Below are 55,615 nucleotides of genomic sequence, written 5' to 3' on the forward strand. Positions count from 1 at the left end.
CCGCTTACCGGCGGATGGGTCAGCCCACTTAATGGAGGATGTGCGAGATCGCTCTCCGGCAGATTGCTGTCCTCGCCCGGATGGCGGAAGCCGCTTTCCGACGAAGGGGGGCGGCCGCTCACCGGCCGCCGAGCAACTTGCGGGTGGCGGCTTCCAAATTCTCCTCCCGCATCAGACTTTCGCCGACGAGGAAGGTGGTGACGTCGGCGGATTGCTCCAGCCGTTCCAGATCCTGATGGGTGGAGATGCCGGATTCGCCGATCAGCAGCCTGTCTTTGGGCGCAAGTGCGGCAAGGCGTTCGGTGACGGCGAGATCGACGACCATGGTTTTCAGATTGCGGTTGTTCACGCCGATCAGCGGGGTTTTCAGCGCCAGCGCGCGGTCCAGCTCGGCTTCGTCATGCACTTCGGCGAGCACGTCCAGCCCGATCTCATGCGCTGCCGCTTCCAGTTCGATCATCAGCGTATCCGGCAGCGCGGCGACGATCAGCAGGATCGCGTCTGCGCCCAGGCTGCGCGATTCGCGGATCTGGTAGGGATCGACGATGAAATCCTTCCGCAGTGCGGGCAGCGAGCGGGCGGCGTGGCGGGCGAGCGCCAGATAGGAATCCCTGCCCTGAAAATAGGGCTCGTCGGTGAGCACGGAGAGGCAGGTGGCCCCGGCCGTTTCATAGGCGTGGGCGATGTCTTCCGGATCGAACTTTGCGCGGATCAGGCCTTTGGACGGGCTGGCCTTCTTGATTTCGGCGATCAGGCCATAGCGGCGCGCGGCGCGGGCCTTCAGCAGCGCGGCGGCGAAGCCGCGCGGCGGGCCGAATGTGCCCAGCGGCAATGTCTCTTCCGGGCGCACGGCTTTGCGCGCGGCGACATGCGCGCGCTTGGCTTCGAGGATGGGTTGCAGACGGTCTGCCATGAATTGCCCTTAGCGAAAGGCGAGGAACAGCGCGAGACGGTCTGCCGCCGCCCCGCTGTCCAGCGCGTCGCTCGCGTCTGCCATCGCCTGTGGCCAGCTTCGGCCCGCCACGGTGAGGGCAGCGGCGGCGTTCGCCAGCACGATGTCGCGATAGGCCGGGCGGCCCTTCCCTGCGAACAGGGCGCGCAGTTCGGCGGCGTTTTCCGCAGGCTCTCCCCCCGCGATGGCGTCGCGCGGGTGGCGGGAAAGGCCATGCGCTTCGGGCGCGAATGCTTCCGTGGCGATGCCGCCTGCGCTGCCGCGCACCAGCGCGCTGTCGGCATGAACGGCGATCTCGTCCAGTCCGCCACCATGGACGACGAGCACGTCTGACGCGCCCAGCGCCAGCGCGGCTTCGGCCATGGGTTGCGCCCAGCTTTCGGCGAACACGCCGATCATCTGCCGCCTCACACCGGCCGGATTGGCGAGCGGCCCCAACAGGTTGAAGATGGTGCGACGGCCCAGCGCGCGGCGGATCGGCGCAACACGGGCGAGCGCCGGGTGATGCGCCTGCGCGAACAGGAAAGCGACTCCGGTGTCGCTCAGGCTGGCCTCCGCGCGGGACATCGGCAGGTCCGGCCGCCAGCCCAGCGCCTCCAGCACGTCCGCCGTGCCGCTGCGCGAAGAGGCCCCGCGATTGCCATGCTTGGCAACCGGCACGCCACAGGCTGCGACCACGAAGGTGACGGCGGTGGAGACGTTCAGGCTGTGCGAGCCGTCTCCGCCGGTGCCGCAGACGTCGATCGCCGTGTCCGGCGCCTCCACCGCCAGCATGCGGGCGCGCATGGCGGTGGCAGCGGCGGCGATTTCGTCCGGGGTTTCGCCGCGTTCGGCCAGCGCCACGAGGAAGGCGGCGATGTCGCTGTCTGACAGGTCCGCGCCGAGGATTCGGTCAAAGGCGTCGGCGGCGGTCTCCGGATCGAGGGGCCGCGACGGATCGGGAAGGCTCGTCACGCAGCATGTCTTTCAGGAACGTTGCTCACGCCACGAGGCCCTCAGGGCTGCGGTGCGGGATGCCCGCGATATCCAGAAAATTCGCCAGCAGCCGGTGGCCATGTTCGGTGGCGATGGATTCGGGGTGGAATTGCACCCCGTGCAGCGGCAGATCGCGGTGTTGCAGGCCCATGATCAGGCCGTCGGTTTCGGCGGTGATCTCCAGCACCGGCGGCAGGCTGGGGCGATCGACGATCAGGCTGTGGTAGCGGGTGGCGGTGAAGGGGGAGGGCAGCCCCGCGAACACCGATTTGCCCTGATGGTAGATGGGGCTGGTCTTGCCATGCATCTGCGTCGGCGCGCGCACCACCCGGCCCTGAAACACCTGCCCCAGCGCCTGATGGCCAAGGCAGACGCCGAACAGCGGCAGGCGGATATCGGCGGCGGCGGCGATCAGATCGAGGCAGATGCCCGCTTCGTTGGGCGTGCACGGCCCCGGCGACAGCAGCACCGCATCCGGCTTCAGCGCCAGCGCCTGCTGCACAGAGAGCGCGTCGTTGCGGACCACCTCCACCTCCGGCCCCAGTTCCATCAGATAATGGACGAGGTTGAAGGTGAAGCTGTCGTAATTGTCGATGACGAGGATCATGCCGCGCCTGCTGCTATTCCCAGAAAATCCGCCGCCTTCAGGCTGGCCCCGCCCACCAGCGCACCATCCACATGCGGCACCGCCAGCAGTTCCGCCGCGTTGGAGGGCTTCACCGAGCCACCGTAAAGGATTTTCACGCCCGGCCCCACCACCGCGCGGATCGCGGCATGCACTTCCGCGACTTGCGCCACCGTGGGCGTCAGGCCCGTGCCGATGGCCCAGACGGGTTCATAGGCGATCACCAGCGCGGCCAGACCTTCCGGCACGGAACCGGCCAGCTGCCGCTCGATCAACACCAGCGCTTCGCCTGCCTCGCGCTCTGCCAGCGTTTCGCCGATGCACAGAATGGGCGTCAGCCCTGCGCGGGCCACGGCCTCAGCCTTGGCCTTCACGATAGCGTCGGTCTCGCCATGATCCGTCCGCCGTTCGGAATGGCCGACGATGATGTGGCTGGCACCCAGATCGGCGAACATTTCCGCCGCAATATCCCCGGTGTGCGCGCCGGATGGCTGCCAGTGGCAATCCTGCCCGCCCACCTGCACATGGGTTCCGGCCGCGCGCGCTGCGAAAGCGGCCGCCAGCGTGGCGGGCGGGCAGACCAGCAGGTTGCAACCGCCAAGCACCGGCGCAGCGATCAGCGCCTCCAGCTCGGCAAGGCCTGCCTTCAGGCCGTTCATCTTCCAGTTGCCCGCGATCAGTTTCACCCGATGATCCCCGCTGTTCAGGCCGCCGTTCAGGCGGTGCTCAGCCGACCCTCTAGACAGGGAGGGCCGGAAACGGCAACCCGTGAGTAACTGATGTCTGTATCCCGCTTCTCCACGGCGCTTGTTGCGCTGGCGATGCTGCTGATCGCGCAGATCCTTGCGCCTGCCGCGCAGGCGCAATCGCTGTTGCGCGATGCAGAGACGGAGCAGTTCTTCCGCGACATTGGCGAGCCGCTGATGACAGCGGCCGGGCTGGACCCGCGCGCGGTGACGATCAGCCTTGTCGGTTCGCCGGAAATCAACGCCTTCGCGACACTGGGGCAGAGCGTTTACTTCTACTCTGGCCTGCTGGTGGCGGCGGACGATGTGCGCGAGGTGCAGGGCGTGCTGGCGCACGAACTGGGCCATGTCGCGGGCGGCCATGCCGTGCGCTTCAACGATGGCGTGGCGCCGGCCACCAACATCACGCTGCTGTCTCTGGTGGTGGGGGCGGCCCTGTTGGCGGCGGGCGCGGGCGACGCCGGGATAGCGGCAATGATGGCCGGGCAGCAGGCGGCGCAGGGCAAGTTTCTGGCCTTCAGCCGCGAACAGGAAAGCCGCACCGATCAGGCGGGCGCGCAGTTCCTGCAGAAGGCCGGGGTGGATGGCTCCGGCATGATCACCTTCTTCAAGGAATTGCAGGGCAATGAATATCGCCTCGCGATCCCGCAGGACAACAGCTACAACCGCACGCACCCGCTGTCCGGCGAGCGGATCGCCGCGCTGGAGCATGTGCTGCAGCAATCGCCTTACTGGAAGAAGGGCGCGGACCCGGTTCTGCAGGCGCGATACCAGCGGATTCGCGGCAAGCTGATCGGCTATGTCTCTGAACCGAAGGACACGTTGAAGGCCTATCCTTTGAGCGATACCTCCCCTGCGGCGCGGGTGGCGCGGGCCTATGCCTTCCACAAGCTGGCCGAGCCGGACAAGGCCATCGCCGAACTGGATGCGCTGCTGAAAACCAGCCCGCATGACCCCTATCTGCTGGAATTGAAGGGGCAGGTGCAGCTGGAATCCGGCCGGGTGCCGGAAGCGATTCCCCCCTTGCGCGAAGCGGTGGCGCGGTCCAACGGCAACCCGCTGATCGCCGGGATGCTGGGGCATGCGCTGGTGCAATCCGGCGAGCAGACCGGCGACAAGGCCAGTTTCGATGAAGCGGAAAAGGTGCTGCGCGCCGCGCTGGCGCGCGATGGCGACAATCCCTTCGCGTGGATGCAGCTGGAAACCGTGTATGAGCGGCGCGGCGACGAACCCCGGCTGGCGCTCGCGACGGCGGAGCGGCTGACGCTGACTGACGGCGACCCGAGGGCGGCGCTGAGCGCGGCGCAGACCGCCTCGCACGGGCTGGAGCAGGGCACGCCGGAATGGATTCGTGCGCAGGATATCGTGCAATTGCAGCGCAACCGGCAGCAGGACATGAAGAAGGGCAATCGACGTTGACTGAGGGTGTAGAGAGCGTGGTTCAGGAAGCTGGCGTAGAGGCTCCGGCCGGCGCGGAAACGCCGTCCGCCATGGCCCGCATCCGGGCCGCGCTGATCCCGCCGACGGCGGCGCACTGGGGCTGGTGGGCGGCGGGCCTCGGCATGGGCCTGACCATCGCCTCCGTCGCTGTGCTGCTGGCCGGGCGCGCGGGCGTTGCCCCCGTGCCCACCGGCGGCAAGGCGCTGGAACTGGCGGTGAAAGACGCCATCCTCGCCAACCCGGAGGTGATCCCCGAAGCCATCAACCGGCTGCAGCAACGCGAAGTGGAAAAGCTGCTCGCCTCCAACCGCGAAGCCATCGAAACCCCCTTCGCCGGGGCGTGGACGGGCGCGAAAGACGGCGATGTCGTGCTGGTGGAATTCTTCGATTACAACTGCCCCTATTGCCGCCAGTCCGTCGCCGACGTGGAGCGGCTGCTGGCCGAAGACCCGAAGCTGAAAGTGGTGTGGCGCGACATGCCCGTGCTGGGGCCGGACAGCGAGCATTTCGCCCGCGCCAGCCTCTCCGCCGCGGAACAGGGGCGCTATCGCGGCTTCTACAATAGCGTGTTCAAAGGGCAGGGCGCGCTGAATCAGGAACGGTTGATCCGCACCGTGCGCGCGGCAGGCATGAACGAAGCCAAGGTCGCGACAGACCTGAACAGCAAGGCGATCGAAGCGGAAATCCAGAAGAATCTGGACCTTGGTCGCGCGCTGGGGCTGACGGGCACGCCCTCTTATGTGATCGGCAATCGCATCATCTCCGGCGCGGCGGGATATGAGGAGCTGAAGAAGGCCGTGGAAGACGCGCGGAAGGCGAACGACGCGGCTTAGTTGGGGGTGGGTAGGGGGTTTTGCCTCCGGCGGGCAGGGAAATGATTTCCCTGCACCCTCAAAATTGGTGTTGAGGACCAACTCCAACGCCGTTGGAGTAATCAGATTCGATTGCCTGCGGCGCTACGTGGCCCTCTCCCCCTGCAAGGGGGAGAGTTGGAGAGGGGGTGTCACCGCCGGGCCTGATCCAACGACATCACAACACGCGCAACGAAATGCGCCGCAGGCAATAAACCCCACCCTCGCACCAGCGGTTGGCCCCCACCCCAACCCCTCCCCTAAAGGAGGAGGGGCTAAAAACGTCGGGGGTGCGAGCGGCGTCACGCCCCTGCCGGGGGTGAAGGGGCAGAGCCCCTTCAATTCAACGCCAGTCGCCAGCCCGCAGCATCCGACAGGCCTGTCCTACATAGGCATTTAAATATACCAAATTGGTCATTTCATTCAAAAGGAGTGACCAATGCGAGTTATTTACCTTCCTGCCCTCGCAGCCTTGGCCGGCTGCGCCACGCTTCCGGCCCCATCGTTGCAGCCCGGTGCTGCGGACATCCGCCTGTCTGTCGCGGCGGCGGAGGCCGGGCTTCGGCAGCTTGTGCTGGATGTGCAGGATCCGGCTGCGACTGCGGATTACACGGGCGTCGCGGCGGCGCTGGATGTGGCGCGGGTGACGGTTGCGACTCAGGCGCTGCTGGGGGCTGAGGATTTCACGCCTGCGCTGGCTGCCGAGCGGGCCTTGCTGGGCGTGACGCTGAAGGTCTGCGCAGACGGGGTGGCGGCGATGCAGGCCGCGCCGCAAGATGCCGGGACGTTCGCGCGCGGGGCGTTTGGGTTTACCTGTCTGGTGCCGCTGTCGTTGTTTGCGGTGCGGTAGGGCACGCGGCCGACAGTTAAGCCGCTATGGGTGTTACAGGACGCCGGCGCGCCGGCGTCCTGTCCTCAAACGCAACTTACCAGATCGAGACGCGGTCCTCGGGTGGGAGATAGAGCTTGTCCCCGGGCTTCACGTCGAACGCTTTATAGAAATCCGGGATGTTGCGGAGCACGCCGTTGACCCGGTAGCGGGCGGGGGCGTGCGGATCTGATGCAGCTTCGCGCAATTCGAAATCTGGCCGGGCTTTCGACATGAAGGCTTGCGCCCAGCCCATGAAAAACCGCTGCTCGCCCGTCAGACCGTCGATCAGCGGTGCGGGCTTGCCGTTCAGCGATGCCCGATAGGCCTGCAGCGCGATGCTGACGCCGTTCAGGTCGCCAATATTTTCCCCAAGGGTGAAGCCGCCGTTCACCATCACGCCGTTGCCGACGGGAAAGCCGTTGTATTGCTCGGCGAGCCGCTGCGTTCTCGTCCGGAATTGGCGTTGTTCTTCTGGTGTCCACCATTCGTTCATGGTGCCGGTTTCATCGAACATGCGCCCCTGATCGTCGAAGCCGTGGCCGATTTCATGGCCGATGATGGCGCCGATCCCGCCATAGATTGCAGCATCGTCCATGCTGCTGTCGAAGAATGGTGGTTGCAGGATCGCGGCGGGAAACGTGATCACGTTCAGCAGCGGGTTGTAGGACGCATTCACGGTTTGCGGGGCCATCGTCCATTCGATGCGATCCACCGGCCCTGTCAGGCTTTGAACCTTGCGAGCGAATTCATGTTCGCGTAGCCGCATGACATTCCCGACAAGGTCTTTGGCGTCCACTGTCACGCCGTCGTAGCCGCGCCATTTGTCCGGATAGCCGATCATGGGGCGGAAGGTGTCGATCTTCCGAAGCGCTTTCGCCTTCGTCTGCTCGCTCATCCAGCTTGAGGTGATCACCTTGCGGTAGGATTGCAGTAGGCGCTCGACGATGCTCAGCATATGCGCCTTCTCGTCAGCGGAGAAATAGCGCTCTGCATAGAGCCGCCCGCCAGTGAAGGGCATTAGGCTGTTCGTGAGTTCGACGATCTTCTTCCACTGCTCCTTTGGTTGATCCAGCCCTTGCATCACCTTGCCGTGGAAGGAGAAATGCGCATCCTCAGCGGCCGTGCCAAGAAACGGAGCGTAGCTGTCCAGCAGGCGCCATTTGAAATAGTCTTTCCAGACATCCAGCGGCACCGTGGAAACGAGCTTCGACAGTTCCGTCAGATACTCCGGCTGCCCGGCGACGAAGAACGCCTCTTGCGGAACGGAGCCGGCTTCCAGAAGGGCGTCCCAGTTGATCTCCGGCGCCCAGCCGGCGAGGGATTTGCGGGCCGGATTGTAGAGCCGGGAGATGTCGCGATTGTCTTCCTTGCTCCGGTGCCCGCGTGCGAGCGCAGTTTCCAGCGCGAGAATGTCGTCCACCGCCGAAGCGGCCGACTTTGGATAGGCCTGTGTCAGAAGCCTTTCCATATAGGCGCGATAGGCGGCCCTCTTGGACTTCATGTCCTCCGCGTCGGAGAGGTAGAAATCCCGATCTGGCAGGCCCAGCCCGCCTTGAAACAGGAACATGGCGTAACGAGAGGGCTGCGCGAAATCGGGAACAATCAGCACTTCGATTGGCCCGCCGGTGCCGAGGCTCGCCGCCCGCAACATGTAACGCGCCAGATCGCGCTTGTTTTGGATCGCGTCGATACGCGCGAGTTCCGCACGGAGCGGTTCGATCGCGCGCGTGTCACGCAGCGCCTTGTCATTGCCCGATTGCACCAGCCTCGCGAGGCGGCCGACATCGCCATTCTGCGCCGATGAGGCAGGGTCAAGGCCCGCGACGATGTCGAACATGGCCTTGTTGGCGCGTTCCTGAAGAATCTCGAACGTGCCGTAGGTTCCCCGGTCTGGCGGGATATCCGTGGTCTTCAGCCAGTGGCCGTTGACGTAGCTGAAGAAATCGTCGCCGGGCCGGATCGCGGGATCCATATGGTCGATGGCGATGCCGGATTTGCGGGACAGTGCTGCATGGGCCTCGTCCTGCCCGGATGCCGCTGCGGAAAGTGGCATCAGCAGCAACAGGGCCGCGGCGTGCAGGCGGATGGATGCGGGCTTCATCCGGCGTCCTTTTCGGTTGTGGAGGCTGGCGCTTCGGAGGCAGCGGCGGGGCCGCGCGACTGAAAGACGACATCGTTCCAATGTTCCGGCGGTTTCCAGTCGCTCTTGCCGGATAGCAGCGACGCTTCGAGGAAGGAGCTTACGCTGCTATTGACGATCTTCCGGATGTGGGCCGCGTCGATGCTGCCGCCGCTTCCCTTCATGCGCCACAGCCGGGAAAAAAGGCCGATATCGGAGAAATCCGCGTGGCGTGTGTCTTTCACCTTCATCCAATAGTGCCAGCCCCCCGGGCGATCGAACAGGGCGAGGCCCATATTGTTGTCTGCCCCGTTCAAAACCAGCATGGGCTGTTGCGGCGCGGGCCTGTCCAGCAGGTCCACGAAGAAGCCGTCCAGATCGGCCACCGCCTTGCAGCGGCTGTCGACGCCGCAGGTGGCCACCGCGGCGATACCCCCGAACGACATGCCTGTGACTGCCGTGTGATCGAGATCGAGCCGGTCCTTGAATTGCGACGGCAGGATGCCCGCCTGCAACTGGCCGAGTTGATCGAGCACGAACCGCTGATCGCCTTCCCAGATATCCAGCCCGAAGCGTTCGATCGCGCGATCGAGCGGGCGGGCGTTCATCAGCCGCTGCATGCCTTCGGCGATGACCGCTGGATCATTGCTCGCCAGAATCCGTTCGGCTTCCGCCGTGACTTGTGCATTCGGCGGCGGTTCGCCGCCCTGATAGGCCTGAACCTCGACGAGTTTCAATTCGCCATCCGGAAAGCGATTGGCGGCGCTTCCATAAGTGTGATTCACCGAAAAGACGACGAAGCCACGGCTGGCCAGTTCCTCCACGAGAGACAGATGGAGATCCGGATGAACGCCGAGGCCGTGGGAAAAGATCACCACGGGAAAGCTCTGGTGATCGCTCGCCAGCTTCGCGCCGATCCGGCTGTTCGATGGAATTCCCGCCAGATGCGACAGGAAAAAGCGGGTTCCCGGCAGATTGTTGAGCAGGGAGGCCCCGACAGCGCCCCCCTCCAGCATGACGGGCCGCAGCTTCCCCTCCCGGTTTCCCGGATCGGCCGGATAAAACACCTCCACCGTCAGCGCGCGTTTGTCGATCGGCGAAACCGTGTGCAGTTCCGGTCGGTTGGCATCCGTCCAGTGAAACTCGGTATAGCCCACGGGGTATCGCCCGCTTGGGCGGGGCATTTCGAATAGCGGGAACAAATAGAGCGCCAGACCCGTAACCGCGATGAACGGCAGGGCGATCAACCCTGTCAGCAGTGCGCGCGCATTGAAGCGGCCCGCGCGTGGCTGCAACTTTCCCTTCGAGGCACGCACCCAGCGGACGATCGCGACGGTCAGGCAGAAGAGGGCCGCCAAGCCGAGGGGCACAAGTTGCCAGCGCGGCCCGCCAGACAGCAGCGCGGCAAGCAGCAGGATCGACGACAATCCCCACAGCCCGGCCTGCCATGCATATTGGCGCGGGTGTCGGATCAACGCATGCAGAATCGCAACAGTGGCGACTGCCACCGCCGCCCAGGCCAGACCATCGGAAACAAGCATCAGAACTGACCCTGCAGAGTGAGCCCGATGGTTCGGGGTTTCTGGCGGTACGAATAGGAGACGAACTGGCTGGAATTCGTCAGATTCTGGCAGAAGGCCGTCAGGTTGATCGGGCCGCGCTTCAGTGTCGCCCGTGCGTTCACCAGATGATGGGCGGGCAGCACAACCGTTTCGCCGCCGACGATGATCTCCGCATCACTCAGATATTGATGCTCTGCCCTGAGCGAAAGCGCGGTCGTGTCGGACAGATCAAATTCATAGGCAATGCTGTTCGAAATGGTGAACTTGCGCTGGCCCGGCAGGCGGCGGCCTTTGATCGTTTCCGTATCCGGGATGGTCTCGTCGAATTCCGCCTTGTTCAAAGACAGCGCGCTGGCCAGTTCCAGCCCCTTTGTCGGGCGGGCCGTCAGTTCCAGTTCGAAGCCTTGCGAATGGGCCGAACCGGCGTTGGACATATAGCCGATCTCAGTCATCGGCTCGGTCAGGCCGATCTGGATGTTCGTCCAATCGATATAATAAAGCGCGGCGTTGACGATCAGCCGCTGATCAAACCACTCGGTTTTTGCGCCGATTTCGTAATTCCACAGCGAATCAGGCTCATAAGCGGCGGGAACTTCCGGCGCGATCGGAATGGGCACGTTCACCCCGCCGATGCGATAGCCCTGCGCGGCAGAGGCATAGATCATTGCGCTGCTGCTGGGCTTGTAGGTCAGCACCAGCCGGGGCGTAACCTTGCGGTCTGTGTCGCTGTATGGCCCGTTCGCCACCGGGATCAGTCCCGTTGCGATCCCGTTCTGCACGTCCCGGTAACGGGCCGTGTTGGAGAACCAGCGCAGTCCACCTGTCAGCGCCAGCGACGGGGAGAATTCGTAGGTCGCTTCGCCATAGAGGGCGGTTTCCTGATCATCCAGCCAGATGGTCGCATCGATGAGCGTATCGGTTGGAAAGCCCAGCATTTCGCCGAACCCCGGCACGATAACGGTCTGGAACGCTTCCCGCTTGCGTTTCAGGTAGAATGCACCCGCAACCCATGAAAACGGGCCATTCTTGTTGGAGGTCAGGCGGAATTCCTGCGCGAAGCTTTCGGATTCATCCGGGCTGTTGAAAATGACGATGTCGTTGCTCGCCGACATCTCGCCGCTTTTCTTCGCATAGGTGGTGGAGGACATCAGCTGCGCGAACGACAGTTCAAGTTCGCCGAGGAAGTTATAGGTTTGCAGCCTGTTGTTCTGATAACTCGGCCGCGCCACAGACCATGTGTACCCCGCGCCCGGTGTGCGATCGACAGCGCCCAGCGCCGGGGTGTCGGTGTCCTGCAGGATCGCGGTTGCCGTCAGGCTCAGGGTTTCGCTGGGCTCGAACCGCAGCGATGCCCGCCCGCCATAGGTGCGCGATTCATTGGCATTCTTGCGCCCGGTCGCCACATTGTCGACGAAGCCGCCGTCGTGGATGTAATAGCCTGTGGTGCGAAGGGCGAGGCGTCCGGCCACCAGAGGGACGTTCAGAACGCCTTTCAGTTCGTAATTTTCCGCGCCGTCGTGGATTGTCGACAGGGTTGCCTGCCCTTTCCCGGAAAAGGCGCCGGTGTCGGGTTTGTTGGTGATCACGCGCACGGCACCGCCCATCGCGCCGGAACCGAACAGTGTGCCTTGCGGCCCGCGCAGGATTTCCACCCGGCTGACGTCGAACAGGTCGATATCCATCACCGAGCGGGCGCCACGGGAATCATCCGTCGGCAGTTCGTCGAGATAGACGGCAACCGTGGCCTGATTGTCGCCGCCGGTGGAGGCGATGCCGCGAATGGTGAAACCGCCGGCGTTCCGGTCGCCCTCGGAGAACAGCAAGCCGGGCACGGAGCGGTAGAAATCCGCAAAGCCGTTCGCGCCCATCCGCTCCAGCTGCTCTTCACCGATGGCGGTGACGGCCATCGGAACCTCCTGAACGCTGACGGCACGTCGCGTCGCCGTTACAAGGATTTCCGGATACTCAAGTGCCGCCTCTTCCGCGCCCCGCGCCGCAGCCGGGGCGAGCGTGATCTTCCCATTCTCGTCTGCCACAACGGCGAGCCCGGTTCCTTCCAGCAGCCGATCCAGCGCGGTGCGGGTATCATATTGCCCCTTGATTGCCGTGGTCGTGACGCCGCGCAGGGCGCGCCCCGGGGCCACGATCTCGATCCCCGCCTGCCGTGCGAACTCCGGGATGGAGCGGTTGGCGGGCTGGGCGGGAACGTCGAACGCCCGTGCCTGCGCCCAGGCAGCTGCGGGAGCAGACAAGCCGATCAGCGCCGCGCCGCAGATCAGAACAGCCCTGATTTTCGCAATACGCATTGAAGCCCCTTTTCGCGCAGGCCGTAATGGCCATGTCATTCTTGAGGATTAGATGCGCAGACTTCCGGAAATCCGCCCGGGCCGCTCAAAAAAATCAACCGGCCCGGCGCAGCACCACCGAATCTCCCTCGGCACCGATTTCAAGGCCAAGGCTGAGCGCGGCGGATTGTGCAAAACCCCTGGGGTTGTTGGCGGCATAGAGGCCCGTGATGGTTTCATTGCCGATCGCGGGATCGGCAAACAGAATGTGGGAATCGCTGTAGCGGGCAAATTGCGCCGCGGCTTCGCGCAGCGGGCAATCTTCGAACGACAACATGCCTTCGCGCCATGCCAGTTCGCGGTCGACGTCTGCGGAATTGACGCTGCTGATCTCGACGGGGTGGCTCTGCCGGACCACCGCGCGGCGGTTCGCACCGATCTGGCTGACGCTGCGCAGCTGCCCGCCTGTTTCCACCTCCACTGTGCCCTGCCGCACCAGAACCTGCACCGGCCGTGCCTCGATCCGGCTGACGGTGAAGCTGGTCCCCACGGCACGGACGCTGGTGGAGCCTGCCATTACCACAAATGGCCGCACGACATCGCGGGCGACATCGAACAGCGCCTCCCCTTCCTTCAAGGTCACCTGACGCAGCCTGTCAGAGAATTCCACATGCGCTGCCGACGCGGTGTTGAGCGTCATGGTGGAGCCATCCGGAAGCGGCACCAGCCGGATTTCGCCGCGTTGCGTCGAAACGCTGTTCGCTGCCGTCTGCCAGCGCAGCCCCAGCGCCACCGATATGCCGGCAGCCAGAACCCCCGAGCCGCCGATCAGGACAGCACGGCGGGATTGCCGCCGATCAACATCGTCCGGCGCTTCGGGGTCATGCGGATTGGCAATCGGCAGCGTTTCCAGTCCCGCAAGGAATTCATCCGGGTTGAAACCGGGGCCGAGCGCCCTGGACCGGCTGGCATGGGCAAACACGGCGCGTGCGCGGGCGAAGGCGCCCAGCCGCCGGACATCGCCCGACAGCCACACGTCCAGTTCGGCCTGTTCGTCGGATCGCAGAGGTGCATTGTCGATGCGGACCGCCCATCGGGCGGCGACCTCATCAATCTCTGCGCTCGTCTCGCGTCCGTTCATTGCGCTCTCTTGCCTGCTTCTTGTCCGCTGTAGATGCGCCAGCCTGCGCATTTCCGCCACGCCCCATGCGGATCATGAGGCGCTGGAGGCTTTTCGCCACCAATTTCTGGACCGCATTGTCAGACATCCCAAGCTGCGCCCCGATTTCCCGGTGGGACATCCCATCGATCACGCGCGAAAGAAAGGCCCGGCGGCCCGGCTCGGGCAGTTCCGAAACCGCGATCGCCAGCAGGTGCAACTGTTCGCGATCGGACACCTGCGTTTCGGGGGACGGCTCATCCGCGGCGATCCACAGAAGATCGCCATCGTCCACGGATCGGATGGAGATCACGCGCGCATGCCGAATGTGCATCAGGATGATCGTTCGGGAAATGCTGAACAGATAGGCGCGCGGATTGCGAAGATGGCCCACGTCATCCATTTGCGCGAAGCGGCTATAGCATTCCTGTATCACATCATCGGCATCGAGATCCTGCGGAAGCTTCCAGCGGGCCAGATAGGTGCGCAACGATAGTTCGTGCGGCAGGATATGCCGTGCGAGCCACAATGCCCGATCATCCGAGACCCCGCCCATGCTAGGGGGTGAGGCCGGGTTTCTGAGGCGTCCGGGCGCCGGCCTCTGGCTCAGACATGCTGCAACGCCATGTCGAGATCGTCCCGCAGATCCTCGAACGCCTCGATGCCGCACGAGTAGCGGACGAGCGTTTCCGGGATCCCCAGCCGCGCGCGTTCCTCCGGCGTGCATTCGACATGGCTGGTCGTCCCCGGAATGCCGATCAGCGTGTTGACGGAGCCAAGGCTGGCGGCGCGATGCGCCAGTTTCGTGGCGTTCAGGCACCGCTTCACGGCTTCGAAGTCGCCCTTGATGGCGAAGCTCAGCACGCCGCCGAAGCCGCTCATCTGCGAGGCGGCGATGGCATGGCCGGCATGGCTTTCAAGCCCCGGGTAGAAAACGGCATCCACCTTCGGATGCGCAAGCAGGTGGCGCGCCATCGCCAGCGCCGTTTCGCTCTGGCGGCGGACGCGCAGATCGAGCGTTTTCAGCCCGCGCAACAGCAGATAGGCAGCAAAGGCCCCAAGGCTCGCGCCGGTGATCTCCCGATAATGATAGACCTGCCGCACAAGCTCCCGGCGTCCGGCAAGCACACCTCCCATCGCATCATCATGCCCACCCAGAAATTTCGTGGCGCTGTGCAGCACCAGATCGGCGCCGAGCTGTATCGGGTGCTGGTTGATCGGCGTGGCGAATGTATTGTCCACAACCGAGATCGCCCCAATCGCCTTTGCCGCCGCAATCGCGCGGCGCAGATCGACCAGCTTCAGCGTGGGGTTGCTGGGCGTTTCCAGATAGACGATCCGCGCGCCCTTGCGGATGGACTGTTCCAGCGCATCGGCATCCTCCGTATCGACGAGATCGACCACGATTCCCATTGGCGGGAGGAAATCGAGGAATATCTTGCTCGTGCCGCCATAAGTGTCGGTTGTGGAGACAATGCGGTTCCCGGGTCGCAGGAAGGTGAACAGCGTGTTGGAGATGGCGGCCATGCCGGAGGCAAAGGCGGTCGCATCCTCCGCGCCCTCCAGCAGGCGCACTTTTTCCTCAAACACGCCGACGGTTGGATTTGTGTTGCGGCTGTAGATATGTCCTTCGCTTCGCCCCTGCGCGGCGGCGAGCCAGCCATCGACATCCGCATAGGCGAACGGCGCGCTCTGAACGATCGGCACCTGCGCTGCACCAAAGGCGAGCGGCGTTTCTTCCCCGCCCCATGCTGCGATGGTGGATGCGTGTTTTGTTGCAAGGCCTTTGGAATCTGCCGACGGCATGGGGCTCTCCCGAATGTAGGGAGCCACAATGGCACGAGCGGATGGTCGGAATGTGCGGTGAAAGGCCCTTATCTTGAAACAAATGACGTTCAGATGTCGGATTTTTCAGCCGCTTTTTCGGCGAGGGAGGCCATCCGGTCTTCGGCGAGGATCGCGTGGATCGGCGTGGAACCGGACGATTTGACGACCTTGGTCGAAATATAGGTGAAGTATTTTTCAATGCCGATATCGGCAGACAGTAATTTTTCGATCAGATTTTGATATTGATCGACATCTTTTGCGATGACTTTCATGATATAATCAATACCGCCGCCAAGGGCATAGCATTCCGAAATGCTGTCGACTGTGGAAATATATCTTTCAAATCTGTCGAAATCATGCATTCGGTGACTGCGTAATGTCACTTCTGTCAGGAATATTTCATGCGGAGATATTGATCTTACATCGATCTTGGCATGATAGCTTATGATGATCTTATTGCGTTCAAGGGCGCGCATGCGTTCCAAGCAGGCGCTCTTTGAAAGATTAACCCTCTCTGCAAGCTCACTTTTGCTGATTCGCCCGTCATTCTGCAGCTGGCGGAGTATTTCGATGTCGATCGAGTCCAGCGCGATCGCCGTGCGACGGCGGCCCTGTGCCGGTGGAATTGATATATTCTGCCGTGAAACACCGCTCATGCCGGGAATCTAGTGCAAGTTCCCGGCATCTCAAACGGGAATAGCTACGACGGTTTCCGGAAAGGCCAGTCGCACAGATGCAAAAAGGGCGGGGTGATACCCCGCCCTTGTTTTGCTCCGACTGAATTCCGGCGAGCCAGCGCTGCTGAGCATCGCCGCCTGCATCAGCGGCTGTAGAATTCCACGACCAGGTTCGGTTCCATCTTCACCGGGTAAGGCACTTCGTCCAGCGTGGGGACGCGGACGTAGGTGGCCTTGAAGCCGTCCACGGTCACATATTCGGGGGCTTCCCGCTCAGACGAGCCGATGGCCTCCAGAACCAGCGTCATTTCGCGGCCCTTGCTGCCCAGCTCGATCACGTCGCCCGGCTTCACCAGCGCGGAGGCGATGTTGCACTTGCGGCCGTTCACCAGGATGTGGCCATGGTTCACGATCTGCCGTGCAGCGAACGGGGTGGGGGCGAACTTGGCGCGATACACCACGGACGCGAGGCGGCGCTCCAGCAGGCCGATCAGGTTCTGCGAGGTATCGCCCTTCATGCGGACGGCTTCGGCATAAACCTTCTTGAACTGCTTTTCGGTGACGTCGCCGTAATAGCCCTTCAGCTTCTGCTTGGCGCGCAGCTGGATGCCGAAATCCGACATCTTGGACTTGCGGCGCTGGCCGTGCTGACCGGGGCCATATTCGCGGCGATTGATCGGGGACTTCGGACGGCCCCAGACATTCTCGCCCATACGGCGGTCGAGCTTGTACTTGGCGCTGGTGCGCTTCGACATACTATCATCCTTCGCTGGCTCCGGCGAAATTGCCGGGGCACGGCCCTCCACGGGGAAGAGCGAGTCTGGCCCCGCGCACCCCGAACAGTTCAGCCCGAACAGTTCAGGATGGGCCACCGCTTCACCAGACGTGCGGGGCCGAATGCGAAGCGGGGCCGTTAGCGGCGGATGCGCGGAACGTCAAGATGGCAGCGGCATGAGCCTGCGCCGAATCCTTGACCATCGGGGGGCATTGCGGCTAGACGCACGCCCCTGCCCGAATTTTTCAAGACACGGAAGAGGCCTGATGGCACGCGTCACCGTTGAAGACTGCATCGAGAAGGTTCCGAACCGCTTTGAGCTGGTTCTGCTGGCCGGCCAGCGCGCCCGCCAGATTTCCGGCGGCGCGGAACTGACGCTGGACCGCGACCGGGACAAAAACCCGGTGGTGGCGCTGCGCGAGATCGCCGAAGACACGGTTTCGCCCGAAGCCCTGTCTGACAAGATCGTCAACGACCTGCAGAAGGTGCGGATCGACGAGGATGATGTGGCGGATGAAGTGGGTTCGCTGGCGGCTGCGGCCGAAGCGCTGCGGCTGACGGCGGCTGCGCCACCGCGCAACCAGAATCTGGGGCCGGATTACGAATGAAGGCGGCCGCGATTAGCGCGAAGCGCTAACTCGCGGACTCGCCGAAATTCCGGACGGCACGAAAAAGGGCGGGGCCAAACCCCGCCCTTTTTGCGTGTCCGACGGCGCGGCTTTGCCGCGCTCTTTTCTTTAGCCCCTCAAGCGCCGGGCGCTCCGCATCCGCTCCGCTTGGCTTCGCGCCACTTGGCGCGGCGGCCAGTCGGCCTTGCGGCGCTACGCGCCGGGATTTCTGCCCCCCCAAAGCGGACTCGGCAGCTTTGCTGCCGGCCGCTTGCGATACACGTATCGCGCTGCTAAACCCCCACTATGCCCATCTCGCTCCGCCTCCCCGCCGACGTCGAAGATCGGCTCTCCGCGCTCGCTGCGCTCACCGGCCGCTCCAAGACCTTTTACGCGACCGAGGCCATCGTCGAGCATATCGACGACCTGGAGGACGCGCATTTGTCGAACGAAATCCTTGCCCGTATCCGTGCGGGCGCTGAAACCACCGTTCCGCTAACCGATCTGCTGGCCGAATATGGTCTGGCGGATTGAGGTTTCCGCCAGCGCCGCAAAGCAACTCTGCAAGCTCGACCCGCAAGTCGCAAGGCGCATTCTGACCTTCCTGCGCGACCGCGTTGCGCCGCTGGACGATCCCCGCAGCCTCGGCGAGGCGCTGCGAGGCAAGGAACTGGGCGATTTCTGGAAATACCGCGTGGGCGACTGGCGCATCGTCGCCGACATCGAGGATGGCGTGATGCGGATCACCGTGATCCGGCTGGGCAACCGGAGGGAGGTTTATCGGCGGTGAGAATAGTGACGTGACTGTTTAGCCCTGATTGCCGATATTCCGCTACCATGGCACGCTTGGCTTGACGAGCATGGAAAGGCGCAATGCGGATACCCATACGCAACAAGAGCGAAAGCTCCCTGACGGTGTTCGTAGAGTTGCAATGCGAACAGTTCGAAGTTCCGGTCGGCGGTGAGGCGATAGTTCGACTAGCGGACGGCCGTGCACACTCAATTGATGTTGATCGCGATTGGGTCACGATCTGGGACGAAGATGGCGACGCATCGGTTGAGGTCATCTCGAGCAGCGATAAGCGCGTCGACGACGCACTGATGCTTGCTCGTGTCTGGCTTCATAGGATGGGTGCAGGAAATGACGCGTTGCTTCTGGACAGCACAGTGGAAAGTCTAGAACCAGAGATCGGTTATTTCGCTGCACGAGATCGAGTGTTTCGGGCTTTCCATGCGGGTTTTACGGGCGATGATGCGCCATCACAGAACGATAAAACGGTCATTGCGTGTTGGCGCGCTGGAGCGACCGCCGCCCGGCTAAACGAAGAAGCTCGCAAGGCGCGAACCTTCTCCGAGTTAAGCGCGGCACCCTTCGATACTGACGCGGCTCGCACGGCTTTCAATCGGGCTTTGAGCAACGGAAGCTAGTCACCTGAGAGCAGACGCGCGCGTCGACCCTTTCGCGGGCTTGTGGAGCTGTTGTCCTGTTGGTCCCAGCTTCCGCTGGGATGACGACTATATGTTGAGGGTGCAGGGAAATCATTTCCCTGCCGGGTGCAGGGCAGAGCCCTGCCCGCCGGAGGCTCCCCAAACAAAATTCTTCTTTCCTCCCAAGCCCCTTCCTACATAGTAGCTTCCGATGCTGCGCCAGTATGAACTTGTCGAGCGGGTCAAGAGCTATGACCCTGATGCGGATGAAGATCTGCTCAACCGGGCTTATGTGTTTTCGATGAAGGCGCATGGCAGCCAGTTGCGCGCCTCCGGGGACCCTTATTTTTCCCATCCGATCGAGGTGGCGGGCATCCTGACGGACCTGCATCTGGACGACGAGACGATCGCGACCGGCATCCTGCACGACACCATCGAGGATACGGTGGCGACGCCGGAGGATATCCAGCGGCTGTTCGGGGCGAATGTCGCGCGGCTGGTGGATGGGGTGACGAAACTCTCCCGCATCGAGGCGCAGACGGACACCGAGCGCGCGGCGGAGAATCTGCGGCGGTTCCTGCTGGCGATGTCGGACGATATCCGCGTGCTGCTGGTGAAGCTGGCGGATCGTCTGCACAATATGCGGACGCTGAAGTATCTGAAAAATCCGGATAAACGCCGCCGCATCGCCCGGGAAACGATGGATATCTACGCCCCGCTGGCGGAACGCATCGGCATGTATGGCTTCATGGATGAGCTGAAGGAGCTGTCGTTCGCGGAGCTGGAGCCGGAGGCTTACCAATCCATCACCAAGCGGCTGGAATCGCTGCGCATGGGTGGCGGGGACATGGTGAAGCGCATCGAAAGCGGCGTTCGCCACACGCTGGAATCAGCGGGAATCGTGGTGGATGATGTGCGCGGGCGGGAAAAGCGCCCATGGTCCATCTTCCGCAAGATGCAGGACCGGCATGTGCCGTTCGAGCAATTGTCCGATGTGATGGCGTTCCGGGTGATCACCCGCAGCCCGGAGGATTGCTATCGCGCGCTGGGCGCGCTGCACCGGCGCTGGCCGATGGTGCCGGGGCGGTTCAAGGATTATATCTCCACGCCGAAGCGCAACGGCTATCGCTCGCTGCACACCACGCTGGTGGATCGGGCGAAGATGCGGATCGAAGTGCAGATTCGCGATGCCGACATGCATGTGGAGGCGGAGTTCGGCATGGCCGCGCACTGGGCCTATAAGCAGAAGCGCGGCGCGGGGCATGCGGATTACCCGTGGCTGTCTGACCTCTTGGAAATATTGGACAATGCGCAGAGCGCCGAGGAGGTGCTGGAAACCACCCGCATCGCCATGTTCCAGGATCAGCTGTTCTGTTTCACCCCCAAGGGCGAGCTGATCCAGCTGCCGCAGCAATCGACTCCGGTGGATTTCGCCTATGCCGTGCACACCACGCTGGGCGATACCTGCGTGGGGGCGCGGGTGAACGGCAAGGTGGTGCCGCTGCGCACGCGGCTGGCGAACGGCGATCAGGTGGAAATTCTGCGATCCTCCGCGCAGACGCCGGACCCGGCGTGGGAGCAGTTCGTGGTGACGGCGAAGGCGCGCGCGGCGGTGCGCCGCCATCAGCGCCTGCGCGAGCGCGCCGCCCAGCTGAAAACCGGCGAGGCGCTGTTCAGCGACGCCTTGAAGCGGCTGAAGGTGGAGATCGGCGCGGAGGCGTTGTCTGCCGCGCTGAAGCGGCTGAAGCTGCCGGATCAGACTGCCCTTTATGTGGCGCTGGCGCGGCAGCAGGTGTCAGACGCGCAGCTGTTGGAGGCGCTGGTTCCGGGGTCCGCCGAGAAGCGAAAAGCGCGGCGGAAAAGCCCACCGAAATCGCCCGAGGGGGCGATATTGGTGGATGGCGATTCGCACGCCGGGGGCATGGAAATGGCGCAATGCTGCATGCCGATCCCCGGAGACCGCATCGTGGGGCTGCGCGTGGCGGGCAAGGGCATCGTGGTGCACACCATCGATTGCCCGCGCCTCGCGGCGGCGGAGGATGGCGACTGGGTGGATTTGCGCTGGGCACCCGATGTTGCCTCCGGCACGGCGCGGATCGAGGTGGTGGTGATGAACGAGCCGGGCGCGCTGGCGCAGGTGACGGCGATATTGGCGCAGCAGGGGGCGAACATCGTGAACCTGCAACTGAAAGACCGTGATCGGTCGCACCACCGCTTCATCATGGATGTGGAAATCGACGATGTGAAACATCTGGCGGAGCTGGTGCAGGGCCTGCGCGCGCCCAGCCTCGTGGTGACGGCGGAGCGGCTGCTGGGCTGATTTCTGCCGGATGATCATCTTTTTGCCTGTTTTAGCGCTACCATGATGCGAATGTGGGAAGATTCGATGCGCCTGATTCCGATTGCCGTGCTGCTGGCGGCAACCCCTGCGCTGGCTGCGGAATTGCCGCAGCCGGTGCGCGATCTGGTGGAAGCTGCCGCGCAGACGGGGGACAAGGCCAAGATCGATGTCGTCGTCGCGCTGGCCAAGCAGACCAACAAGGGGGCGGAAGCCGAGATCGACAAGATTGTGGCCGACATCACCGCCGCCCGCGCCGCCGAACGCGAAAGCAAGCTGGCGGAGGCCGGTTATTTCGACAATTGGAAGGGCCGGGGGCAGTTGGGCGCGTCCCACTCCACCGGCAACAGCGAGATCAGCAGCGTGACCTTCGGGCTGAACCTGCAACGCGAGGGGCTGGCATGGCGGCACCGGTTGGACGCGGTGGTGGACGTGACGAACAACCGCAAGGGCAATGATCAGGAGCGAATCCTGACCGGCTATCAGCTGGATTATAAATTCTCGGACCGGGTCTATAGCTGGGGGCGCTTTGAATATGAGCGCAACCGCGAGGCGGGAATCAAGCGGCGCTTCGCGGAATCGGCGGGGCTGGGTTGGCGCGCAATTCAGCAAGGTCCACTGAAATGGGATCTAGAAGCCGGCCCGGCGCTGAGGCAGACTTTGTTCAAGACCTACACCGAAAACAGCTTCGCGGGCCGGGGGGCTTCGCGCTTGGCCCTGCGCCTGTCTGACGCGACGCAGTTCACCAACGACACCGCGATCTTCGTGGACGATGCCGCCACCATCAACAACACGGCGGCGCTGACATCGAAGATGTTCGGAGCGCTGGGCACGCGGATCAGCTACAATCTGGGCTGGGAGGAAGACCCGCCAGCCGGGCTGAAGCGGCTGGATACGACGACGCGGGTGACATTGGTGTATGATTTTTAGCGCGAACGTATTCGCCTCCGGCGGGCAGGGAGCCGTGCTCCCTGCACCCACATTTGTAGGGTGATCGGTTGGGTTGGGTTGGCGGGTGGTTTGATTGCCTGCGGCGCTGTTCGTTTCGCTTGTTATGGCGTTGTGGATCAGGCCCGGCGGTGACACCCCCTCTCCAACTCTCCCCCTTGCAGGGGGAGAGGGCTTCGTAGCGCCGCAGGCAATCGAATCCCATCACACGAACGACAGTGGAGTTCGCGTGCAACGCCAACTTAGAAGGTGCAGGGAAATCATTTCCCTGCCGGGTGCAGGGCAGAGCCCTGCCCGCCGGAGGCAAAACCCCCGATGGCAGCGCCCCTAGCCTTTCCGGCCCCACCCGCACGCGCCCCCTGTTCCGAGCGGAGAAAATCCGCTTAGGAGATTTCGTTCGCCAATTGCGCGATTTCCAGCAGTCTTGCGGCTGTGTGGCGTTAACAGCGTGCGGTTAAACATGGCCCGAAGGGGGCCGGTTCCGGATATTAAAGGGGATATTCATGCGTTTCATTCCTGCTGCCATTGTGTTGGCTGCGCTGGCGACGCCGGCGATGGCTCAATCGTCTTTGCCGCCTGCCGTTCGCCAGATGGTGGAGGCTGCCGCCAACACCGGCGATCAGGCCAAGATCGATGCGGTGGTCGCCATCGCCAAGGAAACCAATCCGGGTGCCGGGGCAGAGATTGACAAGATCGTCGCCGATATCGGCGCGACGAAGGCGGCCGAGCGCGAGGCGAAGCTGGCGAGCGCCGGGTTCTTCGAAGGATGGAAAGGCTCCGGCCAGCTGGGCGGATCGATCTCCACCGGCAATAGCGAGACGAAGAGCCTGACGGCCGGTTTGAACCTTGAGCGGGACGGGCTGAACTGGCGGCACCGGGCTGACCTGCTGGTGGATATTGTGGACAATGACACCGGCACCGATCAGCAACGGATTCTGGCCGGTTACCAGATCGATTATAAATTCTCCGAACGGCTCTATGCGTGGGGCCGCTTCGAATATGAGCGCAACCGCGAGGCGGGGATCAACCGGCGCTTTGCCGAATCGGCTGGTCTCGGCTGGCGCGCCATTGATGGCGAGCGGGTGAAGTGGGATCTGGAAGCCGGCCCGGCGCTCAGGCAGACGCGCTTCATCACCTATAGCGAAAACACCTTCGCCGGCCGGGGTGCGTCGCGCTTCCTGTGGAATTGGTCTGACACGACGGTGTTCACCAACGACACCGCGATCTTCTTCGCCAACTCCGCCTCCATCAACAACACCACGGCGCTGACATCGAAGCTGTTCGGCGCGGTGAGCACCCGGCTGAGCTTCAACCTTGCGTGGGAGGAAGAGCCGCCGCTGGGGCTGGAAAAGCTGGACACCACCACCCGCATCACGCTGGTGTATGATTTCTGACATCGTGACTTGAACGCTGCGCCGGGCTAAGGCCCGGCGCATGACAGACGAAGATGTGCTCGCCGAATTCCGCGCTGCGGACGCCCTGCTGGAAGGGCATTTCATTCTCTCGTCGGGCCTGCGCTCGCCCCGATACCTGCAATGCGCGCGGGTGCTGATGGACCCGGCCCGCGCGGAGCGGCTGGCGCAGGCGCTGGCGGCAAAGATTCCGGCGGAGGTGAAGGCCAGCGCGAAGGCGGTGATCGCGCCCGCGATGGGCGGGCTGATCTGCGGTTATGAACTGGCGCGCGCGCTGGGGGTGGAGTCCATGTTCGTGGAGCGCCCCACCGGCACCTTTGAACTCCGCCGCGGCTTCCGGCTGGAGCCGGGCACACCCGTGATCCTGATGGAGGATGTGGTGACGACCGGCCTTTCCAGCCGCGAGGCGATCCGGGCGGTGGAGGAAGCGGGCGGCAAGGTGATCCATGCGGCGAGCCTGGTGGATCGCTCCAACGGCACGGCCGATCTGGGCGTGCCCTTCACGCCGCTGATCCGCCTGTCTGTCCCCAGCTATCAGCCGGATGATCTGCCGCCCGAACTGGCGGCAATCCCGGCGGTGAAACCGGGAAGCCGCGCGGCGTGACGGCGCGGCTCCGCCTTGGGGTCAACATCGATCATGTCGCCACCATCCGCAACGCGCGGGGCGGCGATCATCCCAGCCCGTTGCGCGCGGCGGAACTGGCGACGGCGGCTGGCGCGGATGGCATCACCGCGCACCTGCGCGAGGACCGGCGGCACATGACGGACGCCGACATCGCCGAACTGGTGACGGGCATTGCGCTGCCGCTGAACCTTGAAATGGCCGCGACGGATGAGATGCTGGCCATCGCCCTGAAGCACCGGCCGCATGCCGCCTGTATCGTGCCGGAACGCCGGGCCGAGCGCACGACGGAGGGCGGGCTGGACGCGGCGGGGCAGCACAATCATCTGGCCCCGCTGATCCAGAAACTGTCTGCGGCGGGCATCCGCGTCTCCTTGTTCATCGCCCCCGATCCGCGCCAGATCGAGATGGCCGCGCGGCTGGGCGCGCCGGTGGTGGAACTGCACACGGGGCCTTATGCCCATGGCGAGCCGGATGCGTTGACGCGACTGACGGAGGGCGCGGCGCTGGCCGCCTCGCTGGGGCTGGAGGTGCATGCCGGGCACGGCCTGACGTTCGAGAATGTGCAGCCGGTGGCGGCGATCCCGCAACTGGCGGAACTGAACATCGGCCATTTCCTGATCGGCGAGGCGCTGTTCATCGGGCTGGAAGCCTCCATCCGGCATATGCGGCAGCTGATGGATGACGCCCGAACAGTTGAGACAGGCGCATGATGATCATCGGCCTTGGCAACGACCTGTGCAACATCGAGCGCATCCAAAGCTCGATAGACCGCTTCGGCCAGCGCTTTATCGATCGCATCTTCACCGAAACCGAACAGGCCAAGGCCAACCGCCGCCAGCTGACGCGCACGGCCACCTATGCCAAGCGCTTCGCCGCGAAAGAGGCGGCTTCGAAGGCGCTGGGCACCGGCTTTCGCGCGGGCGTGTTCTTCCGCGATATCGGCGTGGTGAACCTGCCTTCGGGCCGCCCCACGCTGCACCTGACCGGGGGCGCAGCCGCGCGCCTTGCCGCCATCATCCCGGCGGGGCATAAGGCGGATATCCATTTGACCCTGACAGACGATCATCCCTGGGCACAGGCCATCGTGCTCATAACCGCGAGTGCTGCATGAACGCTTCCACGCCAGACGTGACCAAGCCGCCGAAAGAGCCGTTCAGCTGGCGGCGCGAGATCCAGCAATGGCTCGTGCTGATCCTGATCGTGCTGGGAATCCACAGCTTCGTGGCCAAGCCCTTCTTCATTCCGTCGGAATCGATGATGGCGACGCTGCTGGTGGGGGACCGGCTGATCGTCAGCAAATATCCTTACGGCTTCTCCTATCTGTCGCCGTCGCTGCCGGTGCTGCCGCATATTCCGGGCCGTTTGTTCGGCCGCTATCCCGATCCGGGCGACATCGTGGTGATCAAAAGCCCGGCAGACGGCGCGGACTGGATCAAGCGGGTGATCGCCCTGCCCGGCGACACGGTGGAGCTGCGCGACGGCGAGCTGTTCCTGAACGGCAAGCCGGTGCCGCGCGTGCGGCAGGCCTATACCGAGCTGAAAGTCACGCCCAACACCGATTGCCCTTACATGCCGCAGTTTCGCGGAATGAACGCGGCGGGCGTGCCGGTGTGCCGCTATCCCACCTACCGTGAAACGCTGCCCAACGGCCGCACCTTCAACACGCTGGACATGGCCATGACGGAGCGCGACAATTTCGGCCCGATCACGGTGCCGGAAGGTGCGCTGTTCATGATGGGCGACAACCGCGACAACAGCATGGACAGCCGGGTGCCGCCCGAAATCGGCGGGCTGGGGCTGGTGCCTTACGAGAATATCGTGGGCCGGGCCGAGTTCACCACCTTCAGCCTTGATGGCTCGCAGACGCTGAACCCGCTGACATGGTGGGGGGCGCTGCGCGGCGACCGCGCCTTCATGAGCCTCAGGAAATAGGGCGGGTATCGGGCCGATGAGCGACTCCCCCGTCCCCGTCGGCCCCCTCAGCCGTGGCGAATATGCCGCGCGCGTTGTGATCACCATTCTGCTCGTGGTGCTGACATTGGCGCTATGGCGGATGCGCGACGTGCTGCTTATCGTGTTCGCAGGCGTGCTGGTGGGGATCATCCTGAACGCGCTGTCGCACCGGATCGGCCGGTTGACGGGGCTGGGGCACCGCATGGCGCTGGCAGTTGCCACCATTTCGCTGTTCGGGCTGCTGGCGGGGCTGTTCTATTTCTTCGGGCAGGAAATCTCCAGCCAGTTGCGCGAACTGGGGGCACGGCTGCCGCAGGCGTGGGCCGATCTGACCCGCATCGTCGCAGACAGCGGCTATCAGGATCAGGTGAACGAGCAGATCAAAAGCTCCATTCCCAGCGGCGGCACCATCATCTCCATCCTCAGCAGCCTTGTCTCGGGCATCAGCGGCAGCGTCACCGGACTGGCGCTGGCGGTGATGGGCGGCATCTATATGGCGGCGCAGCCCGGCGTGTATCAGCAGGGCGTGGTGCTGCTGGCCCCCAAAGGCCGCGCACAGGTGGCGAACCACGCGATCGGCCGGGCGGGGTTTGCGCTTCGCGCATGGCTGAAGGGGCAGTTCATCTCCATGACGTTCACGGCGGTGTTCATCACCGTGGGCCTCACGCTGATCGGCGTGCCGACGCCTGTGGCGCTGGGGCTGATCGCCGGGCTGTGCGGCTTCATCCCGATGATCGGCCCGCTGGTGGGGGCAGCCGTGGGCCTGCTGGTGGCGCTGACGGTGGATACCCACACCTTCCTGATGACGGTGCTGCTCTATCTGGTGGTGCAGCAACTGGCGGGCAGCGTGATCGAGCCGCTGATCATGCAGCGCACGGTGAAGGTGCCGCCCGCGCTGACGCTGTTCGGCCTGCTGGCGATCGGCGCACTGTTCGGCGTGGTGGGCGTGCTGCTGGGCGGGCCGATATTGGTGAGCGCCTATGTGCTGGCGCGCGAGCTGTATGTGAAAGACGCGCTTGGGCACCCTGTGACGGATTGAGCGGGGCGGTATATCCATGTATATCCGAACGCCATGAACGCAATCGTCACCAAGGTCTTCAAGTCCGGCAACAGCCTTGCCGTGCGCCTCCCGCGTGAGCTTGGGTTCGAAGCCGATGCGGTGGTTCAGATCGAACGGCGCGGGAATGAAGTTGTCATCGTCGACGCCGGCCAGCAGCAAAGCCGGTTTCAGGCGATGCTGAAGCGGTTGGCCGATATGCCGAGGCCCGCAGAGCCGGAGCAGCGCGAGCCGTTCGACTATCCCGATAGGCCCGGGCTGATCGATTGATCCTTTTCGATACGAGCGTGTGCATCCATTTGCGGGATGGCGATCCTGCAGTGCTGGCAAAGGCCGCCCAATGGCGCTCCGCTTCAATCTCCACCGTGACCCGGGTCGAGCTGGCGGCGGGTCTGCTGCACCCCGTTCATGGCCCGGTGCGGGCGCTCCGCAACGAGGCCTTGCTCACGGAAATCGTTACACTCGAACTCGGAGCACGGGAGGCTGATGTCTATTCGGCCATCATCGCCGCCACCGGCTTCTCCCGCCGCAAGCTGTTGGACCGGCTGATTGCCGCGACAGCGCTGGTGCACGGGCTGCCGCTGGCGACGATGAACCCGGTGGATTTCGCGGATGTGCCGGGGCTGGAGGTGCTGGATTGGGGATAGCGCGGCGCGGTGATCAGTTCGAGGGGGCGGGTTCCACGGCCTTCCAGCCGCCATTGCGCCAGCGATAGGCGAGCGGCGATATCGGCCGGGGGCTTTCACTGTAGAGTTTGGCGAGAATATCCGTCAGTTCCTTGCCTCCCGCGTCGGCATCCAGACCCACCAGCAACAGGCCCGCGCCGGGAACGGCGATGAACATGCGGCCCTTGGTGTCGGCATCCAGTTTCGCCCATGCGTCTGATCGCAGGATCAGGCTTTCCACATACTCCGCCTCGATCCCGACCAGTGCGCCGTCCTTCAGTTCATGGCTTCCGGGCACTTCGGGAAGCGCCGCCAGCACCTGCGCGCGCGCCAGCCGCAGTGCCTCGTCGTCGCCAACGCCCAGCTTTTGCAGGTCACTGCTGTTCACCGTTCTGGCCGTGGTGGGGAAATCGGCCATCAGCACCACCCCAAGACCAGCAGACAGCGGGCGTTGAAGCGGGGCGGGATTGTTCGCCGTGCCCATGCGCGCGATTTCCGCCAGATAATCCGCCCCGCGCACGACGAGGCGCAGATTGTCTCGTGTGACGATCTGCGGGACCATCGCTTCGCGCGCAGCCTGCACGAACTTCTGCTTCTGCTCTGCACAGTCTGTGGCGGCGGCGGTCTGGCAGAATTCGAGAACGCGGTCGAAATTGAACGTCAGGACGTTGCCGTCCCGCAGGGTCGCGGTGGCTGAAAGCGCATCTGCCTGTTCGATCCCTGCATCCGGATAGGCTTCGCGAAGCCGCTTCAGCATCTCCTGCCCGAACGGGCCAGCCTCCACCGCAGGCGTGCAAGCAGCCGACGTCGCCGCGAACAATCCCGCCAGCGCAAGCAGCAGGACAGGCCGCGTCATGCTTATTCGTCACCCATTCTGAGCGCCGCAATAAACGCCTCCTGCGGAATATCGACGCTGCCATATTGGCGCATCCGCTTCTTGCCCTCTTTCTGCTTCTCCAGCAGCTTCTTCTTGCGGCTGATGTCGCCGCCATAGCATTTCGCCGTCACGTCCTTGCGCATCGCGGCGATGGTTTCGCGCGCGATCACCTTGGCGCCAATCGCCGCCTGAATCGGGATCTTGAACAGGTGGCGCGGGATCAAATCCTTCAGCCGCTCGCACATGTGCCGCCCGCGCGCTTCGGCGGCGTCGCGGTGGACGATCATGCTCAGCGCATCCACCTGCTCGCCGTTCACAAGGATGGACATCTTCACCAGATCGCCCTCGCGATAGCCCGTCTGGTGATAATCGAAGCTGGCATAGCCGCGGCTGATGCTCTTCAGCCGGTCATAGAAATCGAACACCACTTCGTTCAGTGGCAGTTCGTAGGTCAGTTGCGCCCGTCCACCGACATAGGTGAGGTTCTTCTGAATGCCGCGCCGGTCCTGACACAGTTTCAGGATCGCGCCCAAATGCTCGTCGGGCACATAGATCACCGCTTCGATCCACGGCTCTTCCATATGATCGATCTTCACCGGATCGGGCATGTCGGCCGGGTTGTGCAGCTCGATCTCGGTGCCGTCCGTCAGGAACACCTTGTAGACAACGGATGGGGCCGTGGTGATCAGGTCCAGATCATATTCGCGGCTCAACCGCTCCTGAATGATCTCCAGATGCAGCAGGCCGAGGAAGCCGCAGCGGAAGCCGAAGCCCAGCGCCGCGCTGGTTTCCATTTCGAAGCTGAAGCTCGCATCGTTCAGCCGCAGCTTGTAGATGCTGTCGCGCAGCTTCTCGAAATCGGCGGCGTCCGTGGGGAACAGGCCGCAGAATACCACCGGCTGCACTTCCTTGAAGCCGGGCAGCGCTTGCGCCGCAGGGCGCTTCACATCGGTGATGGTGTCCCCCACGCGGGCCTGTGCGATTTCCTTGATCTGCGCGGTGATAAAGCCGATCTCGCCGGGGCTGAGTTGCGGCAGCTGCTCGATCTTCGGGCGGAACGCGCCGACACGATCCACCAGATGCTCGGTGCCGCCGGCCATGAACTTCACATTCTGGCCCTTGCGGATCACCCCGTCGATCACCCGCACAAGGATCACCACGCCCAGATACGGGTCATACCAGCTATCGACCAGCATCGCCTTCAGCGGCGCATTGGCATCGCCTTTTGGCGGTGGAATCTTGGTGACGATGGCTTCCAGCACATCGCCGATGCCAAGCCCGGACTTGGCGCTGGCCAGCACGGCCTCCGAAGCGTCCAGCCCGATGATCTCCTCGATCTCGGCCTTCACCTTTTCCGGCTCGGCGCTGGGCAGATCCACCTTGTTGATGACGGGCACGATCTCATGGTCATGCTCGATCGACTGGTAGACGTTGGCGAGCGTCTGCGCCTCCACCCCTTGCGCCGCATCCACCACCAGCAGCGCGCCTTCGCAGGCGGCGAGGCTGCGGCTGACTTCATAGGCGAAGTCCACATGGCCCGGCGTGTCCATCAAGTTCAGGATGTAGCTTTTGCCGTCCTTCGCCTTGTAATCCAGCCGCACCGTCTGCGCCTTGATGGTGATGCCGCGCTCTTTCTCGATATCCATATTGTCGAGAACCTGCGCCGACATCTCCCGATCAGACAGGCCGCCGGTGGCCTGAATCAGCCGGTCCGCCAGCGTGGACTTGCCATGGTCGATATGGGCGATGATCGAAAAGTTGCGGATTCGCGAAAGATCGGTGGGGGGAACGGATGCCATCCCGCGCCCTTAGCCTGTGACGCGCAAATGGCAAAGCGCGCGGCCGGTTGATCCGGTTTCCGCCGATTTCCCGCATTACCTGTAGCAGGGTGTGGAGGGCACACCCAGCGCAACCGGGGATAAGCATTATGAACAGCAAGATTCTAAGCGTGACTGCCGTGCTTCTGATGGCGGCACCAGCCGTCGCGGCGCCGGTGGACCTGTCGGACTGGACTCAGGAAGGCTCCGGCAACTGGGTGCTGGGCAGCGGCAACAACAGCGTGGAGCAGACCCAGAACGTGAATCCCGGTGTGTTCTATGCGCCGGGCAATGCGCAGGGCCGCAAGCTTTCGGGAAGCATCAAGGTGAACACCGGCGGCGATGACGATTATATCGGCTTCGTGCTGGGCTATAATGCCGGGGAGATCAACGCGGCACCCGGCGCTGCCGACTTCCTGCTGATCGACTGGAAGCAATATGATCAGGGCGGCTATTTCGGCGGCGTGGCGAAGGCCGGTCTTGCCATTTCGCACGTAACGACCGGGCTGACGGACGATGCCGGCGCATGGCTGCACAATCCTGCCTTCGGCGTTACCGAACTGGCGCGTGGTGCCACGCTGGGTTCGACGGGGTGGGAGGATTTCGTCGAATACACGTTCGACATCGAGTTCACCGCCTCCAGCGTAAAGGTGTTCGTGAATGGCGCGCTGGAACTGGATGTGATGGGCAGCTTCAGCGACGGCGCGTTCGGCTTCTACAATTATTCGCAGGCCAATGTGATCTACGCCGGGATCGAGGAAACCATTCTTCCGCCCGTGCAGCCGCCTGTCGTGGGCGGCGTGCCGGAACCGGCCACATGGGCGATGCTGATCGCCGGGTTCGGACTGGTGGGCAGCGTGGCCCGCCGGCGCAGGGCTGTCCCCACCGCCGCAGCCTGATTTCCCGGCGGGGTTCGGGCGCGGAGCGGCTGATCGGGTTGTCGCTCTGCGCCCGGGCTTCGGGTTTTTGGTGTTTGGGGGGCGGGGTTGTGGTGGATCAGGCCAATCGGTGACACCCCCTCTCCAACTCTCCCCCTTACAGGGGGAGAGAGCTTCGTAGCGCCGCAGGCAATCGAATCTGATCAAGTCCACGACGCTGGAGTTTGGGCACAGCGCTAATGTTGAGGGTGCAGGGAAATCATTTCCCTGCCGGGTGCAGGGCAGAGCCCTGCCCGCCGGAGGCGAAAAGCGCTTTGGCCCCTCAGTGCACCTGCAGTGCCACGGCGGTGGCTTCGCCGCCGCCGATGCAGAGGCTGGCGATGCCCCGGCCGCCGCCGCGTTTTTGCAGGGCGTGGATGAGGGTGACGAGGATGCGGGCGCCGGAGGCTCCGATGGGGTGGCCGAGGGCCGTTGCGCCGCCGTTGATGTTCACCTTGGCGTGGGGGAGGCCCAGTTCCTGCATGGCGACCATGGCGACGACGGCGAAGGCCTCGTTCACTTCGAACAGGTCTGTGCTGTCGGCGCTCCAGTTCAGGCGCTCCAGCAGTTTACCGATGGCCGGGACGGGGGCGGTGGTGAACAGGGCGGGTTTCTGGGCGTGCACGCTGTGGCCCATGATGGTGGCGAGAGGGGCGAGGCCGCGGGCTTCAGCCGTTTCGCGGCGCATCAGGATAAGGGCGGCGGCGCCATCTGAGATGGAGCTGGCGTTGGCGGCGGTGACGGTGCCGTCGGGCGCGAAGGCGGGTTTCAGGTTGGGGATTTTTTCCGGGCGGGCCTTGCCGGGCTGTTCGTCGATCAGAATGTCTCCGGTCTTGGTGGGGACGGCGGTGATTTCGGCGGCGAAGCTGCCGTCAGCGATGGCGCGCTGGCTGCGGGCGAGCGATTCCAGCGCATAGGCATCCTGCGCTTCGCGGGTGAGCTGGTAGGCGCGGGCGGTTTCCTCGGCGAAGGTGCCCATGGCGCGGCCGGGTTCATAGGCGTCTTCAAGGCCATCGAGGAACATATGATCCATCACCCGGCCATGGCCCATGCGATAGCCGGAGCGGGCCTTGGGCAGCAGATAGGGGGCGTTCGTCATGCTTTCCATGCCGCCGGCGGCGATGATGGCGGCGCTTCCGGCCTTCAGCGCGTCGTGCGCGTCCATCACGGCCTTCATGCCGGAACCGCACATCTTGTTCAGGGTGACGCAGGCGGCGGAGAGGTCCAGACCCGCCTTCAGCGCGGCCTGACGGGCGGGGGCTTGCCCCAGCCCGGCCGGGAGCACGCAGCCCATCACCACCTGTTCGACATCGGTCGCAGACAGCGCGGAATCGGCGACGGCGGCCTTCAGCGCGGCGGCCCCCAGTTCCGGGGCGGTGACGTCGCGGAAATCGCCCTGAAAACCGCCCATGGCGGTGCGGCGGGCGGCGGTGATCACGATATCGGTGGGGGATGTCATTTCAGGAACCTCCGGGTGGGATCGATGGAGAGATGGCGCAGCGAGTGGCTGCCGCCGGGATTGGCCGTGAAGCCGGTGAGACGGGGGGAGACGAGCGACCAGCCCATGGGCTGCACCAGCCCGATGGCCGCGCCATTTTCCGCCCACAGCCGCTCGGCTTCGCGCAGCGCGGTGAGGCGCTCGCCGCGCGTGGGGGCTTTCCAGCTTTCGGCGTAGAGCTTGTCTGCCTCTGGCAGGCAAACGCCCTGATTGTTGCGGCGGCAGAGGTTGGGCCAGAGGAAAGGCAGGGGGCTGTCTACGGGGGTGTCGCGGCGGGTGAGGGCCAGCTGGAAGCTTCCGGTCGCGATGGCGCGGCGCTGCGAATCCGCGTCGCGCCGTTCCAGCGTGAGATCGACACCCACCTGCGCGAGATCGGCTGCGACCAGTTCCATCAGCCGGGTTTCGCCGGGGGATTGCCGGATGCTGACGGCGAGTTTCAGCCGGTTGGTGACGGGATCGAAACCGGCTTCGGTCAGCAGCTTGCGGGCTTCTTCCTGTCGCCCGACGAAGGGCTGCGCTGTCCAGCCCGGTTCGGGCGGGGCATATCCTGCGATGTTCGAGGGCGAGAGGGCGGGCACGCCGGTTGCGCTGCGGCTGCCGAAAAAGGCTTCGCCCAGCGCGTTGCGATCGATCGCCAGCGCCAGCGCGCGACGGACGCGCGGATCTGACAGGGGTTCCTGTCGTTGGTTCAGCAGCAGCAGCAGCGCGGCCCGGGGCTGTTCCAGTTGCAGCGTGCCGCGCGGTGCGGTGGCGCGGGCCGCGCCGAAACCGTCCAGCCCGCCGCCCAGCACAAGGTCCGTCTCGCCCCGGTTGAAGCGCTGGATGGCGGCCTCGGCCTCTGTGCTGTGCACGCTGGCGGATTCGAGGGCGACGCGGTCTGCCGCGAAATAGCGGGGGTTGGCACGCAGGGCGACGGCACCCTTTTCCGTGCCTGTGGCTGGGGCACCGGCGAGGAAGGCGCCCGCGGTTTCGCGGCTGCGGCGGGCGCGGATGGCGAGCGGGGGGGTGGCCAGCAGCTCCAGCAGTTCGGGCTGCGGGGTGGAAAGGCGCAGCTCGATCACATTGTCCAGCGGGGCGTTCACATCCGTCACGCCTGCCAGCAGGTCGCGGGTGAGCGCGCCGGCATTGCCCCGGCGGGCGCGTTGCAGCGAGTCGACCACATCGGCGGCGCTCACCTTCGCGCCGCCCACGAACTGCGCATCGCGCAGGCGGAAAACGATGGAGAGCCCATCATCGGAAACGCGCCAGCTCTGGGCGAGGCCGGGGATCACCAGCCCTGCGGAATCGCGCGAGGTCAGCCCGGCGTTCACCGCATCCGCCACGATGGCGCGGGCGGCGCGATCGCCCACGGCGTCCACCGCAAGCGGAACGTCTGCCGCGTCCGGGCCGCGACAGGCAGGCAGCAGCGCAAGAGACAGCAGCGCGGGCAGCAGCATTTGGCGGGCGAGAACCATGGGCCAAGGCCAATCGGCCGATATGGCGCAGCTTTCAAGCCGGATGATTTTGATATGCGCCCGGGGCGCTGGAAAGCCGGAGGAAGCGTGGTAGGAAGGAGGCATGCTGCGCGTTTCCAACGACATTGCCGGCCTTGTCGGCTCCACCCCCCTTGTCCGGCTGAAAGGCCCGTCTGACCGGACCGGTTGCGACATCTTTGGCAAGTGCGAGTTTCTCAACCCCGGCGGTTCGGTGAAGGATCGCGCGGCGCTGTGGATCATCCGCGATGCGGAAGGATCCGGCGCGCTGAAGCCGGGTGGGACCATCGTGGAAGGCACGGCGGGCAACACCGGCATCGGGCTTGCGGTGATCGGCGGATCGCTGGGCTATAAAACCGTGATCGTGATGCCGGAAACGCAGAGCCAGGAAAAGAAGGACGCGTTGCGCGCACTGGGGGCCGAACTGGTGCTGGTGCCCGCCACCAGCTATGCCAACCCCGGCCATTATGTGCACACATCCCGGCGGCTGGCGGAGGAAACGCCGGGCGCGGTGTGGGCCAACCAGTTCGACAATATCGCAAACCGGCTGGCGCATATCAAATCCACCGCGCCGGAAATCTGGGCCGCGCTGGAAGGCAAGGTGGATGGTTTCATCTGCGCGGCGGGCACCGGCGGCACCGTGGCGGGCGTGGGGCTGGGGCTGAAGGAATATGATCCCGCCATCACCGTGGGGCTGGCCGATCCGGATGGCGCGGCGCTGTTCAGCTGGTTCACCAGTGGCGAGTTGAAGGCGGAGGGCAACAGCGTGGCCGAGGGCATCGGCCAGAGCCGCATCACCGCCAATCTGGACGGCGCGCCGATTGACGTGGCGTTTCGCGTGTCTGATCTGGAGGCGCTGCCCATCTTGTATGAGCTGATGGAGAAGGACGGGCTGCATCTGGGGCTGTCCAGCGCGATCAACGTGGCGGGCGCGGAGAAGCTGGCGCGGCAGCTGGGGCCGGGCAAGCGCATCGTCACCATCCTGTGCGACAATGGCAGCCGTTATCTTTCCACCATCTGGAACCCGGAGTGGCTTGCGGCAAAGGGGCTGCCGTTGCCGGGGTGGCGGGAAATCTGACAAGGCTGTTCATGTCGCACCTCGACATTTCGGCCACAGTCAACTAGATTTACATTTATGGATCGCATTCGCGCCGGTCTCACTGGGCTTGCCGCCGTCTTTCTTGTGACGGCTGCCGCTGCCCTTCTGTTCGCGCCGGACCCGGCGCAACAGGCCCGGGTTGAAGCTGCGCAGGCAGCCGACCCCGGTGAGCCTTTGGCACAGCTTGGAGTCGCCCCCGGAAGCGAGAAGGCCAGTCAGCCTTCGCCGCCCCCGCCCCCTGTGGCTGAGCCGCAGGCGTCTGTCGCGCCGTCATCCGATCAGGGCTATCCGCTGGCCTCGCCGACGGTACGCAATCCCGGCCAGCCTGTCGAAATCTGACTCTTGTGAAGGCCTGAACGCGTGAACATCCGCTGGCTTGTGCTCGCGCTGTTGCTGGCACCGATGCTGCTGTTGGGTGCGCTGCTGTGGCGGGACAATGCCGGCACGCAGGCGCTGATGCGCGATATCGACCGCGAGGCGGTGGCGGGGATCGAATTGTCGCGCGAGGGCGAACGGGTGGTGCTGGCCCGCAAGGCCGGAACCGGGGGCTGGGAGATTCCGAGCGCGGCCGATGCGCCCGCCGACGAGGCGCGAATCCGCCGCTCTCTGGACGAGTTGCTGGCCCTGCGCGGGCGGCCCGTAGCGGCGAATGCGCCTGAGCAACAACGTGCGCCGCTGACGGTGCGCTTGTCGGACGCGGACGGGAAGGCGCTGGGTGAGGCGGCCTTCTGGGCCGGGGAGGCGCAGCGCCTGCCCGATGGCGAGCGGCTGTCGCTGGCGAAGACGCCCGCGTTGCCGGTGTGGCCGTCGGCATGGTCCACGTTGCAGGCGCCGCAGATTCCGGCCGACCGCATCGCGGCCGTGGAGGAACTGGGCGAGGATGGGCCGAAGGCGCTGTCTGCGGAGGCGACGGTGCAGGTGGCGAAAATATTGGCCGACCTTGGCGCGAAGGATTTCGTGGCCGGTGCCGATGTGAGCTGGGGCGGGGCGAAGCTGCTGCGCGTGAAGCTGGTGGATGGAACCGTGATCGATTTGCAGCAGGTGCCGGACGGCGATGGCCGTTACTTCCTGCGCCTGACGTCCGACACGCTGGAGAGCGTGCGCGCCGCGCGCCGCTATGCCTTCCGCGTAGCCGAACCACTGCCCTGATGCGCCAGGCGATGGGCTTTGGTGGGCGACTCTGGGGCGGGCCTCTGGCGCGGCGGCTTTCCAACAGGGTTATCCACAGGTCTATGCCGTTTTCCTGCGTCGAAAGGCGTTTAGGAAAATCATGTCGATTCAGAAGGTTGCAAATAAGACCGCCAATCTGACCATAAAAGCCCATTGAATACCCACGAAAGCCCATGCTATCCCTTTTCCACAGGGCTGGCAGGCGCTCCGGCCGTTTCGCGAAGGCATTCCCCCGCCTGAGCAAACGCTGGCGCCGGTGCACCCGAAAAGAGGGGATCGGGTCATTCGCGGGTATTTTTCAGGGACTTATGTGAACGGGGTCGATCTCAAAAATCGGCTCTCCGTTCCGTCGTCCCTGCGCGAGACCATCGAGGCGCGCAGCCAGACTCGGGAACTGGTGATCGGCCCGGACGAACATTCGCCCTGCCTGATCGGCTATGACGTTTCCTATTTCGAGCGGATCGAAGCCCGGCTGGAGGACGAGTTCGCGAGCGACTTCGGGCCGGGCCGCAGCCTGAAATCCCGCTCTGTCTTCGGTGCGACCGAGCATCTGAAATATGACGACAACGGGCGCATCATCCTCTCTCCGCTGATGCGGGAGATGGGCGAGATCGGCACGCAGGTGCTGTTCATGGGGCTGGGCCATTATTTCGAAATCTGGTCCCCTGAGGTGTTTCTGGCGCAGGAGGGGCAGGACCCCCGCGTGCTGAAGCTGGTGAAGGCGCTGGTCGCCGGGAGGGCGCAATGAGCGCGGCCCTTCAGGGGCTGAGCCATGTGTCTGTGATGCTGGACGAGGTGATGGCCGCCCTGTTCCCGCTGGCCGGGGCGCGCATGGTGGACGGCACCTTCGGCGGCGGCGGCTATGCCCGCGCGGCGCTGGCGGCTGGTGCCGAAGTGGACGGCTTCGATCGCGATCCGCGCGCCATTTCCCGCGCCGCGCCGATGGTAGCCGAATTCGCGCCGCGCCTGCGGCTGTTCAACGCCACCTTTTCCCGCATGGCCGAGGAACTGGGCGAAGGCTCTGCCGACGCGGTGGCGCTGGACCTTGGCTTTTCCTCCATCCAGATGGACGATCCGGCCTATGGGCTGAGCTTTCAGGCGGACGGCCCGCTGGACATGCGCCTGTCCGGCAGTGGCGAAAGCGCGGCGGATTTCCTGAACACGGCTGCCGAAGGCGAGATTGCCGACGTGTTGTTTCATTATGGCGAGGAGCCTGCCGCGCGCCGCATCGCCCGCGCCATCGTGGCGGACCGGCCGTTCGAAACCACGGGGCAGCTGGCGGCCATGATCCGCCGGGTGGTGAAGGCTCCCCGCGAGGTGAAGCGCGATCCGGCCACCCGCAGCTTTCAGGCGATCCGCATCCGCGTGAACGACGAACTGGGCGAGCTGGAGCGCGGGCTGGAGGCGGCGGAAGCCGTGCTGAAGCCCGGCGGGCGGCTGGCGGTGGTGAGCTTTCACAGCCTTGAGGACCGCATCGTGAAGCGGTTCCTCGCGGAACGTTCGGGCAGCCTGCCCACCGGATCGCGGCATCTGCCCGCGGCCGCCGCCGGGCGCAGCGCCAGTTTCGAACGCCCGGCCAAGGCCGAGCGCCCGTCCGACGCGGAAGTGGCGGCGAACCCGCGCGCGCGCTCTGCGACGTTGCGCTGGGCGCGCCGCACGGCGGCGCCGGGCTGGGGGCGGATTTCGGGTGGCCAACAACAGAAGAAGGGGAGCTGAGCCATGGCAGGGATGATGCGTGCGTCTGCTGACCAACGGGGCTGGGGTGCCGACCAGCGGGGTTGGGGCAATGAGGCTCCGGCGAAATCCGCCGGCCGCCGCACATGGGCCGCGACGGCCTGGCTGGTGGCCGGGACGATCGCGGTGGCGGTGACGAGCTACTCGCTGTCTTTGAAGGTGGCGGCTGAGCGGCGCGATGTGGAGAAGCTGGCGCGGCAGAACGCCAGCCTGCAATCCGATCTGAAGGCGCTGGACGCGGAACTGCGCGTGCGGATGCGGATGCCGCAGTTGCAGCGCTGGAACGACAGCGTGCTGGGCATGGTGCCGATCAGCGCCACGCAGTATCTGGCCAACCCGGTGCAGCTGGCCGCCTATGGCGATCCCATCGAGCAGGCCGCGCCCGCCGTGCCGCATGCACAGCTGGCGGTTCGCGATCTGGCCCCCGCCGCCCACCCGCCCGCGCAGCAGCCGCTGCTGGTGAGCGCGCAGGCCCCGGCCCGTGCCCCCGCGATGCGCCCCGAGCCTGCGCCTGCCGCCATCGAGCGCGTCTCCATGGAGCGCCCGTCGGTTGCCAGCGTTGGCATCCAGCGCCCGGCTGCCGATGCACCTCAGGACCTGATCCGCGAGGTGGAAGTGAATTTCGCAGCCGGAGGTGCCAACCAGTAAGATGAGCCCAGCCGCCGCGCCCCGTGTTTCTGTTCGCCTGCCCGGCCATCGTCAGATGGCCCTTGGGCTTGCGCGCCAGCGGCTGGCCATCGGCATCCTCGTCTTTATCGCGTTCACCGGCCTGCTGGGGTTTCGGCTGATCGAGCTGTCGCTGTTCGACGGCCCCGTGCAGCGCGCCCGCCCGGCGGTGGCGAACCCCAATATCCGCGCCGAGATCGTGGACCGCAACGGCGTGACGCTGGCCTCCAGCTTCGAAGCCTATGCGCTGGCAGCGCGCCCGCGCGACATCATGGGCAACAAGGAGGCGCTGATTGCGGCGCTGATCCGTATCCTGCCCGAGCGCCCGCCGGAGGCGATCCGCAGCGCCATCTATCATGACGGCAAGTTCCGCTACATCACCCGCCGCATCCTGCCCGAACAGGCCGAGGCGATCCGGCGGCTGGGCGAGCCGGGGCTGACGCTGGAGCGCGAGGCCGAGCGGCTGTATCCGCATGTGGGCCTTGCCGCGCATCTGGTGGGCTATACCGGCATCGACGGGCGCGGCGAGGGCGGCATCGAGCGCGCGTTCGAGCAACGCCTGACGGATCCGGCGCAGTTGGAAAAGCCGCTGGCGCTGGCGCTGGACGTGCGGGTGCAGCAGGCGCTGGAATCCGAACTGAAGGCGCAGATGGACCTGCAGCAGGCCAGCGGCGCGGCGGGCGTGGTGATGGACGTGCATAGCGGCGAAGTGCTGGCGCTCGCTTCGCTTCCGGCGTTCGATTCCAACCGGCCGGGCGGGCTGGTGGGGATGCCCAGCCATATGAACCGCGCGACGCTGGGCGTTTACGAGCTTGGTTCCACCTTCAAGGCCTTCACCATTGCGATGGCGATGGATACCGGCGTGCTGCCGCGCATGGACGAGCGTTTCCCGACCACCCCCATCGCGGTCGGGCGGCAGCGCATTTCAGACAGCCACCCCAAGGGTTACCCGCTGACGGTGCCGGAAACGCTGATCTATTCCTCCAACGTGGCCACCGCGAAAATGGCCGAGCGCATGGGCCGCCAGCGGCAGGAGGCCTTCCTGCGCCAGCTGGGGATGATGGACCGCGCGCCCGGCGAACTGCTGGAAACCGGCCGTCCGCTGACGCCTGCGCCCAACAACTGGGGCCTCGCCTCTGTGCTGACCATCGGCTTTGGCCATGGCATCGCGGTGACGCCGCTGCATCTGGCGACTGCCTATTCGGCGCTGGTGAACGGCGGCATCTATCGCCCGGCGACCTTCCTGAAGGTGCCCGAAGGGGCGGAGCGGCCGGGCAGGCGGGTGTTTCAGGAAAGCACTTCGCACGCGCTGAACGGCATGTTGCGGCTGGCGGTGCTGGACGGCACCGGGCGGCAGGCGGATGCCGATGGCTATCGCGTGGGCGGCAAGACGGGCACGGCGGAAAAGGTGCTGGAACATGGGCGCGGCTATGACAAACGGCGCAACATCACCACCTTTGCCGGAGCCTTCCCGATGGACAATCCGCGTTACGTGGTGATCGCCATGGTGGACGATCCGACGGTGGGTTCGCGCATGGCGGGCTCGGTCGCCGGGCCGGTGTTCAAGAAAGTGGTGAACCGCATTGCCCCGGTGCTGGGCGTTGCGCCCGACACCAGCGGCGCGTCCGAGCCGGACATTCGCATGTTCGAAGGGCTGTACAAGCCGCGCGATCCGAAGCGCGATCCGAACGCCATGCGCCGCGCGGCGGCCGGGCTGCCGCCGCTGGAAGGGGGTGTGCGTTGAGCGACCCGCTGGCCAGCATCCGCGCCCGGATCACGGGTTTCGCCATCGATCACCGCAAGGTCGCGCCGGGGGCCGTGTTCGGTGCCTTCCGGGGCGCACGCTTCGATGGCGAAAGCGTGATTGCCGATGCCGTGAAGGCCGGGGCGATTGCCGTTGTGGCGCGGCCGGAAGCGCAGGTGGACGGCGCGCTGCACATATCGGACGCGGAGCCGCGCCGCCTGTTCGCGGAGCTGGCTGCCAGCTTCTACGCGCCGTTCCCGGCGGTGACGGCGGCCGTGACGGGCACCAACGGCAAGACCAGTTCGGCGGAATTGTCCCGCCAGCTGTGGCATCTGGCGGGTGAGCGGGCGGCTTCGCTGGGGACGCTGGGGGTGATTACGTCGGCCGGTCAGGACAAGGCCGGGTCCGGCGGGCTGACGACGCCCGATATCGTGACCTTCCTCTCCAACGTGCATGGGCTGGCGATGGAGGGCATCAGCCATCTGGCGTTCGAGGCCTCGTCGCACGGGCTGGCGCAATATCGGACGGAGGGGCTGCCGGTGACGGCCGCCGCCTTCACCAACCTGACGCGCGACCATCTGGATTATCATGAGACGATGGAGGCCTATTTCGAGGCCAAGCTGCGGCTGTTCACCGAGGTGCTGGATGCCAATGGCACGGCGGTGGTCTGGCTGGACCGGGGCGCGGCGGGGGCCGAATATAACGAGCGGGTGATTGCCGCCGCGACGGCTCGGGGGCTGACCGTGCTGACGGTGGGGCCGGACGGCGAGGCGCTGAAGCTGGTGAAGCGGGTGCCGACTTTGCTGGGGCAGACGCTGACGGTGGAGGCTGGCGGCGCTTCTCACACGGTGAAGCTGCCGCTGATCGGCGGCTATCAGGCGGCCAATGCGCTGGTGGCGGCGGGGCTTGTGATTGCGACCGGCGGCGATGTGGCGAAGACTCTGCCCGATCTGAACCGTGTATCCGGCGTGCGCGGGCGGCTGGAGCGGGCGGTGATCACGCCCTCGGGTGCGCCGGTGTATGTCGATTATGCCCACACGCCCGACGCGCTGGAGGCGGCGGTGGCGGCGCTGCGTCCGCACACCGCCAACCGGCTGATCCTGCTGTTCGGTTGCGGCGGGGATCGGGACAAGGGCAAGCGGCCGGAGATGGGCGCGATCGCCGTGCGCGACGCGGATGTGACCATCGTGACGGACGACAACCCCCGCACGGAAGATGCCGCCAGCATCCGCGCCGCGATCATGGCGGCTGCGCCGGGCGCGACGGAAGTGCCGGGCCGGGCCGACGCGATTCGCGCGGCGGTGGCTGCTGCGAAAGCGGGCGACGTTGTGCTGCTGGCGGGCAAGGGGCATGAGCAGGGGCAGATCGTGGGCACCGATGTGCTGCCGTTCGACGATGCAGACGTTGCGCGGGAAGCAGCGACGGAGCTTCAGGCGTGAGCGCGCTGTGGACCGGGGCCGAGATCGCGGCTGCGACTGGCGGTGTGCTGTCCGCGCCGTTCGACGTTGACGGCGTGACCTTCGACAGCCGCGAGGTGATCGGCGGCGAATTGTTTGTGGCGATGCGCGGCGAACAGGCGGACGGGCACGAGTATGTGGCGAAGGCCGCCGAGCGCGGGGCGGCGGGGTTCATCGTGGAGCGCGCCGTGGATCAGCCGCATGTGCGGGTGACGGATAGTTTCACCGCGCTGGAAGCGCTGGGCGCGGCGGGGCGGGCGCGGACGAACGCCACCATCATCGGCGTGACCGGCAGCGTGGGGAAAACCGGCACGAAAGAGGCGCTGCGGCTGGCCTTTGAACGGATTGCGCCGGAGGCGACCCATGCTTCGGTGAAAAGCTATAACAACCACACCGGCGTGCCTTTGAGCCTGGCCCGCATGCCCGCGCCCACGCGCTTTGGCGTGTTCGAAATGGGCATGAACCATGTGGGCGAACTGGCTGGCCTCACCCGGCTGGTGCGGCCGCATATCGCGCTGATTACATGGGTGACGGCGGCGCATATCGCGCATTTCCCGGGTGGCGAGGCGGAGATCGCGGCGGCCAAGGCGGAGATTTTCGAGGGGCTGCAGCCCGGCGGCACCGCCATCTTCCCGGCGGACAGCGAGCATGCGCCACTGCTGGCGGCGGCGGCCGCGAAACATGCCGCGAACAGCATCAGTTTTGGGTGGAAGACAGGGGCCGATGTTCGCGTCCTCCAGGCGGATATCGGCCCCGTTTCCACCACCCTTGTCGCCGATGTGATGGGCGACGAAGTGCAGTGCACGATCGGCATGGCCGGGCGGCATTGGGTGAACAACGCGCTGGCCGTGCTGGCGGCGGTGAAGGCGGCTGGCGGTGACTTGGCGGAAGCCGGGCTGGCGCTGGCGGGGCTGACGGAACTGCCCGGCCGGGGCGCGCGGGTGAGCCTTGCCGTGGACGGCGGTACGGCCACGCTGATCGACGAAAGCTACAACGCCAACCCGCTCTCGATGGCGGCTGCGCTGGCGGTGCTTCGGGACAGCCCGGCAAAGCGGCGGCTCGCCGTGCTGGGGGCCATGCGGGAGCTTGGCGCGGAAAGCGACGCGCGCCATGGCGCGCTCGCCGCCCCGATCACCGAGGCCGGGGTGGCGGACCTCGCGCTTGTCGGCCCCGAAATGGCGGCCCTGAAGCTGGCGGGCGCCTCCCATCTGCCGGATGCTGCGGCCGCCCTTGCATGGGCGCGCGCGACGCTTCGGGATGGCGATGTGCTGCTGATCAAAGGGTCCAATTCGGTTGGCCTTGGCAAGCTTGTGGCTGCGTTGAAGGAAAGCGCCCGATGATCTTCCATTTGGCCGAGTGGCTGGGCTTTCCCGGCGTGTTGAACGTGATCCGCTACCTGACGTTCCGCTCCGGCGCGGCGATGGTGACGGCGTTGCTGATCGGCCTGCTGATCGGCCCGCGCTTCATTGCATGGCTCAGGGTGAACCAAGGCAAGGGCCAGCCGATCCGTTCTGACGGGCCGCAATCGCACTTCGCCAAGAAGGGCACGCCCACCATGGGTGGGCTGATGATCCTGATTTCGCTGGCGATTTCCGTGCTGCTGTGGATGGAGTGGGACAAGCCCTTCGTCTGGGCGGCCCTGTTCGTGACGCTGGGCTTCGGCATCATCGGCTTTCTGGACGATTATGCGAAGGTGACGAAGCGCTCGTCTGCGGGCGTGTCCGGCAAGGTGCGGCTGCTGGCGGAATTCCTGATCGCCGGATCGGCTGTCTATTATGTCTCCCTGTTCAGCGGGACGACTTTGTACTTCCCCTTCCTGAAGGACACGGGCCTCGATCTGGGCCTGTTCTATGTGGCGTTCGGGGCGATGGTGATCGTGGGCGCGGGCAATGCCGTGAACCTGACGGACGGGCTGGACGGGCTGGCCACCATGCCGGTGATCATCGCCGCGATGACGTTCGGCATCATCGCCTATCTGGTTGGGAACGCCGTGTTCGCCGAATATCTGGGCGTGCATTTCGTGCGCGGATCGGGCGAACTGATCGTGTTTGTGGGGGCGCTGGTGGGGGCCTGCCTTGCCTTCCTGTGGTTCAACGCGCCGCCTGCCGCCGTGTTCATGGGCGATACCGGCAGCCTTGCGCTGGGCGGGGCGATCGGCACCATCGCGGTGATCACCAACCATGAACTGGTGCTGGTGATCGTGGGCGGGCTGTTCGTGCTGGAGGCGGTTTCGGTGATCGTGCAGGTCGCCAGCTTCAAGATGACGGGCAAGCGGGTGTTCAAAATGGCCCCCATCCACCACCATTTCGAGCAGCTGGGCTGGCCGGAATCGACCGTGGTGATCCGTTTCTGGATCATCTCCATCGTGCTGGCGCTGGCCGGCCTCGCCACGCTGAAGCTGCGCTGATGCTGTCGGCACCCGCCCTTTCCGGCAAGCGGTTCGCGGTTTACGGCCTCGCGCGTTCGGGGCTGTCTGCGCTGCGGTTTTTGCAACGGTCCGGCGCGGTTGCTGTGGCGTGGGATGAAGCCCCGGCGGCGCGGGATAAGGCGTTGGCGGAGTTTCCGGGGCTGGACTTGCAGGATTTCGCCGGGCTGGATCTGGCGGGCGTGGACGGGCTGATCGTCTCCCCCGGTGTGCCGCTGAACCGGCATCCGTTGGCGGCGCGCGCGCGGGATGCAGGCACGCCGATTCTGGGCGACATGGAATTGTGGCAGCAGGCGCGGGCCACGCTGCCGCTGCACCGGCTGGTGGGGATCACCGGCACCAACGGCAAATCCACCACCACGACGCTGATCCACCATCTGCTGGAAGCAGCGGGGGTGACGGCGCGGCTGGGCGGCAATATCGGCCTGCCGGTGCTGGATGCCGAGCCGCTGGCGGCTGGCGGCGTCTATGTGGTGGAACTCTCCAGCTACCAGATCGATCTGGCGCAGACTCTGGCGTGCGACGTGGCGGTTTATACCAATCTGACGCCGGACCATCTGGACCGTTATGACGGCATGGCGGGCTATGCGGCCTCCAAGGCGCGGCTGTTCGCGATGCAGCAGCCGGGCGCGCATGCGGTGATCGCGACCGACGATGATTATACCCGCGCGGCGGCGGCGGCCCTGCCTGCCGGGATCGGGTTGGTGGAGGTGCATGCCGCCGATGTCGATCCGGCCGCGCAGGCGCATTGGCCCGCGCTACAGGGGCCGCACAACGCGCAGAATGTCGCCTGCGCGGTGGCGGCAGTGCGCATCCTCGGGCTTTCCGACGCTGCGATCGAGGCGGGGCTGCGCAGCTTCCCCGGCCTGCCGCACCGGATGGAGGTCGTGCGGTCGGTGCGCGGCGTGCGCTATGTGAACGATAGCAAGGCGACCAACCCCACCAGTGTCGCGCCCGCGCTGCAGGCGTTCGATCATGTGCACTGGATTTTGGGCGGGCAGGCGAAAACCGCCGAGCTGGACGCCTGCCTGCCGCATCTGGCCCATGTGAAGGCCGCCTATGTGATCGGCGAGGCCGCGCCGCTGTTCGAGGGGATTTTGCAGCCCTTCCTGCCGGTGACGAACGCCGGGACGCTGGCGCTGGCCGTGCAATCCGCTGCCGCTTCGGCGGCGGCGGGGGACACGGTTCTGCTCTCTCCGGCTTGCGCCTCGTTCGATCAGTTCAGTGATTATGAAGCCCGGGGCCGTGCCTTCCGGGATGCCGTGGAGGCCCTGCCGCAATGAAGATCGCCGGTGTCTCCCTCGCCTTCGGCCGTGCGGACAAAAGCCCGCTGTCGCGCTGGTTCTGGACCATCGACCGCCCGCTGCTGTTCATGCTGCTGGTGCTGATCGGCATCGGCCTGATCGGCGTGGCGGCGGCCTCTCCGGCGGCGGCGCTCCGGCTTTCGGGCGGTGCCGTCACGGTGCCGCCGCTGCACTTCCTGTGGCGGCAGCTGATGTGGGTGGCGGCGGGTGTGCCGCTGATGATCGGCGTTTCGATGCTCACCAAGGATGCCGCGCGCCGGGTTGCGCTGGCGGGGTTCGTGATCTTCCTGATCCTGCTGGCGCTGGTGCCCTTCATCGGCGCGGAGAAGAATGGCGCGGTGCGCTGGATTCAGCTGCCGGGCTTCCAGATGCAGCCCATCGAGTTCCTGAAGCCCTTCTTCGTGATCACCACCGCATGGCTGTTCGCGCTGAAGTTCGAGGATCGCTCGCTGCCGGTGATCCCGCTGGGCGGCATCCTGCTGGCGCTGATCGTGGGGCTGCTGGTGATCCAGCCCGATTTCGGGCAGGCGGCGCTGGTGATCGCGGTGTGGCTGGTGCAGGCGGTGCTGGCCGGTCTGCCGCTGCTGATCCTTGCGATTGCGGTTGCGGCGGCGCTGGGCGGGCTGGTGATCGCCTATCAATTCGAGCCGCACATCCGCAACCGGATCGACGGTTATCTGCATGGCGAGGGCGACACCTATCAGGTGGATCGGGCGCTGGATTGCTTCCGCTCGGGCGGGCTGTATGGGGCCGGGCCGGGCGAGGGAACGGCGAAATTCCATCTGCCCGAGGCACATACGGATTATATCTTCTCCGTGATCGGAGAGGAATTTGGCGCGATCGCCTGTTTCGCGCTGGCTCTACTATATCTTGCGATTGTTCTTCGGGTTCTGCTACAACTTCTGGACGAAGACGATCCCTTCACGCTGATGGCGGCGACGGGTCTTGTCGCGCAATTCGGGGGTCAGGCGCTCATCAACATGTCGTGAATCTGGCGCTTGCTCCGTCCAAGGGGATGACCCTGCCTTTGGTGAGCCATGGCGGCTCCAGCTTCCTTGCGACGGCCATCGCGATGGGGCTGTTGCTGGCGTTGACGCGGCGCAACCGGCACCTGAAGGCCAGCCCCTATCTGAAGCCGGGGGCGGCGTTCGCATGAGCCTCTCCATCATCATCGCGGCCGGAGGAACGGGCGGGCATATGATCCCCGCCCATGCCCTGTCGGAGGAATTGCAGCAGCGTGGCCACAAGGTCACGCTGCTGACGGACGCGCGCGGCTTGCGCTTTCCGGGGCTGTTCGAAACGGTGGACAAGCATGTGCTGGAGAGCGCGACGGCCTCGGGGATGAACCCGATCGCGTGGATGAAGGCGATGATCGCCATCTGGAAGGGCCGCTCCGAAGGCAAGCGCATCGCGAAGGATGTGGGCGCGGATGCGGTGGTGGGCTTTGGCGGCTACCCCTCCTTGCCGGGGCTGCTGGCTGGCGTGTCTTTGAAGCTGCCCTGCGTGCTGCATGAGCAGAATGCCGTGCTGGGGCGGGTGAACCGCAAGCTGCAATCGCGCGTGTCGGCCATCGCGCTGACCTATGCCGAGACGGCGTTCCTCAGCGCGGAGGGCAAAGCGACCCACACCGGCAACCCCGTGCGCGGGGCGGTGTTGCAGGCGCGCGGCGGACCGTTCCATGCGCCTGCCGCGAACGAGCCGTTCCGCATGCTGGTGGTGGGCGGCAGCCAGGGCGCGCGGATTCTCTCGAAGCTGGTGCCCGAAGCCGTGGCGCAACTGCCGGACGCGCTGCGCGCGCAGTTGCAGGTGACGCAGCAGTGCCGCCCGGAGGATTTGTCCGCCGTGGTGGAAGCCTATCGCGCGGCTGGCGTGGCGGCGGAGTGCCACAGCTATATGGCCGATCTGCCGCAGCGGCTGGCGGCCAGCCATCTGGTGATCAGCCGTTCAGGTGCCTCCACCATGGCGGAGCTGATGGTGCTGGGACGCCCGGCCATCCTGATCCCCTTCGCGGCGGCGACCGACGATCATCAGACGGCGAATGCGGCCGGATTCGTGAAGGCGGGCGCGGGCTTCCTGATCCCGGAAGTGTCGGCGACGGCGGCGACCATCGCCGGGCATATCCGCGGCTTCATGGGTTCCCCGGAAGCGCTGTCTGCGGCAGCGGGCGCGGCGCGGGGGCTGGGCATCCCCGATGCGGCGGCCCGGCTGGCCGATCTGGTGGAGCAGCAGGTGCGCGACCTCAAAGGAGTCGCGGCATGACGGCGCTGAAATCCGGCTTTAACAAAAACATCGGCCCGATTCACTTCATCGGCATCGGCGGCATCGGCATGTCCGGCATCGCCGAGGTGATGGCGAACCTTGGCTTCACTGTGCAAGGCTCTGACATCGCCGAGGGCTATGTGGTGCAGGGGCTGCGCGACAAGGGCATCACCGTTCATATCGGCCACAAGGCGGAAAATCTGGGCGACGCCGCCGTGGTGGTGGTCTCCACCGCGATCAAGCGCGGCAACCCGGAAGTCGATCTGGCGCTGGAACGCCGCATTCCGGTGGTGCGGCGGGCGGAAATGCTGGCCGAGCTGATGCGGCTGAAATCCACCGTCTGCGTGGCGGGCACGCACGGCAAGACCACCACGACGTCCATGGTGGCGGCGCTGCTGGATTCGGGCGGGCTGGACCCCACGGTGATCAACGGCGGCATCATCAACAGCTATGGCTCCAACGCGCGGCTGGGCGATGGCGAATGGATGGTGGTTGAAGCCGACGAGTCAGACGGCAGCTTCCTGCGGCTGCCGCCCACGCTCGCCATCGTGACGAACATCGATCCCGAGCATCTGGATCATTATGGCGATTTCGAAACCGCCAAGGCGGCCTTCCGCCAGTTCATCCAGAAGGTGCCTTTCTATGGCGCGGCGGTGCTGTGCCTCGATCACCCGGAAGTGCAGGCGATGATCCCCTCCGTGTCGGACAGGCGGATCGTGACCTATGGTTTCGCCGGGCAGGCAGACATTCGCGGCGACAATGTGCAGCCGATTCCCGGCGGCAACCGCTTTGACGTCACGCTGCGCGCGCCGGGCACGGCGGAGCGGCGTTACGAGGGGCTGGAGCTGCCCATGCCGGGCCGCCACAATGTGCTGAACGCGCTGGCCGCCATCGGCGTGGCGGATCAGCTGGGCATCGGCGAAGCGCAGGTGCGCGCAGGGTTCGCGAAGTTCGGCGGGGTGAAGCGGCGCTTCACCAAGGTGGGCGAACTGGCGCTGGACGGCGGCCAAGTGACGATCATCGACGATTATGGCCATCACCCGGTGGAGGTGAAGGCGGTGCTGGCGGCGGCCCGCGAAGGCGCGCGCGCCAGGGTGATCGCCGTGGTGCAGCCGCACCGCTACACCCGCCTGCGCGATCTGTTCGACGAATGGCGGTCCGCCTTCAACGATGCCGACACGGTGGTGATCGCCCCCGTCTATGCGGCGGGCGAGGCCCCGCTGGAGGGGATCAGCCATGACGCGCTGGCCGAGGCGCTGCGCCGTTCCGGCCATCGGCAGGTGCTCACGGTGTCTGGCGAGGCGGAACTGGCCCCGACGCTGGCCCCGCTGCTGGGCGCGGGCGACATGGTGATCTGTCTGGGCGCGGGCGACATCACCAAATGGGCGGCGCATCTGCAAGGCGCGCTGGAAGCGGCGAAGGCGGCATGATGGCGCTGGACACCCGCCCCCTCGCTCTCCCCACGCCGCGCGGCAAGCTGACGGCGCATGCGCCGCTGGCACCGCTGGTCTGGTTCAAATCCGGCGGGGCGGCGCAATGGCTGTTCGAGCCGAAGGATGCCGACGATCTGGCGGCGTTCCTCAGCGATCTGGACCCGGCGATGCCGGTGATGGCGCTGGGGCTGGGCTCCAACATGATCGTGCGCGATGGCGGCGTGCCGGGCGTGGTGGTGCGGCTGGGCAAGGCGTTCGGCGCGGTGGAACGGGTGGATGCCACCACGCTGACGGCGGGCGGCGGCGCTTCGGGCATCGCGGTGTCGTCTGCGGCGCGCGATGCGGGCGTGGCGGGATTGGAGTTTCTCCGCGGCATTCCCGGCACGGTGGGCGGCTTTGTGCGGATGAACGGCGGCGCTTATGGCCGCGAGGTGGCGGACATATTGGTTTCCGCCGATGTGTTGTTGCGCGATGGCCAGCGGGTGACGCTGCCGGTGGCGGCGCTGGGCTATACCTATCGCCATTCCGAACTGCCCGAAGGTGCGATCGTGATTTCCGCGACGCTGAAGGGGCAGCCGGGCGATCCGGCGGCGATTCAGGCGGAGATGGATCGCATCGCCGAGGCGCGCGAAAGCAGCCAGCCGCTGCGCACGAAAACCGGAGGCTCCACCTTCAAGAACCCCCCCGGCCACAAGGCATGGCAGCTGGTGGACGAAGCCGGCTGCCGGGGGCTGATGCTGGGCGGGGCGCAGGTTTCGGACAAGCACACCAATTTCCTGATCAACAGCGGCACCGCGACAAGCGCCGAGATCGAGGCGCTGGGCGAGGAAGTGCGCAAGCGGGTGAAGGCGAAATCCGGCGTGACGCTGGAATGGGAAATCCAGCGCGTGGGGATGGCGTTGTGAAGCTTTGGCCGAACAGCTTCGAGCGCGGGATCATTCAGAACGTGCGTACGCACGGCTGTCAAGTGAACTGCATTTTTGACCCGGAAGATTCAGATCCCGGATTCGCTTATTCAATAGGCTTCTGGGAAACCGTTCAGCAACCTGAGGTCATTGTGTTCGGACTTTACGGAAAAGTCATGGCATCGATGGTCGAGGATATGTTTCGCCTATGTAAAGAAGGCCTGAAGCTTTCCGATGGTCTGGCCATCGATGGGTTGTTGGAAGGTCATACCGTTATTGCCAGAACGGTTTCACCTGAAAAGATTGTTCCAGAATTCTTCAACTCTGCGATCTGGTATCATCGACGCGTTACCGGCCAGCCGCTTGCTGCCGCAATGCAGTTGGTGTGGCCGGGCGTTGCTGACGGCTTGTTTCCGTGGGATGCCGGTTGCGACGAGAATGTTCGCCGTCTTCAGCCAGCACTGTATGCGCGGGAGTTTGACGCATGAGGGTGACTGTCCTCAAGGGCGGCTGGTCTGCCGAGCGCGAAGTGAGCCTCGTTTCCGGCAAGGGCATTGCCGAAGCCGCGCGCACGCTTGGCCATAGCGTGACCGAACTCGATCTGGGCGCAACCGCCGCCGATGGGGCGAGCTTCCCCGCGCGGTTGCTGGCGACGAAGCCCGATGTCGTGTTCAACGCGCTGCACGGCACGCCCGGCGAGGATGGCAGCGTGCAGGGCGTGATGGACCTGATGGGCATCCGCTACACCCACAGCGGCGTCACCACCTCCGCCATCGCCATCGACAAGGAATTGACGAAGAAGATCCTCGTGCCCGCAGGCGTGAAGATGCCGGGCGGGCGCATCGTGCGATCAGACACGCTGCACGAGCGCGATCCGCTGCCGCGCCCCTATGTGCTGAAGCCGGTGAACGAAGGCTCGTCTGTGGGCGTGGCCATCGTGACGGACGAGTCCAACTATGGTTCGCCCATTGCCCGCAGCGCGCCGGGGCCGTGGCAGGATTATCCGGAACTGCTGGCCGAGCCGTTCATCGCGGGCCTGGAACTGACGGTGGCGGTGCTGGATCATTTGCCCACCGGCATCGGCGAGCCGCTGGCCGTGACCGAGTTGAAGCCCACCACCGGCTTTTACGATTACGAAGCGAAATACACCGACGGCCGCACCCTGCATGTGTGCCCGGCGGATATCCCGCCGATGGTGACGATCATGGCGCTGGAGCAGGCGGCGCTGGCGCACCGGGCGCTGGGCTGCGTGGGCGTTTCGCGCTCTGATTTCCGCTATGATCCCGCGCAAGGGCCGGGCGGGCTCTACCTGCTGGAGGTGAACACCCAGCCGGGGATGACGCCTTTGAGCCTTGTGCCGGAACAGGCGCGTGTGCGCGGCATCAGCTATGAAGCGCTGGTGGGGCGGCTCATTGAAAGGGCGTTGGCATGAGCCGCAAGCCCCGCAAGCAATCGGATCAGCGCAAATCCGCGCCGCAGTCGGTGGCGATTCCGGTCGCACCGCGCACGGCGTGGCGGTTGATCCTTGGCAGCGTCGGCGCGCTGGGGCTGACGGCGGCTGTTGTGTGGGCAGTGGCGGCGGGCGTGCCGCGCAGCGCCACCATGGGCATCGCCACGGCGGCGTCCAACGCGGGCTTCACCGTGCGGCAGGTGGAAATCGAGGGGGCTGTGAACCAGCCCCGCCTCTCCATCTATCGCGAGCTGTTGCAGGGCGGTTCGGATTCCATGCTGCTGGCCGATCTGGACGAGATGCGCGCCCGGCTGATCGCCTTGCCATGGGTGAAAGAGGCCGAGATCCAGCGCCGCTGGCCGGACCGGCTGCTGATCAGCATCACCGAACGCAAGCCCGCCGCGCTGTGGCAGTGGAAGGGCCGTTTGCGCCTGATCGACGCGGAGGGGCAGGTGCTGCCCGCGCCCGATCTGGCGCAGTTCGGTGCGCTGCCGCTGCTGGTGGGCGAACATGCGCGGTTGCAGGCGCCCGGAATCCTGAAGATCGTCGCCAGCCGCCCGGACCTGTCCGATCAGGTGGAAGCGGCCCTGTGGGTGGGCGACCGGCGCTGGGACGTGCGGATGAAATCCGGCGAGACGGTGTCTCTGCCGGAAGGCCCGCAGGCCGAGGCTTCGTGGCTGCGCTTTGCCGATGTGCACAAGCAGACGCCGCTGTTGGGGCGTGGTTTCGTGCGTTTCGATCTGCGCATTCCCGACAAGATGGTGGTGCGGGTGGAAACCGATCCGGGGCAGACGGTGAAGCCCCGCGCCGCGCCGCCGCCGCCCGTCGCGCAGGCGCCCGCCACCGTGCAGCCGCAGGCCGCCCAGCCGCAACCCGCGCAGCCGATGCAGACGGCGCGCGCCACCCTTTCACCGCCCCGCCAACCTCAGGAGGTCGTCATCTGATGGCCGTCGCCGTGCTCAACCCCACCCAGTTGCTGAAACCCCGTGCAGAGCGGGTGATCGCCGCCATCGACGTCGGCTCGTCCAAGGTCGCGGCGCTTGTCGCCATGGCAGACGGGCAGGATCAGCCTCGTGTGATCGGCGCGGGCGTGCGCGCTTCCAACGGGCTGAAGCGCGGGCTGGTCGCCGATATGGCGAAAACCGAAGCCGCGATCCGCGCCGCGATGATGCAGGCGGAAAAGGCGGCGGGGGTGGAGATCGAGAGCGTCATCGTCAACCTCTCTGCCGGGGGGCTGGACAGCGACGTGACCTCGGTGGAGATCGATATCGCCGGGCACCGGATTTCCGAAGAGGATATGGGCAGCCTGCTGGCGCAGGGCCGCGCCCGCATCGACGAGACGATCAGCAAGGCCGGGCGCACCACGCTGCACGCCGAACCCACGCTGTATACGGTGGACGGGCTGGACGGGGTGACCAACCCGCGCGGCTTCCACGCGAACCGGCTGGCGGTGGACATCCATGTGCTGACGGCGGCGACGCCGCCCTGCCGCAACCTCGACCTTGCCGTGCGCAACGCGCATCTGGGGGTGGAATCGATCGTCGCTTCGGGCGTCGCCGCGTCTGCCTCCGTGCTGAACGACGAAGAGCGCGAGCTGGGCGTTGCCGTGATCGAAATCGGCGCGGGCGTGACGACGGTTGCCGTGCATGGCGGCGGTATGCTGGCGGGGCTGGTGTCGCTGCCGATGGGCGCGGGCGACATCACCGCCGATATCGCCGCCAGCTTCGGCACCCGCCGGGCGGCGGCCGAGCGGCTGAAGACGCTGAACGGCGCGGCCACGGCTTCTCCGCGCGACAATCACGACATGATCGAAGTGCCGCCGCTGGACCCGGACGACGGGCAGGAAGCGCGCCGCGTGCCCCGCTCCGAACTGATCGCGGTGATCCGCGCCCGGCTGGACCTGATCTTCGGCGAGGCCGATCAGGCGCTGAAGGATATCGGTTTCACCGGGGCCGCCGGGCGGCAGGTGGTGTTGACGGGCGGTGGCGCGGAGCTGCGCGGAATCGCCGATTTCGCGCAAGGGGCGCTGGCCCGCAACGTGCGGATTGGCCGCCCGCGCGGGCTGATCGGCCTGCCCGAAGCGCAATCCACCGCCGCCTTCGCCACGCTTGCGGGGTTGATCCTGCACGGCAGCCAGCCTCGCCTCGATCTCGCCCGCATGGCCGTGCCGCGCCAGCGCGGGAAGCCGGGGCCGGACACGCCACGATCCGGCTGGGGCCGGATTTTCGACCATTTGAAGCGCCAGATTTGAACCAGTCATGCCAGGGAGCCAGCCAATGTCCTTCGATTTCGTGAAACCCAGCCTTGTGGAACTGAAGCCGCGCATCAGCGTGATCGGCGTGGGCGGAGCCGGTGGCAACGCCGTCCACAATATGATCGCCGATGGCCTGCAGGGCGTCGATTTCGTTGTCGCCAACACCGATGCGCAGGCACTGGCGCTGAGCTCTGCGCAGAACCGCATCCAGCTGGGCCTGAAGATCACGCAGGGCCTTGGCGCGGGCGCGCGGCCGGAAATCGGCGCGGCCGCCGCTGAAGAGGCGCTGGGCGAAATCGATCAGGTGCTGGATGGCGCGCACATGTGCTTCATCACCGCCGGCATGGGCGGCGGCACCGGAACCGGCGCGGCCCCGGTGGTGGCGCGCGCCGCGCGCGAACGCGGCGTGCTGACGGTGGGCGTGGTGACGAAGCCCTTCGCCTTCGAAGGGCTGAAGCGGATGCGCAGCGCCGAGGAAGGCATTGCCGAACTGCAGCGCCATGTGGACACGCTGATCGTGATCCCGAACCAGAATCTGTTCCTGATCGCCAACCAGCAGACCACCTTCAAGCAAGCCTTCGCCATGGCGGACCAGGTGCTGAATCAGGGCGTGCGCGGCATCACAGACCTGATGATGCTGCCCGGCCTCATCAACCTCGATTTCGCCGACGTGCGCACTGTGATGAGCGAGATGGGCAAGGCGATGATGGGCACCGGCGAAGCCGAAGGCGAGCGCCGCGCCATTGAGGCCGCGGAAAAGGCCATCTCCAACCCGCTGCTCGATGAAGTGAGCCTGCGCGGCGCCAAGGCGGTGATCATCAACATCACCGGCGGCGACGATCTGGGCCTGATGGAAGTGGAAGAAGCCGCCCAGCACATCCGCGAGATGGTGGACCCGGACGCGAACATCATCGTCGGTTCCGCCTTCAACGACGGGCTGAACGGCAAGATGCGCGTCAGCGTTGTCGCCACCGGCATCGAAGGCAATCACGCCACGCTTCCGGGCGTTGGCAGCAGCCAGCAACGCTCCGCCGCGACGCAGATGTTCGGCGCGCGGCCGATGATCGTGCCCGCCGCCGCGCCGGGCGCGGGCGAAATCGATCCGACCCCGCCGAACGGTGGCGGCAACGGCGGCGGTGGCGGCGGCTTCCGCCCGCAGACCTCGCCTGCTGCAGGGCCGATGGCGGCCGGAATCTTCGGCACCCCGGCGGGCACCTTCCGTCCGGCGGCGGCCGA

55 protein-coding genes (1 of these 55 running past the window's edge) are annotated in these 55,615 nt (G+C 65.5%); 39 read left to right on the forward strand and 16 right to left on the reverse strand.

What is annotated here, in order from left to right; genetic code table 11:
- Window positions 1-118: 118 nt before the first annotated feature.
- Genes trpC through tpiA form a run of 4 tightly spaced genes read right to left on the reverse strand, consistent with a single transcriptional unit; the run spans window position 119 to window position 3,238 of the window.
- On the reverse strand, window positions 119-913 hold the full coding sequence (trpC, locus tag FJQ54_RS13565) for an indole-3-glycerol phosphate synthase TrpC (RefSeq protein WP_140928952.1): 795 nt from the start codon (window positions 911-913) through the stop codon (window positions 119-121).
- Window positions 914-922: 9 nt separating this feature from the next.
- A complete protein-coding gene (trpD, locus tag FJQ54_RS13570; RefSeq protein WP_140928953.1) occupies window positions 923-1,906 on the reverse strand; it encodes an anthranilate phosphoribosyltransferase in 984 nt (327 codons plus the stop codon).
- 25 nt (window positions 1,907-1,931) lie between these two features.
- On the reverse strand, window positions 1,932-2,534 hold the full coding sequence (locus tag FJQ54_RS13575) for an anthranilate synthase component II (protein WP_140928954.1): 603 nt from the start codon (window positions 2,532-2,534) through the stop codon (window positions 1,932-1,934).
- Window positions 2,531-3,238 (reverse strand): triose-phosphate isomerase, encoded by a 708-nt coding sequence (tpiA, locus tag FJQ54_RS13580; protein ID WP_268920585.1) that lies wholly within the window; start codon window positions 3,236-3,238, stop codon window positions 2,531-2,533. Before tpiA ends, FJQ54_RS13575 begins: the two co-directional genes overlap by 4 nt.
- Window positions 3,239-3,331: 93 nt before the next feature.
- Between tpiA and FJQ54_RS13585 the strand changes: the two genes are divergently transcribed.
- From FJQ54_RS13585 to FJQ54_RS13595, 3 genes are all read left to right on the forward strand, one after another.
- The gene (locus FJQ54_RS13585) at window positions 3,332-4,717 is read left to right on the forward strand and encodes a M48 family metalloprotease (RefSeq protein WP_140928955.1); all 1,386 of its coding nucleotides are present in this window, start codon (window positions 3,332-3,334) and stop codon (window positions 4,715-4,717) included.
- Entirely contained in the window at window positions 4,714-5,571 is an 858-nt protein-coding gene (locus tag FJQ54_RS13590) for a DsbA family protein (RefSeq protein WP_181160167.1), read from the forward strand. Before FJQ54_RS13585 ends, FJQ54_RS13590 begins: the two co-directional genes overlap by 4 nt.
- A gap of 457 nt (window positions 5,572-6,028) precedes the next feature.
- Complete coding sequence (locus FJQ54_RS13595; RefSeq protein ID WP_140928957.1) at window positions 6,029-6,439, forward strand: hypothetical protein; 411 nt, start codon at window positions 6,029-6,031, stop codon at window positions 6,437-6,439.
- Window positions 6,440-6,515: 76 nt separating this feature from the next.
- Here FJQ54_RS13595 and FJQ54_RS13600 read toward each other — a convergent pair whose 3' ends face one another.
- The 8 genes from FJQ54_RS13600 to rpsD all read right to left on the reverse strand — a co-directional run bounded on the left by FJQ54_RS13600 (window position 6,516) and on the right by rpsD (window position 16,844).
- Window positions 6,516-8,561: a M13 family metallopeptidase gene (locus FJQ54_RS13600; RefSeq protein ID WP_140928958.1), complete on the reverse strand. Its 2,046-nt coding sequence runs from the start codon at window positions 8,559-8,561 to the stop codon at window positions 6,516-6,518.
- Window positions 8,558-10,120, reverse strand: a complete 1,563-nt coding sequence (locus tag FJQ54_RS13605; RefSeq protein ID WP_140928959.1) for an alpha/beta hydrolase family protein — start codon at window positions 10,118-10,120, stop codon at window positions 8,558-8,560. The genes FJQ54_RS13600 and FJQ54_RS13605 overlap by 4 nt, the downstream gene beginning before the upstream one ends.
- Entirely contained in the window at window positions 10,120-12,447 is a 2,328-nt protein-coding gene (locus FJQ54_RS13610) for a TonB-dependent receptor domain-containing protein (protein ID WP_181160168.1), read from the reverse strand. The genes FJQ54_RS13605 and FJQ54_RS13610 overlap by 1 nt, the downstream gene beginning before the upstream one ends.
- A 94-nt stretch (window positions 12,448-12,541) precedes the next feature.
- Entirely contained in the window at window positions 12,542-13,567 is a 1,026-nt protein-coding gene (locus tag FJQ54_RS13615; RefSeq protein WP_181160169.1) for a FecR family protein, read from the reverse strand.
- The gene (locus tag FJQ54_RS13620; RefSeq protein ID WP_181160170.1) at window positions 13,536-14,141 is read right to left on the reverse strand and encodes a sigma-70 family RNA polymerase sigma factor; all 606 of its coding nucleotides are present in this window, start codon (window positions 14,139-14,141) and stop codon (window positions 13,536-13,538) included. Before FJQ54_RS13620 ends, FJQ54_RS13615 begins: the two co-directional genes overlap by 32 nt.
- A 50-nt stretch (window positions 14,142-14,191) precedes the next feature.
- Window positions 14,192-15,391 (reverse strand): aminotransferase class I/II-fold pyridoxal phosphate-dependent enzyme, encoded by a 1,200-nt coding sequence (locus tag FJQ54_RS13625; protein WP_140928963.1) that lies wholly within the window; start codon window positions 15,389-15,391, stop codon window positions 14,192-14,194.
- Between the two features lie 89 nt (window positions 15,392-15,480).
- Window positions 15,481-16,068, reverse strand: coding sequence for an Lrp/AsnC family transcriptional regulator (locus FJQ54_RS13630; protein ID WP_140928964.1), 588 nt, complete (start codon window positions 16,066-16,068; stop codon window positions 15,481-15,483).
- Window positions 16,069-16,232: 164 nt separating this feature from the next.
- A complete protein-coding gene (rpsD, locus tag FJQ54_RS13635; protein ID WP_140928965.1) occupies window positions 16,233-16,844 on the reverse strand; it encodes a 30S ribosomal protein S4 in 612 nt (203 codons plus the stop codon).
- 286 nt (window positions 16,845-17,130) lie between these two features.
- Here rpsD and rpoZ point away from each other — a divergent pair, with 286 nt between their 5' ends.
- The 14 genes from rpoZ (at window position 17,131) to FJQ54_RS13705 (ending at window position 27,880) form a co-directional block, all read left to right on the forward strand.
- On the forward strand, window positions 17,131-17,472 hold the full coding sequence (rpoZ, locus tag FJQ54_RS13640; RefSeq protein ID WP_140928966.1) for a DNA-directed RNA polymerase subunit omega: 342 nt from the start codon (window positions 17,131-17,133) through the stop codon (window positions 17,470-17,472).
- Window positions 17,473-17,778: 306 nt separating this feature from the next.
- Window positions 17,779-18,006, forward strand: coding sequence for a type II toxin-antitoxin system RelB family antitoxin (gene relB / locus FJQ54_RS13645; protein ID WP_140928967.1), 228 nt, complete (start codon window positions 17,779-17,781; stop codon window positions 18,004-18,006).
- Window positions 17,990-18,262, forward strand: a complete 273-nt coding sequence (locus tag FJQ54_RS13650) for a type II toxin-antitoxin system RelE family toxin (RefSeq protein ID WP_140928968.1) — start codon at window positions 17,990-17,992, stop codon at window positions 18,260-18,262. Before relB ends, FJQ54_RS13650 begins: the two co-directional genes overlap by 17 nt.
- A gap of 83 nt (window positions 18,263-18,345) precedes the next feature.
- Window positions 18,346-18,900, forward strand: a complete 555-nt coding sequence (locus FJQ54_RS13655; RefSeq protein WP_140928969.1) for a hypothetical protein — start codon at window positions 18,346-18,348, stop codon at window positions 18,898-18,900.
- Window positions 18,901-19,111: 211 nt separating this feature from the next.
- Window positions 19,112-21,220, forward strand: coding sequence for a RelA/SpoT family protein (locus tag FJQ54_RS13660; protein ID WP_140928970.1), 2,109 nt, complete (start codon window positions 19,112-19,114; stop codon window positions 21,218-21,220).
- A 66-nt stretch (window positions 21,221-21,286) separates the two neighbouring features.
- Entirely contained in the window at window positions 21,287-22,168 is an 882-nt protein-coding gene (locus FJQ54_RS13665) for a DUF481 domain-containing protein (RefSeq protein WP_181160171.1), read from the forward strand.
- Between the two features lie 521 nt (window positions 22,169-22,689).
- Window positions 22,690-23,580: a DUF481 domain-containing protein gene (locus FJQ54_RS13670; protein WP_140928972.1), complete on the forward strand. Its 891-nt coding sequence runs from the start codon at window positions 22,690-22,692 to the stop codon at window positions 23,578-23,580.
- Between the two features lie 40 nt (window positions 23,581-23,620).
- Window positions 23,621-24,202: an orotate phosphoribosyltransferase gene (pyrE, locus tag FJQ54_RS13675; RefSeq protein ID WP_140928973.1), complete on the forward strand. Its 582-nt coding sequence runs from the start codon at window positions 23,621-23,623 to the stop codon at window positions 24,200-24,202.
- On the forward strand, window positions 24,199-24,933 hold the full coding sequence (locus FJQ54_RS13680; RefSeq protein ID WP_140928974.1) for a pyridoxine 5'-phosphate synthase: 735 nt from the start codon (window positions 24,199-24,201) through the stop codon (window positions 24,931-24,933). Before pyrE ends, FJQ54_RS13680 begins: the two co-directional genes overlap by 4 nt.
- Window positions 24,933-25,334, forward strand: coding sequence for a holo-ACP synthase (gene acpS, locus FJQ54_RS13685; RefSeq protein ID WP_140929038.1), 402 nt, complete (start codon window positions 24,933-24,935; stop codon window positions 25,332-25,334). Before FJQ54_RS13680 ends, acpS begins: the two co-directional genes overlap by 1 nt.
- Complete coding sequence (lepB, locus tag FJQ54_RS13690; protein ID WP_140928975.1) at window positions 25,331-26,155, forward strand: signal peptidase I; 825 nt, start codon at window positions 25,331-25,333, stop codon at window positions 26,153-26,155. Before acpS ends, lepB begins: the two co-directional genes overlap by 4 nt.
- Window positions 26,156-26,171: 16 nt before the next feature.
- Window positions 26,172-27,215: an AI-2E family transporter gene (locus tag FJQ54_RS13695; RefSeq protein WP_140928976.1), complete on the forward strand. Its 1,044-nt coding sequence runs from the start codon at window positions 26,172-26,174 to the stop codon at window positions 27,213-27,215.
- Window positions 27,216-27,248: 33 nt separating this feature from the next.
- A complete protein-coding gene (locus tag FJQ54_RS13700; RefSeq protein WP_140928977.1) occupies window positions 27,249-27,503 on the forward strand; it encodes an antitoxin in 255 nt (84 codons plus the stop codon).
- Window positions 27,500-27,880 (forward strand): PIN domain-containing protein, encoded by a 381-nt coding sequence (locus FJQ54_RS13705; protein WP_140928978.1) that lies wholly within the window; start codon window positions 27,500-27,502, stop codon window positions 27,878-27,880. The genes FJQ54_RS13700 and FJQ54_RS13705 overlap by 4 nt, the downstream gene beginning before the upstream one ends.
- A gap of 13 nt (window positions 27,881-27,893) precedes the next feature.
- On the opposite strand, the gene FJQ54_RS13710 is transcribed toward FJQ54_RS13705, so the two are convergent.
- Window positions 27,894-28,754, reverse strand: a complete 861-nt coding sequence (locus tag FJQ54_RS13710) for a hypothetical protein (RefSeq protein WP_140928979.1) — start codon at window positions 28,752-28,754, stop codon at window positions 27,894-27,896.
- Window positions 28,755-28,756: 2 nt separating this feature from the next.
- Window positions 28,757-30,574 (reverse strand): translation elongation factor 4, encoded by a 1,818-nt coding sequence (gene lepA / locus FJQ54_RS13715; protein ID WP_140928980.1) that lies wholly within the window; start codon window positions 30,572-30,574, stop codon window positions 28,757-28,759.
- A gap of 128 nt (window positions 30,575-30,702) precedes the next feature.
- Between lepA and FJQ54_RS13720 the strand changes: the two genes are divergently transcribed.
- Entirely contained in the window at window positions 30,703-31,491 is a 789-nt protein-coding gene (locus FJQ54_RS13720) for a PEPxxWA-CTERM sorting domain-containing protein (RefSeq protein ID WP_140928981.1), read from the forward strand.
- Between the two features lie 301 nt (window positions 31,492-31,792).
- On the opposite strand, the gene FJQ54_RS13725 is transcribed toward FJQ54_RS13720, so the two are convergent.
- On the reverse strand, window positions 31,793-32,968 hold the full coding sequence (locus tag FJQ54_RS13725; RefSeq protein WP_140928982.1) for an acetyl-CoA C-acyltransferase: 1,176 nt from the start codon (window positions 32,966-32,968) through the stop codon (window positions 31,793-31,795).
- Complete coding sequence (locus tag FJQ54_RS13730; protein WP_181160172.1) at window positions 32,965-34,461, reverse strand: ABC transporter substrate-binding protein; 1,497 nt, start codon at window positions 34,459-34,461, stop codon at window positions 32,965-32,967. Before FJQ54_RS13730 ends, FJQ54_RS13725 begins: the two co-directional genes overlap by 4 nt.
- A gap of 103 nt (window positions 34,462-34,564) precedes the next feature.
- Between FJQ54_RS13730 and FJQ54_RS13735 the strand changes: the two genes are divergently transcribed.
- From FJQ54_RS13735 to ftsZ, 21 genes are all read left to right on the forward strand, one after another.
- A complete protein-coding gene (locus FJQ54_RS13735; protein WP_140928984.1) occupies window positions 34,565-35,557 on the forward strand; it encodes a cysteine synthase A in 993 nt (330 codons plus the stop codon).
- Window positions 35,558-35,614: 57 nt separating this feature from the next.
- Entirely contained in the window at window positions 35,615-35,917 is a 303-nt protein-coding gene (locus FJQ54_RS17555; RefSeq protein WP_181160173.1) for a hypothetical protein, read from the forward strand.
- Between the two features lie 21 nt (window positions 35,918-35,938).
- Window positions 35,939-36,727, forward strand: coding sequence for a hypothetical protein (locus tag FJQ54_RS13745; protein WP_140928985.1), 789 nt, complete (start codon window positions 35,939-35,941; stop codon window positions 36,725-36,727).
- A gap of 331 nt (window positions 36,728-37,058) precedes the next feature.
- The gene (locus tag FJQ54_RS13750; protein WP_140928986.1) at window positions 37,059-37,496 is read left to right on the forward strand and encodes a division/cell wall cluster transcriptional repressor MraZ; all 438 of its coding nucleotides are present in this window, start codon (window positions 37,059-37,061) and stop codon (window positions 37,494-37,496) included.
- The gene (gene rsmH / locus FJQ54_RS13755) at window positions 37,493-38,464 is read left to right on the forward strand and encodes a 16S rRNA (cytosine(1402)-N(4))-methyltransferase RsmH (protein ID WP_140928987.1); all 972 of its coding nucleotides are present in this window, start codon (window positions 37,493-37,495) and stop codon (window positions 38,462-38,464) included. The genes FJQ54_RS13750 and rsmH overlap by 4 nt, the downstream gene beginning before the upstream one ends.
- Window positions 38,465-38,467: 3 nt before the next feature.
- On the forward strand, window positions 38,468-39,130 hold the full coding sequence (locus FJQ54_RS13760; protein ID WP_140928988.1) for a hypothetical protein: 663 nt from the start codon (window positions 38,468-38,470) through the stop codon (window positions 39,128-39,130).
- Between the two features lie 55 nt (window positions 39,131-39,185).
- Window positions 39,186-40,892: a peptidoglycan D,D-transpeptidase FtsI family protein gene (locus FJQ54_RS13765; RefSeq protein WP_235890463.1), complete on the forward strand. Its 1,707-nt coding sequence runs from the start codon at window positions 39,186-39,188 to the stop codon at window positions 40,890-40,892.
- Complete coding sequence (locus FJQ54_RS13770; protein WP_140928990.1) at window positions 40,889-42,331, forward strand: UDP-N-acetylmuramoyl-L-alanyl-D-glutamate--2,6-diaminopimelate ligase; 1,443 nt, start codon at window positions 40,889-40,891, stop codon at window positions 42,329-42,331. The genes FJQ54_RS13765 and FJQ54_RS13770 overlap by 4 nt, the downstream gene beginning before the upstream one ends.
- The gene (locus tag FJQ54_RS13775) at window positions 42,328-43,689 is read left to right on the forward strand and encodes a UDP-N-acetylmuramoyl-tripeptide--D-alanyl-D-alanine ligase (protein ID WP_140928991.1); all 1,362 of its coding nucleotides are present in this window, start codon (window positions 42,328-42,330) and stop codon (window positions 43,687-43,689) included. The genes FJQ54_RS13770 and FJQ54_RS13775 overlap by 4 nt, the downstream gene beginning before the upstream one ends.
- Window positions 43,686-44,756 (forward strand): phospho-N-acetylmuramoyl-pentapeptide-transferase, encoded by a 1,071-nt coding sequence (gene mraY / locus FJQ54_RS13780; protein ID WP_140928992.1) that lies wholly within the window; start codon window positions 43,686-43,688, stop codon window positions 44,754-44,756. Before FJQ54_RS13775 ends, mraY begins: the two co-directional genes overlap by 4 nt.
- Window positions 44,756-46,057 carry a UDP-N-acetylmuramoyl-L-alanine--D-glutamate ligase gene (gene murD, locus FJQ54_RS13785; RefSeq protein WP_140928993.1) on the forward strand — a complete coding sequence of 434 codons (1,302 nt, stop codon included), beginning with the start codon at window positions 44,756-44,758 and terminating at the stop codon, window positions 46,055-46,057. The genes mraY and murD overlap by 1 nt, the downstream gene beginning before the upstream one ends.
- Window positions 46,054-47,067, forward strand: coding sequence for an FtsW/RodA/SpoVE family cell cycle protein (locus tag FJQ54_RS13790; RefSeq protein ID WP_328592185.1), 1,014 nt, complete (start codon window positions 46,054-46,056; stop codon window positions 47,065-47,067). Before murD ends, FJQ54_RS13790 begins: the two co-directional genes overlap by 4 nt.
- Before the next feature lie 26 nt (window positions 47,068-47,093).
- Complete coding sequence (locus tag FJQ54_RS18020; RefSeq protein ID WP_328592186.1) at window positions 47,094-47,234, forward strand: FtsW/RodA/SpoVE family cell cycle protein; 141 nt, start codon at window positions 47,094-47,096, stop codon at window positions 47,232-47,234.
- Window positions 47,231-48,337 (forward strand): undecaprenyldiphospho-muramoylpentapeptide beta-N-acetylglucosaminyltransferase, encoded by a 1,107-nt coding sequence (murG, locus tag FJQ54_RS13795; protein WP_140928994.1) that lies wholly within the window; start codon window positions 47,231-47,233, stop codon window positions 48,335-48,337. The genes FJQ54_RS18020 and murG overlap by 4 nt, the downstream gene beginning before the upstream one ends.
- Entirely contained in the window at window positions 48,334-49,767 is a 1,434-nt protein-coding gene (gene murC / locus FJQ54_RS13800) for a UDP-N-acetylmuramate--L-alanine ligase (protein ID WP_140928995.1), read from the forward strand. The genes murG and murC overlap by 4 nt, the downstream gene beginning before the upstream one ends.
- Window positions 49,764-50,675: a UDP-N-acetylmuramate dehydrogenase gene (murB, locus tag FJQ54_RS13805; RefSeq protein ID WP_408006029.1), complete on the forward strand. Its 912-nt coding sequence runs from the start codon at window positions 49,764-49,766 to the stop codon at window positions 50,673-50,675. Before murC ends, murB begins: the two co-directional genes overlap by 4 nt.
- On the forward strand, window positions 50,672-51,163 hold the full coding sequence (locus FJQ54_RS13810; protein WP_235890464.1) for a DUF4262 domain-containing protein: 492 nt from the start codon (window positions 50,672-50,674) through the stop codon (window positions 51,161-51,163). The genes murB and FJQ54_RS13810 overlap by 4 nt, the downstream gene beginning before the upstream one ends.
- Entirely contained in the window at window positions 51,160-52,107 is a 948-nt protein-coding gene (locus FJQ54_RS13815) for a D-alanine--D-alanine ligase (RefSeq protein ID WP_140928997.1), read from the forward strand. Before FJQ54_RS13810 ends, FJQ54_RS13815 begins: the two co-directional genes overlap by 4 nt.
- Window positions 52,104-53,069: a cell division protein FtsQ/DivIB gene (locus tag FJQ54_RS13820; protein WP_140928998.1), complete on the forward strand. Its 966-nt coding sequence runs from the start codon at window positions 52,104-52,106 to the stop codon at window positions 53,067-53,069. Before FJQ54_RS13815 ends, FJQ54_RS13820 begins: the two co-directional genes overlap by 4 nt.
- The gene (gene ftsA / locus FJQ54_RS13825; RefSeq protein WP_140928999.1) at window positions 53,069-54,376 is read left to right on the forward strand and encodes a cell division protein FtsA; all 1,308 of its coding nucleotides are present in this window, start codon (window positions 53,069-53,071) and stop codon (window positions 54,374-54,376) included. The genes FJQ54_RS13820 and ftsA overlap by 1 nt, the downstream gene beginning before the upstream one ends.
- Window positions 54,377-54,401: 25 nt before the next feature.
- Window positions 54,402-55,615, forward strand: partial view of a cell division protein FtsZ gene (ftsZ, locus tag FJQ54_RS13830; RefSeq protein WP_140929000.1) — the 5' portion only. Its footprint extends 379 nt past the window's final position; only the first 1,214 of its 1,593 coding nucleotides appear in the window; the start codon lies at window positions 54,402-54,404; its stop codon lies off the right edge, out of view.

The organism is Sandaracinobacter neustonicus (assembly GCF_006385875.1).
Classification (GTDB): Bacteria; Pseudomonadota; Alphaproteobacteria; order Sphingomonadales; family Sphingomonadaceae; genus Sandaracinobacteroides; species Sandaracinobacteroides neustonicus.

What these genes read in the sequence shown, in the direction of transcription:
- murG (WP_140928994.1), top strand. Translation starts at nt 47,231, where the DNA reads ATGAGCCTCTCCATCATCATCGCGGCCGGAGGAACGGGCGGGCATATG.
- FJQ54_RS13815 (WP_140928997.1), top strand. Translation starts at nt 51,160, where the DNA reads ATGAGGGTGACTGTCCTCAAGGGCGGCTGGTCTGCCGAGCGCGAAGTG.
- ftsA (WP_140928999.1), top strand. Translation starts at nt 53,069, where the DNA reads ATGGCCGTCGCCGTGCTCAACCCCACCCAGTTGCTGAAACCCCGTGCA.
- FJQ54_RS13610 (WP_181160168.1), bottom strand. Translation starts at nt 12,447, where the DNA reads ATGCGTATTGCGAAAATCAGGGCTGTTCTGATCTGCGGCGCGGCGCTG.
- rsmH (WP_140928987.1), top strand. Translation starts at nt 37,493, where the DNA reads ATGAGCGCGGCCCTTCAGGGGCTGAGCCATGTGTCTGTGATGCTGGAC.
- FJQ54_RS13620 (WP_181160170.1), bottom strand. Translation starts at nt 14,141, where the DNA reads ATGGGCGGGGTCTCGGATGATCGGGCATTGTGGCTCGCACGGCATATC.
- FJQ54_RS13735 (WP_140928984.1), top strand. Translation starts at nt 34,565, where the DNA reads ATGCTGCGCGTTTCCAACGACATTGCCGGCCTTGTCGGCTCCACCCCC.
- FJQ54_RS13605 (WP_140928959.1), bottom strand. Translation starts at nt 10,120, where the DNA reads ATGCTTGTTTCCGATGGTCTGGCCTGGGCGGCGGTGGCAGTCGCCACT.
- FJQ54_RS13630 (WP_140928964.1), bottom strand. Translation starts at nt 16,068, where the DNA reads ATGAGCGGTGTTTCACGGCAGAATATATCAATTCCACCGGCACAGGGC.
- FJQ54_RS13670 (WP_140928972.1), top strand. Translation starts at nt 22,690, where the DNA reads ATGCGTTTCATTCCTGCTGCCATTGTGTTGGCTGCGCTGGCGACGCCG.
- FJQ54_RS13650 (WP_140928968.1), top strand. Translation starts at nt 17,990, where the DNA reads ATGGTCTGGCGGATTGAGGTTTCCGCCAGCGCCGCAAAGCAACTCTGC.
- rpsD (WP_140928965.1), bottom strand. Translation starts at nt 16,844, where the DNA reads ATGTCGAAGCGCACCAGCGCCAAGTACAAGCTCGACCGCCGTATGGGC.
- FJQ54_RS13575 (WP_140928954.1), bottom strand. Translation starts at nt 2,534, where the DNA reads ATGATCCTCGTCATCGACAATTACGACAGCTTCACCTTCAACCTCGTC.
- murD (WP_140928993.1), top strand. Translation starts at nt 44,756, where the DNA reads ATGCTGTCGGCACCCGCCCTTTCCGGCAAGCGGTTCGCGGTTTACGGC.
- FJQ54_RS13710 (WP_140928979.1), bottom strand. Translation starts at nt 28,754, where the DNA reads ATGACGCGGCCTGTCCTGCTGCTTGCGCTGGCGGGATTGTTCGCGGCG.
- relB (WP_140928967.1), top strand. Translation starts at nt 17,779, where the DNA reads ATGCCCATCTCGCTCCGCCTCCCCGCCGACGTCGAAGATCGGCTCTCC.
- FJQ54_RS13655 (WP_140928969.1), top strand. Translation starts at nt 18,346, where the DNA reads ATGCGGATACCCATACGCAACAAGAGCGAAAGCTCCCTGACGGTGTTC.
- FJQ54_RS13765 (WP_235890463.1), top strand. Translation starts at nt 39,186, where the DNA reads ATGGCCCTTGGGCTTGCGCGCCAGCGGCTGGCCATCGGCATCCTCGTC.
- FJQ54_RS13600 (WP_140928958.1), bottom strand. Translation starts at nt 8,561, where the DNA reads ATGAAGCCCGCATCCATCCGCCTGCACGCCGCGGCCCTGTTGCTGCTG.
- FJQ54_RS13615 (WP_181160169.1), bottom strand. Translation starts at nt 13,567, where the DNA reads ATGAACGGACGCGAGACGAGCGCAGAGATTGATGAGGTCGCCGCCCGA.
- rpoZ (WP_140928966.1), top strand. Translation starts at nt 17,131, where the DNA reads ATGGCACGCGTCACCGTTGAAGACTGCATCGAGAAGGTTCCGAACCGC.
- acpS (WP_140929038.1), top strand. Translation starts at nt 24,933, where the DNA reads ATGATCATCGGCCTTGGCAACGACCTGTGCAACATCGAGCGCATCCAA.
- FJQ54_RS13720 (WP_140928981.1), top strand. Translation starts at nt 30,703, where the DNA reads ATGAACAGCAAGATTCTAAGCGTGACTGCCGTGCTTCTGATGGCGGCA.
- FJQ54_RS13700 (WP_140928977.1), top strand. Translation starts at nt 27,249, where the DNA reads ATGAACGCAATCGTCACCAAGGTCTTCAAGTCCGGCAACAGCCTTGCC.
- FJQ54_RS13595 (WP_140928957.1), top strand. Translation starts at nt 6,029, where the DNA reads ATGCGAGTTATTTACCTTCCTGCCCTCGCAGCCTTGGCCGGCTGCGCC.
- lepA (WP_140928980.1), bottom strand. Translation starts at nt 30,574, where the DNA reads ATGGCATCCGTTCCCCCCACCGATCTTTCGCGAATCCGCAACTTTTCG.
- FJQ54_RS13665 (WP_181160171.1), top strand. Translation starts at nt 21,287, where the DNA reads ATGCGCCTGATTCCGATTGCCGTGCTGCTGGCGGCAACCCCTGCGCTG.
- FJQ54_RS17555 (WP_181160173.1), top strand. Translation starts at nt 35,615, where the DNA reads ATGGATCGCATTCGCGCCGGTCTCACTGGGCTTGCCGCCGTCTTTCTT.
- mraY (WP_140928992.1), top strand. Translation starts at nt 43,686, where the DNA reads ATGATCTTCCATTTGGCCGAGTGGCTGGGCTTTCCCGGCGTGTTGAAC.
- FJQ54_RS13820 (WP_140928998.1), top strand. Translation starts at nt 52,104, where the DNA reads ATGAGCCGCAAGCCCCGCAAGCAATCGGATCAGCGCAAATCCGCGCCG.
- FJQ54_RS13695 (WP_140928976.1), top strand. Translation starts at nt 26,172, where the DNA reads ATGAGCGACTCCCCCGTCCCCGTCGGCCCCCTCAGCCGTGGCGAATAT.
- murB (WP_408006029.1), top strand. Translation starts at nt 49,764, where the DNA reads ATGATGGCGCTGGACACCCGCCCCCTCGCTCTCCCCACGCCGCGCGGC.
- FJQ54_RS13660 (WP_140928970.1), top strand. Translation starts at nt 19,112, where the DNA reads ATGCTGCGCCAGTATGAACTTGTCGAGCGGGTCAAGAGCTATGACCCT.
- pyrE (WP_140928973.1), top strand. Translation starts at nt 23,621, where the DNA reads ATGACAGACGAAGATGTGCTCGCCGAATTCCGCGCTGCGGACGCCCTG.
- FJQ54_RS13725 (WP_140928982.1), bottom strand. Translation starts at nt 32,968, where the DNA reads ATGACATCCCCCACCGATATCGTGATCACCGCCGCCCGCCGCACCGCC.
- FJQ54_RS13730 (WP_181160172.1), bottom strand. Translation starts at nt 34,461, where the DNA reads ATGGTTCTCGCCCGCCAAATGCTGCTGCCCGCGCTGCTGTCTCTTGCG.
- lepB (WP_140928975.1), top strand. Translation starts at nt 25,331, where the DNA reads ATGAACGCTTCCACGCCAGACGTGACCAAGCCGCCGAAAGAGCCGTTC.
- FJQ54_RS18020 (WP_328592186.1), top strand. Translation starts at nt 47,094, where the DNA reads ATGACCCTGCCTTTGGTGAGCCATGGCGGCTCCAGCTTCCTTGCGACG.
- FJQ54_RS13625 (WP_140928963.1), bottom strand. Translation starts at nt 15,391, where the DNA reads ATGCCGTCGGCAGATTCCAAAGGCCTTGCAACAAAACACGCATCCACC.
- FJQ54_RS13585 (WP_140928955.1), top strand. Translation starts at nt 3,332, where the DNA reads ATGTCTGTATCCCGCTTCTCCACGGCGCTTGTTGCGCTGGCGATGCTG.
- murC (WP_140928995.1), top strand. Translation starts at nt 48,334, where the DNA reads ATGACGGCGCTGAAATCCGGCTTTAACAAAAACATCGGCCCGATTCAC.
- FJQ54_RS13790 (WP_328592185.1), top strand. Translation starts at nt 46,054, where the DNA reads ATGAAGATCGCCGGTGTCTCCCTCGCCTTCGGCCGTGCGGACAAAAGC.
- FJQ54_RS13760 (WP_140928988.1), top strand. Translation starts at nt 38,468, where the DNA reads ATGGCAGGGATGATGCGTGCGTCTGCTGACCAACGGGGCTGGGGTGCC.
- trpC (WP_140928952.1), bottom strand. Translation starts at nt 913, where the DNA reads ATGGCAGACCGTCTGCAACCCATCCTCGAAGCCAAGCGCGCGCATGTC.